Here is a 57671-nt window from a genome sequence, read left to right as displayed (position 1 = left end):
CCGACTGGCTGAACCACGCCGCAGCGAAGAAAATGGCGCCGCCTATGAGCAATGCCAGCACAATTGCCCGTGGCACGGTGTCCGGCGATTTCGCTTCCTCGGCGTACATCGTGATCGCATCGAAGCCGATGAACGAGAAGCAGACGACGGTCGCGCCGGCGACGACGGCCTGCATCTGGACGCCTTCGTGGACCAGCGGATCGAGCGTGAAGATCGTGCCCGCGCCGACTCCCTTGCTCAGCGCCATCGCCGCCAAGACCAGAAAGGCCCCGATGAGGACGACCTGGAACACCACGAGGATTCCGTTGACGCGCGAGGTTCCTTTCATACTCAGGTAATTCAGCGCGGTGATGGCGGCGACGTACACCAGCACGAAGACCCACGAGGGCGCCGACGGAAAGAACGACTCGAAGTAGATGCGGGCGATGACGGCGTTGACCATCGGAAGCAGCAGATAGTCCAGCAGCGAGGACCATCCGACCACGAAGCCGAAGTTCGGGTGGATGGTCTCCGAGGCGTAGGTGTAGGCCGAACCCGCCGACGGGTAGACCCGGGTCATCCGGCCGTAACTGATCGCGGTGAACACCATCGCGACCAAGGCGACGATATAGGCGAGCGGCACCACCCCGTTCGTTTCGCCCGAGACGATCCCGAACGTGTCGAAGACCGTCATCGGGGTCATGTAGCCCAAGCCCAGCCCGACGACGGCCCACAACCCGAGCGATCTCGAGAGATGAGATTTCGGCGGAGATGCGTTTTGCGTCAAGGTTTTTGCCTTCCTAGTGGTCAGTGGCGGCGTCGGGGCCGGGTACGACGACGAGGGGCACGTGCAGGACCCGCATCATCTTCGCCGCCGTCGAACCGAGGAACAGTCGTCTCGGTTGAGCCAACCGGCTTGAGCCGACGATGATGAGATCGCCGTCGCGCCAGTCGAGCTTCTCCACCGCTGCCTCCACCGTGGCTCCGTCGGCGACCACCACGGTGACCGGAAACCCCGTGGGCAGCGACGACTGGGCAGCCGCCAGAATCGCAGCCGCGTGGTCGAGCGCCTGTTGGCGCGTCACGTCGGCGCTGACTCTGCTTCGTGAGCCGTAGTGGTCGAGCGCGACCAACGACACCAGCCGCAGCGGAACTCCCGCGGCAGTGCTGACGCGTACCGCGAGGTCGAGCAGATGCTCGGCGCCCGGCCGGGTGCCGACCCCGCAGGTGATGCTGCGGACGCGTTCGACGTCGGAGTGCCGGGTGCCGCGCGGGGCAACGGCCACGGGCACGGGAGCCGAATGCAACAGTTCGTTGACGACGGAGCCCAGGGTGAATCCGGCGGCAAAGCCACCTGATCCGCCGACAACGATCGCGGCGACCTCCAGCCGTTCGGCTTCCCGGCTGATGCCCTCGGCGAACGATTCGTGAAAGCTCACGTGGATGTGGGCGGTGACGTCGTCCGGCACCGATTTCTGGGCCTCACGCAGCCACTGCGTGGCCTGGGTGGCGAGTTCGCTCTGGTATTCGGAGTCAAGGGGAATGGGAACCGGCAGCACCGAGCAGATCTCCAACTCGGCGCCGAGTGTCCTGGCCAACCGCACCCCCAGGGCCAACGCGTCGGCGCCGCCAGGGGTGGCCAGGTATCCGATGAGCAGTCTCACTGCGTTCCGTTCTGTCGGTGCGGTCCGGGTTGCGTTCACACAAGACCGCGCAAACGCAAAGTGCAGATTATCGACCGCACCGCCGCTGCGTCCGGTAAGCGTGCACATCGGATGGATCGAACGGCATTGCGATCCGGAAGCCCGCAGCAGCCGCATGTTTCGCGGCATGACGAGGCGCGACCGTCCCCGTCCAAACAGTTGGCTCACCTGCCGGGGCAGCGGTCCCCCTTGCCGCCAGCAACCGCGACGACGCAGGCATCGGCGCCTGGCTAAGCGCGTGACCCGTCGATCGCCGCCGCTACGTCCGGTGATCTGAAGGTATGGCAAACGTCTTACCGACAGTGGAATTCCAGTGCAGATTCACCGGTGGTGCGGTCTACTGGTGGCTATGGGGTTCGACGGGGTCGACGAGCCGCTCTCAGAACACGGGGCGGAGCTTCCCGTCGAACTGGTCCGTACGTTGCTGAGTCTGCTGCGGCACCGGCTCGGACTGGAAACGGCCTGGCTCTCGTCCTTCCGCGACGGCGTGCAGATCTTCGAGGTCCTCGACGGCGACGCGGACGCGATTGGGCTCTCGTCAGGCGACCGTACCTCCCTCTTCGACTCATACTGTGTGCGCGTGATCGACGGACGACTGCCCGCGATCATCCCGGATACCAGCACCAACCAGACCACCGACGCTCTGCCGATCACCACCGAGATGAGCCTGGGCGCCTACGTCGGTGTGCCGGTGCTCAACCGCAACGGCGGGGCGGTCGGAATGGTGTGCGCGGTCAGCCGCGAGCCCAAGCCGTACCTCGCCGACATCGACCTGCGCATCGTCAAACAGATCGCCGAACTCATCGGCACGCTGATCGAATCCCCTGACAGCGGTCGGGACACCACCGCTGCGCAGCGCGCTTCGATACGACGTGTGGTGTATCAGCGCGACTTCGAAGTGGTGTTCCAATCGGTTCACGAGGTGGCGACCGGCAAGGTCGTGGGCGTGGAGGCGTTGGCCCGCTTCCCCCGGGAACCGTTTCGTCCCGACGGATTCCTCGCCCAAGCGGCACTGCTGGGGCTGGGGATCGAATTGGAGACCGCGATCGTGGCGCGCGTCATCTCGATGGTGCCGCAGCTGCCCGAGGACGTTTTCGTCGCGGTGAACATCTCCCCGTCGGCGGCGCTGGTCGCTCCGTGGGCCCAGATCCTGGCCGATGTCGACCCGTCGCGAATTGTGCTGGAGCTGACCGAACATGACGCTGTTCTGGACTACGGCGCCCTCGATGACGCACTGGAGCCGTGCCGCGCCCGCGGCGTCCGGGTGGCGGTCGACGACGTGGGTGCCGGATTCTCGTCCTTCTCCCATGTTCTGGAGTTGAGTCCGGAATTCGTCAAGATCGACCAGTCGATCACCCGCCACATCGACGTCGACGACGCCCGGCGTCGGCTGGCGCACGCCATCGCCGAACTCGCCGGCCAGATGGGCGCGACGGTGATCGCCGAAGGCGTTGAGACACAGGGTGAACTCGACGCCGTCAGCTCGGTGGGCATCAGTTCAGCACAAGGCTACTACCTCAGCCGGCCACGTCCTCTCGTGCATGGGTTTCCGCCTGCCGCCGCCGCGGCATCGAACGATCTGTTGCCGACGGCTGTGGACCTGTTGGGAGAAAGGCGATTTGAACTGGCCCTCGCCCATTCGCCGATCGGCATGGCTGTCGTCGGCTTGGACGGAACATTCCTGCGCACCAACCGCGCGCTGCGAAACATGCTCGGGTACACCAAACGTGAACTGGCCGAACTGACCTTCCAGGAGATCACCCACCCCGACGATCTCGACGCCGATCTCGCACTTCTCACCGAATGCCTGGAAGGACGGCGGCGTTCCTACCGTATCGACAAACGCTATATCGCTGCCGACGGCCGCATCGTATGGGGCGCTCTGACCGTCGTCGTCGTCAACGCACCGCGAGATCAACCACGCTACTTCGTATCGCAGATCGTGGATGTGACGGCCGATCGGATTCGCGAGGCCGACCTGGCTCGCCAGGCCGCCACCGATCCCCTCACCGGGGTCGCCAACCGGTCGGCAGGCTGGAGCCGGCTCGAACAGCTCGACGTCAGCGGACGGGGGTACGGCATTCTTTTCTGCGACATCGAGCGCTTCAAGAACGTCAACGACCAGTACGGCCACCGCGCCGGAGATCGACTGCTCGTCGAAGTCGCCGCCCGCCTACGCGCGGCGGTGGGCGATGAGGACATGGTGGCCCGCTGGGGCGGTGACGAATTTCTGGTGATCACCGATTCCGTCAACGACTGGGAGCTCGCCCGCCTGGCCGATCGGATCACCGATCAGCTGGAGAGCACGCCGGTGACAGTCGGCGAGGGTAGGCAGCTTCCCGCACAGATGACCATCGGCTTCGCTGCCCACCGCACCGGTGACGGGCGCTCGATCGACGGTGTCCTCGAACATGCCGACCAGGCCATGTACAACAAACGCCGCCGAGACCGGGCCCGCGCCGCGGGAAGTTAGGCCGGTCCGGCCGCGACCCGTGCTGATCGCTGACCGAATGCGTCAGGTCGGGAAAGTCACTCGTAGCGAACAGAAGTGAGCCGGTCGGTATCTGCGGTCTGCGACACCGGAATATCCCGAAGCTTGCTCTTCATCCCTGCGACCCGCCGCAGCTGGCCGGCGATGTTCATCGACGTGAGCATCGGGATACCACCGATGAACGTCCGAAACGATGGGTTACCGCCGTCGAGGTGGAGCATGAACAGGCAGCCGACCACGTAGAAGAAGCCAATGGTGAACAATGCCGCGGGGATGGCATAGGCCAGCGGCGCTCGGGCGTCGGCAACCAGCTCGCTGGCGTAGTCGAATTCGTCCTGCGACAGCGGTTCCCGCTTGCGGACTTTGGCCAGCACCCTTTTGTGGGCACCCACCTGGTCACCCAACGGATGCGATGTCCGCCGCTCCAAGCGGCCAATGTAGACGAATACGCAAGTGGCGAGGACGATCTCCAGCACGGCAGCAAGAATGGTGAGGTCACCCCAGGGGCCGAGATTCATCTAGGCGCTCCTACTCTTCACTCGCGGATATCACAGACACGTCGCTGATTTCACCCGCCTGACGTATTGGCGGCCGGTTCGTCGTCCTCCCACAGCAGCAACTGGCGGACCGACTGGCGGGTTCCATAGGGCTGGAGCATCTGGCTGGCCGGCCTTGGGCGCACCTTCAGCGGCCACCAGAACCACCGACCGAGCAGCGCCGCAACCGCGGGCGTCATGAAGGACCGCACAATGAGCGTGTCGAACAGCAGGCCCAAGGCTATCGTCGTCCCGATCTGACCGAGGATCCGCAAGTCGGCGAAGATGAAGGACGCCATCGTCGCGGCGAACACCAGACCTGCCGCGGTCACCACCGCACCCGACCCGGCCATCGCCCGGATGATGCCGGTGTTCAGGCCGGCGTGGATCTCCTCCTTGAACCTGGATATGAGCAGCAGGTTGTAGTCGGATCCGACCGCCAACAACAGAATGATGGCCAGTGCCAGCACGATCCAGAACAGGTGGATGCCGAAGATGTCCTGCCAGATCAATACGGAGAGCCCGAACGAGGCGCCCAGGGACAAGGCCACCGTCCCGACGATCACGAATGCGGCCACGATGCTGCGGGTGATGAACATCATCACGAGCAGGATCAAGCTCAGCGCCGCGATCCCGGCGATCATGAGGTCGTACTCGGCGCCGTCCTGGATGTCTTTATAGGTGGCAGCCGTGCCCGCCAGATAGATCTTCGAACCGGCCAGCGGAGTGCCTTTGACGGCTTCCTGCGCTGCGTGCCGGATCCCGTCGATGTGCGAAATGCCCTCCGGCGTAGCGGGATCGCCGTCGTGGGTGATGATCATCCGCGCGGCTTTACCGTCCGGTGACATGAACAGTTTCATGCCGCGCACGAACTCGGGATTGGTGAACGCCTCCGGCGGCAGGTAGAACGAGTCGTCGGTCTTGGACGCGTCGTACGCCTGGCCCAGCGCGGTCGAATTCTGCAGTGCCGCTTGCGACTGGTCGTTGATTCCCGACGTGGTGGCGAAGTTGGTCAGGGTGAGATCGCGGTTGGTCTGCTGGCTTGCGATCTGCGGCGGAATAAGAGCGAGCAGCTTGGGTTGCAGGGCATCGAGTTTGGCGATGCTGCCCGCGACGTTGCCCAGTTGATCGGTGAGCGCGTCAATGCCGTCCAACGCGTCGAAAAGCGACCGCAGCGCAGCGCAGACCGGGATGTCGTAACAGTGTGGCTCCCAATAGAAGTAGCTGCGCAGTGGGCGGAAGAAGTCGTCGAAATTGGCGATCTTGTTGCGTAGGTCCTGGGCGGTGGCGACGGTGTCCTGAAACGCCTTGGTCTGCTCGTCGGTGACCGCGCTGGACTGCTGTTGCAGCGCGTACTGCTGGCGCAGGATGTCGATCGAGTTGTTGATCACGTCCACCTGCTTGAGCAGGTCATCGCCGCGGGCCTGCTGGAACGGCAGATTGTTGATCTGCGAGGCACTTCCGGCGCTGATCTGGAACGGGATCGACGTGTGGTCCAGTGGCGTTCCGAGCGGGCGGGTGATCGACTGCACCTGGGCGATGCCCTCGGTGTGGAAGACCGCCTTGGCGACGCGCTCCAGCAGAATCATGTCGGTGGAGTTGCGCAGATCGTGGTCGGTTTCGATCATCAGCAGCTCGGGATTGAGCCGGGCCTGGGAGAAGTGGCGTTCGGCTGCGGTGTATCCGACATTCGCAGGCGCACTGGCCGGCATGTACCCGCGGGCGTCGTAGCTGGTCTTGTAGGCGGGCAGCGCGATCAGACCGATCAGTGCGATGGCGACCGTCACCACCAGTACCGGGCCGGGCCAGCGCACGATCGCGGTGCCGATGCGCCGCCAGCCCTGGGTGCGCATCGGGCGGGCGGGCTCGAACAGACCGAAGTGGCGACCGATGACCAACAGCGCCGGGGCCAGGGTCAACGCCGCCACCACGGCCACGAGCACGCCGATGCCCGCCGGAACGCCGAGGCTGTTGAAGTACGGCAGCCGCGTGAAGGTCAGACACAGCACCGCGCCTGCGATCGTCAGCCCTGATCCCAAGATGATGTGCGCGGTGCCGTGGTACATCGAGTTGTACGCCGAGACTCGGTCCTGCCCGGCGTAGCGGGCTTCGTGGAAGCGGCCGAGGAGGAAGATCGCGTAGTCGGTTCCGGCGGCGATCACCAACAGTGTCAACAGGTTTGTCGAATACGTCGACAGCTGGATGATCCCGGCGTTCGCGAGCACGGCCACCGACCCGCGTGACGCGGTCAGCTCGATCATGACCGTGAAGATCACGAAGAACACTGTGGTGAGCCGTCGGTACAGGAAGAACAGCATCACCGCGATCACCCCGATCGTGATCAGCGTGGTCTTCAATGTGCCGTGCCTGCCCACCTCGAACTGATCGGTCACCAGCGGAGCGGCGCCGGTGACATAGACCTTGAGGCCCGGCGGTGGCGGGGTGTTGTTGACGATGTTGCGCACCGAGTCGACCGACTCGTTGGCCAGGGACTCCCCCTGGTTGCCTGCCAGATACAGCTGCACCAGGGCCGCTTTGCCGTCGGCGCTCTGCGAGCCGGCGGCGGTCAGCGGGTCACCCCAGAAGTCCTGGATGTGCTGAACGTGCTTGGTGTCCTGCTGCAGCTTTTTGATCAGGCCGTCGTAGTAGTGATGGGCTTCGGCGCCCAGCGGTTGGTCGCCTTCCAGAACGATCATCGCCGAGCTGTCGGAGTCGAACTCGCCGAAGACCTTGCCGATCCGCTTGGCGGCCAGCAGCGACGGCGAGTCCGGCGGGCTCAGTGAGACGTTGTGAGACTCGGCGACGGTTTCGAGCTGCGGGACGAAGACATTGGTCATCACCGCAAGGCCCAGCCAGAACACCGCGATGAGAACGGAATACCGCCGGATGAAGTCGGGAATCCGGTGGGTCATCCCGACTTGTCCAGGCAATACGTGAAGGCGTTCAGCGTGTTCACAGTCCGCTCGTCTTTGACGACGTCATCGATCTTGATGCGGCAGCCGATCGAGTCGCTGTCACCTTGAGCGGAGACGTTGACGAACACGGCGGGCTGGGTGGTGGTGGTGTCATACGCCCACGGCAGCGTGACGGAGTCCGCGCGTTGCGGCTGCGCGTTGACGTCCAGGTAAGTGATGGTCGCGACGGTGCCCGGTGGGCCGAAGACTTCCAGCACCACGTGCTTGGGGTTGAACGGGACGATGTCGTTACCCGCCCCGCTGGGTGTGGAGGTGACGTCGTGGGAGGCGAAGATGCCGTGCAGCCGATACACAGCAAACCCGGCGACCGCCACCACCACCACCGCCACCAGCAGCATCCAGCGTTGGCTGAGCCGCCGGCCGAGTGAAACCCGCTGCATCCGTGACCCTTTCATGAGCGGCGACAGGCGCGGACGGTACAACGTTCCCGTAGGGGGCTTATCAACTAGATTGACCGTACGGTACCGGACCGGACTCCACAACAGGGGATCGCCGACGAGCTAGCCCCGGTACTGGGCAACCTTCTGGGCGTAGCCGTCGAGCAACCGCAGTGAGTCGTCCCGCGACTTCGTCGGCAGCAGAAGATTCGCCTGGCGGTAGCCGAGGCCGTCGAGCGCCTGCCAGTACTCGAGATCGATCGGCGTGCCGAACGTCGTCAGGGGAACGTCGTGACCGGCACTCGACCGGATCTGATCGATGCGCTTGGTCAGCCGTTCGACGGGCAGCGGATTGGAGATCCACCCCGCCTGGTGACGGACGATTCGCTTGACCGTCGCGTCCGAGTCGCCACCGATCACGATCGGCGGATGCGGTTCCTGAACCGGCTTGGGGCGTGCGTACGAGGGCTCGAAGTCGACGAATTTGCCGTGATACTCGGCCGGTTCATCGGTCCACAGCGCCTTGATGGCTTCGATGCGTTCGTCCAATAGTGCCCCGCGCGTCTTCGGATCGGTGCCGTGATCGCGCATCTCCTCGAGGTTCCAGCCCGCCCCGACACCGAACACGAAGCGGCCGCCGGAGATGAGATCGATGCTGGCGGCCTCCTTGGCGGTCGTGATGGGGTCGCGCTGGATGAGCAGGGCGATGCCGGTGATCAGCTCGATGTCGGAGGTGACTGCCGCTGCCGCGGCGAGCGTGACGAACGGGTCCAGGGTCCGGTAGTAGACCGACGGCAGGTCGCCGCCCTGCGGGTACGGGGATTCCCGGCTGGCCGGGATGTGCGTGTGCTCGGCGATCGCGAGTGCGCCGAAGCCCCGCTCTTCGATTGCGCGAGCCAGTGAAATGGTGTCGATGGTGTCGTCATTGACGAAGGTCGAGATGCCGAATTCCATATCGACCACAGTGCCACTGTCGTTCGGTCCGCGGGACTCATCGCCGGTGGTGTCACTGCTGGGACAGTGTCGCGGCCAATCCGGTGATGAGCACGTCGAGGTTGAAGTCCAGCTGCTGCCCGTCGTCGGGTGCGGCATCGCGGAGAGCCACAACCTCGCGCAACAGTGGAAAGTGTTCCGCGGCAGCCGTGTTGAGCGCAGCCGCGACATCGGCGACGTACGGGTGCTCGCGGCTTCTGGACAGAAAGACCGCTTCCCGGCCTGCGGCATGGCCCAGCTCGCTGACCAGGCGCAGGATGTGGCCGGCATCCGCGACCGAGAAGCCGGCCTCGACGAGGACCTGCAGGACGCGCTCGACGGGTTCGAGTGCTCCGATGCCACTGGCGGGCAGACGAAAATAGGTGACGAGCTCGCCGAGTGTGACGGTGGCGTCACGAAGGGCTGTGGCGTAGCGGCGCAGGACGTCCCGCCAGTCGCCGCCGACGGGCATGTCGATGCGGCTCAGCTCCACGGCGAAGGCATCGACGGCGACCAGCTCGCGCAGCGCTTCCCGATCGCCCACGTGGTAGTTGAGGGCTTTGGGATCCACGCCGAGGACATCGGCGACCGCCTGCATGGTCAGCTCATCGAACGGCATTGACCGGGCCGCGGACACAATGCGTTCACGGGTGATCTGCCGCGGCCGCCCGCGCTGCCGTGGCGCCGCTGACTCCTGCACACCGTGCCTTTCGATTCCGAACACTGCCGAGGCGTGATATTTTTCCCGTTCGGGATTAATTGGAGCACGCCACTACATGGTGATTAATGAGGACAGCGTAGAACCGAGGTCGACCACGACCCGGCCGGGGATCTGCCGCATCTGCTCGGCGCACTGCGGCGTGCTGGCCACCGTCGTGGACGGGAAGCTCACCAAGGTGGCCGGCGATCCCGACAACCCGCTATTCAAGGGTTACACCTGCGCCAAGGGCCGGGCGCTTCCCGACATTCACAACAATCCCGACCGGCTGCTGCACAGCCAGAAACGGACCGTCGGCGGCGGGTATGCACCCGTCGAGTCCGGGCAGGCGATGGATGAGATCGCGGCAACCCTGCAGCGACTGATCGCAGAATTCGGACCCCGCTCGGTGGCGCTGTACTTGGGGACCAACGGACTGCCCTATCCTGCGTCCGCGTTGATGGCCAATGCGTTCATCCGCGCCATCGGTTCGCCGATGTTCTTCACCGCCAACACGATCGACCAACCCGGGAAACAGATCGCGCTCGCGGCCCACGGCCACTGGCTGGGTGGTGATGTCAACTTCCACGAAGCCGACAGCTGGCTGCTGGTCGGCACCAATCCCCTGGTGTCCAAGGCGATCGGCATCCCCGGTCAGAATCCCGGCCAGAGTCTGAAAGCGGCGATCAACCGCGGCATGAAGCTGATTGTCATCGACCCACGCCGGTCGCAGACCGCCGCGCGGGCCGCGATACACCTTCAGCCGCGCCCCGGCGAAGACGCTGCGATCCTGGCCGGGATCATCAACATCGTCATCGACGAAAAACTCTACGACCGGGAGTTCGTCGAAGAGAACGTCGACGGCTTCGCGGCGCTCGCTGAGGCGGTCGCGGATTTCACCCCCGCGCACGTAGCCGGGCGGGCGGACATCGACGAGCAGCAATTGGTCAAGGCCGCAAGGCTGTTCGCGTCATACGGCAAGCGCGGCGGCATGGTCAATGCCGGAACGGGGGCGAACATGGCCATGCATGGCAACGTGGTCGAGTACCTGTGCCTGTGCCTGACGTCGATCTGCGGTCGGTGGCAACGCGCCGGCGAGCGGGTCACCCGACCCAACACGCTGCTGCCCGCATTCACCGCCAAAGCTCAGGCGCATCCGCCGTACGAGGGATGGGGGTACGGGGAGCAGCTGCGGGTGCGCGGTCTGACCGATGCGGTATGCGGTATGCCTACAGCTGCCCTGGCCGACGAAATACTGCTCGACGGCGACGGGCAGGTGAAGGCCCTCATCTGCATCGGTGGCAATCCGATGGCGGCGTGGCCGGACCAGCGAAAAACGCTGCGGGCATTGGAGAATCTGGACCTACTGGTAACCCTCGATACCGAGATGTCGCTGACGTCGCGGCTGGCGCACTACGTCATCGCACCCAAGATGCAGATGGAAACGCCTGCCATGACGATGGGCAGCGAACTGATCAAGTACTACGCGAGCGGCACCGGTATCCCCGCTCCGTACGCACAGTACGCGCCGCGGCTCGCCGAACCGCCGTCCGGTTCAGACCTGACCGAGGAGTGGCAGTTCTTCCTGGGCCTGGCGAAGCGGATGGACCTGGAATTGTGGTTCATCAACTTTTTCGGCGGGGGCGGCGGCAGGTTCATGGAGTCACCGCCGATCGTGTGCAATTTTAACGGCGACACGCAGATCACCACCGAAGAGTTGTTCGAGAAGATGTGCGAGACGTCGCGCATCCCCCTCGATGAGGTTCGCAGACATCCGCATGGTCATGTCTTCGACGTGGAGGCCGTCGTCGAGGTCAAGGACGCGGACTGCGCCGCGAAGCTCGACGTCGGGAACGTCGTGATGCTGGGCGAGCTGGGCCGATATTTCGGAGAAGACATCAGAGTCGGGTGGAACGACACGGACTTCCCGTTTCGCCTGATTCCACGGCGGCACAACAACTTCATGAACTCTTCGGGTACCCGCCTGGCCACGTTGAACAAGGGCAAGGCGTACAACCCCACCTACATGCATCCGGACAGCATCGCTGCGCTGGGACTGAACTCGGGCGACTTGGTGACGGTGACGTCTCCGCACGACTGCATCCCCAGCGTCATCGAGGCTGACGACAGCCTGCGTCCCGACGTCGTGGCCACTCACCACGCGTTCGGCGGCCTGCCCTCCGAGGACGAGGAGGTGCGCGACCGGGGAAGCACCGTCGGCCGGTTGATCCCGACCGAGGTCGACTTCGACCCCATCACCGGCCTACCACGACAGGGAAACATTCCTGTCCGCGTCACCGCGCGATCCACCGTCGGAGAGGTATCGCTATGACCGATGTTGTTGAGCGCGAGCCGAACCTCGTCAGCCCGTGGGCGCCGCACCGGGTCCGGATGTACGTGGCCGCCGCCCTGTTCACCGGCCTGGTCTTCGTGGGGATGACGATCGGCGTCGGGACCGGGTTGATCGAACCGAACTTCACCTCCGACGTCGTCGCCAATCTCCTGTTCGGCATTCCCGCGATCCTGATTCCCCTCGTGCTGCTCTGGGATGCGCCGGGCGAGGTTCGCCTGCGCGAGGAGAAGGCCGCCGAACTCACGCTGTTCTACTTGCCCTACACAGCGTTCAGTCAGATCTGCTACGAGTTGGTGTTCCTCATCGGCCATCCGCTGGGGTGGTGGACTCCCACGAATGATCCGGGCATCAAGTGGCTGTGGTGGCAGTACGGCCTCGCCGACACCCGCTATGCCAGCGGCAACCCGTGGACCTTCGCCCTCGAAGTGGTCGGCGTGATCACCGGCGTCGTCGTGATCACCATGTGGTCCCGGCTGGTCCGGCAGTCACTCCCCGTCGAACAACGGATCCGGTGCCTGTGGGTGGCCTTCGCGGGTATCGCGGTGCTGATGAGCAGCACCGCCGTCTACTTCATCTCCGAGGTGGGCGCCGGCTTCGCGGATATCGGGCAAGGCGCGTTCGGGCTGTGGTTCAAGTTCATCGGCGAGAACATCCCGTTCATCGTGCTGCCCGCAATGGTGCTGTACGCCATCCACATTCAGATCGACTACCTGACCCGCAAGGTCGCCACCGCCGGCGCGGGCGGGTAGCAGCCGCGCCATAGTCCTGCTCGCGGGAGTTTCGACCGCAGGAAAGCGGGGCAACTCTGGCCCATGGCCGACATCATCGATCTCGTCTACGCCGATCACGACTGGTTGAGGCGACAATTCTTCCGGCTCGACGACGCCAAGTCCGACGACGAGCTGGCCGCGATCTGGAAGACCCTCAGTGACCGTCTCGACGCGCATGCCGACGCCGAGGAGACAGTGTTCTATCCGGCCTTGCTCAAGCACGGCGGCGATGACGATCCCGGCAATCCGGAGGGTGACCCGCAGGACGAGACCGAGGACGCGATCACCGACCACAACGCGATCCGCGATGCGGTACGCGAATCACGCAAGCACAAGCCAGGCACAAAGGTGTGGTTTGAGGCCGTGTTCACAGCGCGCAAGGAGAACGGCGAGCACCTCGACGAGGAAGAGCGCGAGGCCATGCCGGACTTCATCAAGAGTGCGACCTTGGAGCTGCGCCACGAGCTGGGTATGAAGTGGCTGCAGTTCTACGCCGAACGGGAGTCGATCGACGGGATCGACACTCGTGACAAGGATGCCGACGCCTACATCGAGGAGCACTCATGACCGACTCGTACGGACGCATCGATGCCGTCGCGCCGGGCGACCTCGTCGCGCTCGATCAAGGTTCTGGTGAACGGGAATACAAGGTGGTCCATACGCAGACCACGGACACGGGTTTTCTGATCACATTCGAAGACGATGACGGCGAGACGTTCGAACACGAATTCTCCGCCGACTCACAGGTCAAGCGATCGTTGGATTCCAAGTGGGAGTCCTCGCAAAGTCCGACCCCGCATTCGTCGGAATGAATCGACGCGACGAGGTCGAGTACGCCCCCGGTCGTTGGGCAGATGTCTACGGCGACGCCGAGGACCCGGTCGCGCTGCTGTGGCACGGTACCCAAACCGACTCCCGCGCCGCGGTTCGTCTTCTGGCTGAAGCACTCGCCGAGCTGGGGATCTGCGTCGTGGCCCCGGACTGGGACTCCCACGCCGACGATGGCGGGCGCGCGGACCTGTTGAACTCGTTCGACTTCGCGCGCTCGCGTGGCGGGGGCGCCGCGCTGATCGTCATCGGCTGGTCGTTGGGCGGCGCCGCCGCAGCGGGTCTGACCCTGCGCGCAGCGGGGTCCACGGTGTCAGTGGCGCAGGCAATCTGCCTCGCCGGCGCGTTCATGGTCAATGACCCCATTTCCGGCCGACCGGTCCTGGAAAGGATCGCCGACGACGGCTCACGCACCCCGTTCACGCTGATCTCCGGAACCGCCGATGCCGTCGTTCCGCCCTCGGTCGCCGTCCAGTTCGCGACGGATTTGCGGGCCCTTGGTTGGCCGGTCGATGTCGTCGAACTCGACGCCGACCACGGCTCGATAGCCGGCGCACGGTATGACGGCAGCCTCGACCGCTACGAGCCGGCCGACGATCCGGCGACCCAGGCAGTTGTCGACATGGTCGCCGAACGCATCGCCGCGATCGCGTTCGCTTGAGCGGTCAGCCGAAGAGCGGCAGTGCCCGCTTCCGCGCCAGTGCGTCCATCCCGCTCTGGATGCTGTCCTGCACCTCCCGGTACTTCTGCTCGACGTAGTCGTCGTCTTCGGCTCGGGACGGATCGTGGTCGACCTCCACCGCCGGCATCAACCTGGTGCGGATCTTCGCCGGCAGCGGAAGCTGCGGCAGCGCGGCCGGCGCGATGCCCCACGGTAACGACACGGCGAGCGGAAAGACCTTGAGCCGCAACAGCTTGTCCAGCCGCAGCGCCCGCGAGAGCCCGTCGCCGCGGATGAGCACCGGCATCGCATCGGCTCCACCGACGGTCGCGATCGGCACGATCGGGACACCCGCCTTGATCGCCATCCGCACGAATCCGGTGCGGCCCGCCAGGTTCGCGACGTCGCGCTCGCTCCACGGCCGCAGCGAGTCCACCTCGCCGCCGGGCCAGACCGCCACATCGTGGCCCTCGGCCAGCGCCGTGGCCATCGAATCGGGTGCGGCAGGCAGCACCCCCATCGCCCGGAAGTAACGGCCGATCACCGGCATGGCCATCAGCGCATCGTGTGCTGTGCCGTGCAGGGTGCGCTCTTGGCCGAACCGGCGCCACCACTGCACCCCGACCGTCCAGGCATCCCAGACGAACGGGGCACCCGAGTGGATTCCGACCAGCAACACGGGTGGGTCGGGCAAGTTGTCCCAGCCGTCGAATTCCATCCGGAACCAGTGATCCACCAAGAAGTTCCACAGGTACTTCTGGCGCTGCATCGTCGTTTCGTCCTGCCCATCCAGATCCCACTGCCCGGTGCGCTGGTTGAGCCAGCCGCTGACGCCGCCGTCGGCACTCTCCGCGCGCCGGTGCGCCATCGTGCGTCGGGCCTCGTCAGCGTGCCGTTGCGCTTGACGGCGGACGGCGGGCGGGCGCGAATCAGTGTTGGTCATGGCGGCGGTGTACCCCGGCTGTGGGACGCGTCACACCTACCAAACCGCGACCGGTGCCAGAGTGTCCGGGCAGGACCTTGAGCCCGACGACCGCCACGATGATGCCCGCGAGGCACACCCCCTTGGCGATCGTCACCGTCTCGTCGCCGGTGACTATCGCGAAACCGACCGTCAGCGCAGCTCCCAGGCCGGTCCAGATCGCATAGGCAGTACCGATCGCAATGGATTTCGTCGCCCACGCCAGGCCGAGCATGCTCAATACGAGCGCGACCACGAATACCGCCACGGCTCGCGGATCGGTCAGGTTGTCGCTCGCGCCGAGCGCCGTCGCCCAGACCGCCTCGAGAACGGCGCTGCCGATCAGAACCATCCACGCCATGACTAGCTCACCACCTTGAGCCCGATCACCGAACCGATGAGCAGCGCCAGCATCGCCAGCCGTCCCGCGGTGGCGGCCTCCTGACGCCGGACCATCGCGCAGAGCACTGTGAGGGACGCGCCGATGCCGACCCAGACCGCATATGCGGTACCGGTCGGCACGGTGCCCATCGCCAGCGCCAGGCCGATCATGCTGGCGATGAGCGCGACGACGAACACCACGGTCGGTACCCGGCGGCGCAAACCGCCTGACTCCCCCAGCGCTACCGCCCAGACGGCCTCAAGAATTCCGGAGAGCACCAGAATCACCCATGCCATGACGAGACTCCTCCTGCGAGTCAGTCTTGTCCTTGGCGGGTACTGCTCCCTCGTCCGCCAACACCCGAGATCGGGGTCGTAATGGTCAGCCTATCCGATTCGTTGACTTGGGTCACCTAATCGAGCCGATCGAAATGGTCTGCGCTGCGGCCGGATTCGCTATGACGAGGGGCAATACGAGATCTGGAGACGCTCATCACCATCGACACACGCCGCCATGACAAGTTTCTTACGAGCGGTCCCGACGGCGTGGGAATAGGGAAAGATTGGACAAGACGCGCGCTGATGTACGTCGCGCATCCCCAGAACAGGAGTGGTCCGTGGGCGGCGACGAATCAGCGGGTGAGAATTCGCTGCTGGTGCCCGGCGACACGTGTTGGCAGTCGGCGGAAGCGGATCGGTTTGCCGCCATCATCGACGGCGCGGACTACCTCCGGCACCTCAAGGATGCCTTGTTGCGTGCCCGACACCGGATCGTTGTCGTCGGCTGGGACCTCGACTACCGAACCGCTTTCGAGCGCGGCGAGAAGACCCTGGACGGGCCCAACCACCTCGGCCCATTCCTGCACTGGTTGCTGGGCCGGCGGCGCGGACTCAACGTATATCTGCTCAAGTCCAACCTTCGCCTGCTACCTGCGTTCGACGGGTTCTGGTTCGGTGTCACCCCGGTGAGCGTTCTCAATCAGTTCACCTCGGCGCGTTTACATTTCGCTGTCGACGGCGCGCATCCCACCGGCGCGGTGCACCATCAGAAGATCGTGGTCATCGATGACGCAGTGGCGTTCTGCGGTGGTCTGGATCTGACGCTCGGGCGCTGGGATACCTCCGAGCACCTCCCCGCCGACCGCCGCCGGACCGGCCTCGGCGGCGCCTACGGCCCCCGCCACGAGGTGATGGCCGCGATGGACGGTGCTGCAGCGGGTGTACTTGCCGAACAGGCCCGGGACCGGTGGGAGGCGGCAACCGGACGCGTGTTGTCGCCGCTCAGTCCCCCGCCCGAGGCGTGGCCCGATGGGCTCATCCCGGGTCTGCGCAACGTCGAGGTCGGGGTGGCACGCACGCTTCCCAGGCTGCCCGGCCGCAGCGAGGTCCGAGAAGTCGAGGCCCTCGATCTCGCGGCGATCGCCGCCGCCCGCGACGTCATCTACCTGGAGAACCAGTACTTCGCGTCGCGCAGTATCGCCGGTGCGATCGCGGCCCGACTGCGTGAGCCCGACGGTCCCGAAGTCGTGATGATCCTGCCGCGCAGCTCAGAAAGCCGGTTGGAACAAGAATCGATGGACAGTGCCCGTGAACGGCTCTTCCGGATGCTCAAGAAGGCGGACGTGCATGGTCGGCTCGGTGTGTACTGGCCGGTGGCAGGCCGGGGGGTGTCGGTCTACGTGCACTCCAAGGTCCTGGTGATCGACGGTCGGTTGCTTCGCATCGGCTCGTCGAACTTCAACAACAGATCGTTGGGGTTCGACAGCGAATGCGATATCGCGATCGAATCCCTGCCCGCGCACGAGAATTCCGGGGCGGTCGAGCAAGAGATCCTTCGCGTGCGCAATACGCTCGTAGCCGAGCACCTCGGTGTGTCGATCGATACGTTCCGCGACGAGATGGGCCGCCGCGGTTCCTTTTTGGCAACTGTCGAGGCGCTGCGGGGCACCGGGCGATCGCTTCGGGCGCTCACCGACACGATGGTGGCCGCCGACGCGAGCCCCTTTGCGGAGAACGACCTCATGGATCCCGTCAGAGTGCCGCAGTCCCTTCCGGAGAGTGCCTTGCGGCTCGTCGGGTCGGTCGCGACGTGGCCGCTACGCCACTCGCCTCTGGGTGCCTGGCTGCGCAAGCTTCGCGGCTTTTGAACGGAGGCGTGCGGCCGAGGTGGCGCAGTTTGCGATCCAGGACGCCGGCGCCGTCGACCGGCTCGATCGCGGGGCCGGACGGGACAGCGTCGAGCAGACGAACCTCGCCGGCCGAACTGCTCGCGGCCGAGAGCGCCTGTCACGCGGCGGCGGGCTCCTGACCGAAGGGTTCCTCCCCCTCCGGGCCGAACTTCGCGCCCGTCCTGGCCAGGCGGCGCTCGAACAGTCGCTGCAACGGTGTGGCGACGAACGTGGTGATGATCGTCATGACCGCCAGAATCGTGTAGAGCTTGCCGGAGATCAGTCCCGCTTCCAGACCGATGTTCAGCAGGATGAGCTCCATTAGACCGCGGGCATTGGCCAGGGCTCCCATCGAGCCCGCCTCGTACCAGCTCATGCCCTGCCAGCGTGCGGCCAGACCGACGGCACCGAACTTCGCGGCGAAGGACACGACCAGGACGATGCCGGCCATCAGCAGCGTCGACGAGTCGAAGATCAGCGTCAGTTGAGTGTTGAGTCCCGAATAGATGAAGAACGCCGGAAGCAGCAGGTAGGCCACCAGCGGCTCGAACCGCTCGCGGATCGCATCCAGAAACGCGCCGCGGGGCATCACCACGCCCGCCACGAAAGCGCCGAAGACGGAATAGATTCCGACCAGATCGGTGAACCAGCTCGCGGTGAGTACGACGAGGAGCACGATGCTGGTATGCGCGATCGGTAGCCCACCGGTGCGTTCGACGTCGGCACGTGGCGGTGTCCAGGTCTCCAGCCGGCGCAGCAGCGGCCGGCCGACGTAGATCATCACCAGCAGGTATGCGATTCCGCCGCCGATGGCCAGAATCGCGCCGGACACATGACCTTTCGCAGTCGCGACCACCGTCGCCAGCAGTACCCAGGAGCACGCGTCGTCGATTGCGGCACAGGACAACGCCATCGTTCCCAGCCGGGTCTTGAGCAGTCCGGAGTCGTAGACGATCCACGCCAGCATCGGGAATGCGGTGATGGCCACCGCAGCCGCCACGAAAAGGCCACCCTGCCAGTGCGCCACCTTGTCGGTGAAGTAACCGCCGAGGCTCACCATCACCCAGCCCAGGACACCCCCGAGAATCAGCGGTATCCCGATGCCGGTGGCGGCGGTGGCGCCTGCCTGCCGGGAGTGGGCTCCCAGGATGCTCAGCTGGAACGACGCCCCTACGAGGAACATGTACAGCACGAGACCGAGCTGGCCGACGACATAGATGACCGTCAGGTTGGGGTGCACGATCGTGTCGGCACCGATCGTCAGCTTGGCGGGAAAGAGCCACTGCTGCGCGGCCGGCCAGACCCAGCCCAGAACCGAGGGCCCGAGCAGGAAGCCGGCGACCATGATGGCGACGACCTGCACCTGGGCCAGCCTGCGGAACAGCGGCCACAGCAGCCGGTAGGTCAGCAGGATGACCGCGATCTGCAGGAAGAAGTGGTAGGCAATGGTCAGCAGAGACGGCATGCGCGTCAGCTCTTGTCCGACCACCGGAAGATGTACAGGCAGGCGATCAGGCCACCGATGCTCCACGCGGCCAGCACGCCGAAGATGCGTCCGTGCTCCCAACTGCCGGCCGGCTCGAAGGCAACCATCTGCGCAGGCAGCAGCACTGACCGGAATCCTTGCGCCATCCACTTGACCGGAAAGATGGACCCGACGATCAACATCCAAGTCGGCAACGCCATCAGTGGCACGTAGGTGCCCGACACGAACTGCAGACCGACGGCCGGGCCATTCGTCATGACCGCGGCGGAGACGGCGTTGCCGGCAAAGTTGCTCACCAGGATGCCGAGCAGTGAGCAGCTGACGATGCCCAAGACGAACACCCAGGCCAACGTGAACCATGCGTACACGTCGGTGGGCAGTTGAAGCTGAAAGGCCACCACCCCCAGCACGATGAGCACGACGGCCTCGGCGAGGCTGGCGATGGCAACCAACATGATCTTGCCGATGAAATACGACGATGCGGTGGCCGGCGTCCCGCGCAGCCGCCGAAGAGCGCCGGTCTCCCGGTCGGCCGCGATACCGATGCCGAGGTTGATGAACGACGTGGAGAGGATGCCGTAGGCCAGCATGCTGGCGGCGATCACCGCGCCGGTACTGGTCTGCGTGCCAGGGATTTTCGCAGAGAAGATTGATCCCAGCAGAATGCAGATGATCGCCGGCATCGAGAACGTCAGCACCACTTGCTCTGGACGTCGGTAGAACATCTTCAGCTCGGGGACCACTCGCGAGAACCCGATTCGTACGGCTGAGGGCAGGGCAGCTGCCGGCGTGGCGCTGCGATGCCGCGGCTGGGCCCCGTCTAGCGGGGTTGAGTCGACCGCCATCACGCCATCCCGATCAGTTGCAGGTAGGCGTCCTCGAGGGTGGGCCGGGTGACGGTGAGCTGGGCCAGCTCGGTGCCGTCGGCGGACTGCTGCCTGATGAACTCGGTCGGGTGCTCGGTGTGCTCGACGCGCAGCTGGTCACCGTCCATCCACTGCACCGTCGCCGCCGTGTTGACGTGCGCGGTCAGCCGCGCCGGGGAATCGACGGCAGCCACCCGGCCGCCGGTCACCACAGCGACCCGATCCGCCAGTGCGGCAGCCTCTTCCAGATAGTGGGTGGTCAGCAGGATGGTCGTGCCGTCGCTGGCCAGCAGCCTGATGAGGTCCCAGAACTGCCGCCGAGCTTCCGGATCGAACCCGGTGGTCGGCTCGTCGAGAAAGAGAAGTTCCGGTTGGGCGATGATGCCCAGCGCGACGTCGAGGCGTCGACGCTGCCCTCCCGACAGTGTCCGAACCCGCGAGCCAGCGCTGGATGCCAAGCCGACAAGCTCGAGCAGCTCCTCGGGCACCCGGGCCCGCGCCTCGCCATAGCATTTCGCAAACATCCGCACGGTTTCCAACACCGTGAGAACCCCGAAATCGCTGGTCTCCTGTAAGACGATGCCGATTCTGGCGCGCCAACTGCGCCCGGCACCCGCGGGATCTTCACCGAGGACCGCAACCCGCCCCGAGTCGCGTTTGCGGTGCCCTTCCAGAATTTCGATCGTCGTGGACTTGCCTGCCCCGTTGGGCCCGAGGATCGCGAAGATCTCGCCGTAGCCGACCTCGAGATCGAGATCGTGAACCGCCTGCAGTCGCCCATAGGACTTGGACAGTCCCTCGACCTGAACCGCCGATGCGGCCATCATGAGATGCCCTCTCCGGCATCCGATCCGGGCTCGTTCTCCAGCTGCGCGAGAAGTTCCTGCAGTTCCGCATCGGACAGCTCGGCCATCAGCTGGTCCAGCTCGTCGTCGAGGTCCGCGGCCTCGGTCGGCCCAGCCGACTCGGTCGTTGGCGTCGCGACCTCACCATGGATGAAGTGCAACTCTGCGAGCACTCGGTCGGCCAGCGAGTTCACGCTCACGCCGCGGAGTATCTCCAGTACCGGCAGGTCGATCGAGAAGGTCATGTTGATCCGCACTCGGAACTCCATCGCCATCATGGAGTCCAGGCCGATATCCTCGAGCATGTCATCGGGCTCGAAATCCTCTATGGCGCAGTCGAAGACCGCTGCCACGATCTGCCGCAGCTGGTCAGCGATGACGGCAGGGCGGTCGGCTTCGGGAGTCGTCGCGAGCTCCATGAGGATCGAACCGTCGGACTCGCCTGCACCGGGTCCGGTCTCGGAGGTTCCGAGTTCGGCGAACATCATCGGCAGCCGGCTGCCGAGCCCGGCCTGGCGTGCCCGCCCCCAGTCGGCGCTGATGGCGACGACGTCGGCCGGTTGCTGGTTGATCAGCCGGTCCAGGATCAGGGCACCCACCGCGGGGGTGATGAGTTCGATACCCCTTGCAGCGTAGAGCTTTTCGAGGTTGAGCTCTTCCACCATCCCGACCGACCAGGGGCCCCAGCCGATGGTGAGTGCCGGCAAGCCCTGCTGCCGGCGATAGTGCGCGAATGCGTCGAGGAAGGCATTGGCCGCTGCATAGTTGCCCTGTCCCGGCGAGGCGATCGTCGATCCGGCGGAGCCGAACATCACGAAGAACTCGAGCTCGTGGTCTTTCAGGGCGTCGTGCAGCACGAGGGCGCCGGTCACCTTGGCGGCCATCACCGCGGTGAAGTCGTCTTCACTGATGTTCACCAGTAGCTGATCGTTGACCGATCCGGCTGCGTGGACGATTCCGCGGACGGGTTGTCCGCCGCCGCCGGTGTGGTCACGCAACCATGCCGCCACCTGGTGACTGTCGGCGACGTCGATGCTCGCCGTGGTGATGTGCACGCCGCGGCGTTCGATGTCGAGGATCGTCTTGACGGTCTCGTAGTGGGCATGCTCTTCGGTGAGGCCGGCCCAGCTGTCTCTCGGCGGGATGGCGCTACGGCCCCACAACGCGATATGCCGCGCTCCCCGTTCTGCGAGATACGTGGCGACCACGCGGCCGAGCGCGCCGGCGCCGCCGGTGACGATATAGGTCGCATCCGTGCTGAGTTTGGTGGGAAACGGCCGTGTCAGCTGATCACACGGCCGCAGACGCGGCACGTAGGTCACCTCACCGCGGATGGCGATCTGGTCCTCGGGCCCGCCATCGAGAACGTGTTCGCAGACGCGGGCCGCGGTCTGAACGTGGTCGTCGGCGGCGTCGATGTCGATGAGTCCGCCCCAGTGTTCCGGCAACTCTTGGTGGCCGATGACGCGCCCGAGGCCCCACACCGCGGCCTGACCGACACCGCGGAGTTCGGTTCCCGGCGCGGGCTGGGCGTTCGCGGTGACCAGATGCAGGCGAAGCTGGTCGGGGGTGTCTTGTTGAGCAAGGGCTTTCGCGAGCCGCAACGCGGTGAGCACACCGAGCTGGTGTTGATCCTCGACGGAACAGTCTGCGGTGATGTCCAGCGGCCAGCAGTCGATGACCCCGCGGAGATCGTCGTCGAACAGTGCGGCAAAGTCGCCCTCGGCGAGTTCTTTTCCGTCGTCGTGTCCGACAACACGGACGTGATGGCCGCGGCGCCGCATCTCCTCGGCGATGGCAGCACCGACGCCGGTGCCGTCGCTGAGGAGCAGCCACGACGTCGGGTCCACGGCCCCGGCCTCCTCCCCAGCCGGCTGGTCCTCCAAGCGCTGCCACTGAATCTGCAGGACCCCTTTGTCGATGCGGTCGGGTGACATCCGCGACGACTCGCTCAGCGACTGGACGACGAATCCGGTGATGACCGCGAGCGGCGTACCGGTCGTGTCGGTGATCGTGATATCGCTCTCGACGTGTGACCTGGTCACCGACACCACGCGAACGTGCACCGTCATCTCCGGCGTGGGCGCGCCGTACACGGCCCAGTGCCGAATTCGGGTCGGCAGGAATGGATCCTCGTTCTCTTCCTGGCCGAGGAACGGCGCGCCGAATAACGCCTGCAACGCCCCGTCGATGAGGACCGGATGGAACCGGAAGCGCGGCACCTCATCGGCGATCGAGTCGGGTACCGCGATATCGGCGACGGCCCAGTCCTCCCCCGCGGTCACCTTCCGGACGGTCCGGAACGCGTCGCCGTAGTCGAATCCGATGGACTCGGTGCGGCGATAGAAGTCGTCGCCGCTGATCGACACGACCGGCTCGGCGCTGTCTGCCGCGGCCAACGAACTGGGTGCGGGTGGCAGGACGTTGAGTTCAGCGGTGGCGGTGATGGCCCACTTCGGTTCGCCGTCGGCCGTCGCGGTGAACGACGCGAATTCGAGTGTGCCGTCGTCCTCGTTGAGGGTGGTCCGCAGGATCGGATCGCAGGTGTCGTCGAGGATCACCGCACGATGCAGCACCACATTGTCGACGCTGAAGTCCCGGCCGTAGACGGTGTTCGCCACCGCCATACCCATCTCGACGTAGACCGCCCCCGGCACGACCACACTTCCCTGCACCCGATGGTCGGCGATGAACGGGTTGAACACGGTGCTCAGTTCTGCTTCCCAGGTCGGGTGCAGCGCACTGACCCGTTGTCCGAGAAGCGGATGCACCGGCTTGTAGAACAGGGATTCGGTGGCTTCCCGGGTTTCATTCCAGAAGCGCTTGGTCTGCCATGGGTAGCTCGGCAGCTTCACCGGGCGAGCACCCTGCCGGTGCTGGAGTGCCCCCCACGCGACGTCGTGTCCGTTGCAGTGCAGCGTGCCAACACAATTGAGGAGCGTGCGGACGTCGTCCTGGTCGCGCCGCTGGACCGCCGTCACCGAGACTCTCTGCTGACCTGCGGTTTCCACGATCGATGCAGCGAGTGCCGGGTGCGGGCCGAGCTCGACGAAATGGGTGTACCCGTCCTCCACCATCCGGCGGATCGCGGGCTCGAAGAGCACCGTCGCCCGCGTGTTCTGCCACCAATACGCGGCACCGGCCTGATATCGGTCCAGTCGCTCACCGGTGACTGTCGAATACAGCGGCATGGTCGCGTCCTTCGACGACATCCCGTCGAGGGCGCCGAGCAGATCGTCTTTGATCGCGTCCATGAAATGCGTGTGGTACGGCACCTTTCCGGTGAGGTATCGGTTGAAGATGCCCAGCTCATCCAATTGCGCAGCCAGCACGGCGAGGACGTCCGCCTCCCCGGCAACGGTGACCGCAGACGGGCTGTTGATCGCCGCTATCGAGATCCGCCTGCCGAATTCGTCGTGCAACTGCGGGTCCATCACCCGCATCAGCGAGTCGGCGTCCGTGCCGACGGCGAGCATCCGGCCCTGCCCGCTGGTGCGCTGCTGCAGCCGGCTCCGGTGGTGGACGACCTCAACCGCTTGCTCGAAGGTGAGCAGGCCGGCGAGGTGGTGGGCGGCGACTTCGCCTGCACTGTGCCCGATTACGGCGTCCGGGCGGATCCCGTACTGCGCCAGCTGCTCCGCCAGAGCAATCTGGACGGCGAAGTTGGCCGGCTGCGCCACCTCGGTTTCGGTCATCCGCGAGCTTGTCTCGTCGCGTCGCAGTTCGTCGACGAGGGACCAGCCGGTGTACTGCGCAAGCTCGCGATCGGTGCGCACGATGCTGTCGGTGAAGACGGGAAGGACGTCGAGAAGTCCCCGGCACATCCGCCACCACTGCGGGCCCATCCCCGTACACACGAAGGCGAGCTTGGGTGCACTACCGGCGGTGCGGCCCGATATCGGGCCACCATCGGCCAAGAGTCGGAGTTGTTGCCGTGCATCATCTTTACTGTCGGCAATCACCACGTGCCGGTAGTTCAGATGGGAGCGGCGCAAGCTCAGCGTGTACTGCAGGTCCGGCAGGGTGAGATCTGGGTCGGCGTCGAGGTGTCGGGCTAGCCGGTCGGCGGCCGCAACGAGGGCCTCCTCGCTACGCGCCGAGATCGGAAGTACCGCGGGCAGTTGCGGTTCGGGTGATCCGGGAGCTGGGGCGGCCGTGGCGGGTGGCTCCGCGAGCACCACGTGAGCATTGGTCCCGCCGAAGCCGAACGAGTTGACGCCGACGAGTCGCCGCTTGCCGGCGGGGTACGGCCGGCCGGTCGCGGGCACGTCGATCTTGAGCTCCGTCAGGGATACGTGGCGGGTGGGCTCGATCAGATGCAGGTTGGCCGGAATGTAGCCGTGTTTGGCCACCAGCGCGGCCTTTATCAGCCCGGCGACACCGGCCCCGGCCTCAAGGTGGCCGATGTTGGTCTTGATCGATCCGATCAGAAGCGGATCGGTTGGCGATCGGTCGGGCGTCAGCGCACTGGCCAGGGCGCGCATTTCGATCGGGTCGCCGACGGGCGTGCCGGTGCCATGCGCCTCGACATAGCCGATGTCGTTGGCCGCGACGCCTGCTCGCGCAAGGGCCGTCCTGATGGCGGCTTCCTGCGCCTCCTGACGCGGCACGGTGATGCCGTCGGTGTGACCGTCCTGCGACACCGCGGTGCCGAGGATCTGGGCATAGATGTCGTCGCCGTCACCGAGCGCTTGGCGCAGCGGTTTGATGACGACGATGGCGCCGCCTTCGCCGCGGGCATAGCCGTCGGCGGAGTCACTGAAGGCTTTCGAACGTCCTTCGGGACTGAGGAATCCGCTTTTGGACTCCGCGATCGCAGTGTTGGGGCCGCCCATGATATTCACCCCGCCGGCGAGTGCGACAGTGCACTCGCCGTTCCAGATGCTTTGTGCGGCAAGGTGTACGGCGACCAGCGAACCCGAGCAAGCGGTGTCGACCGTCACGCTGGGCCCGCGCAAGTCAAATGCGTGCGAGAGCCGGTTGGCCAGCATCGTCATCATCATCCCGGTCGCCGAGTGCGCCTTGAACCGGTAACGACTGCTAAGACCTTGGTTCTGCAGCAATTGATAGTCGAGGGTGAAGCCGCCGATGAAGACCCCGACATCGCTGCCGGCCAGGCTGTCGGCCGGAAGTCCGCCGTCCTCCAGCGCTTCCCACGCGACGTGAAGGAGAAGGCGCTGCTGCGGATCGAGGGAATGCGCCTCGCGAGGCGAGATCCCGAAGAACTGAGGGTCGAATTGGTCTATCTCGCTGAGGAACCCGCCGCGACGGGTGACGATCTTGCCCACCTTGGCCGGATTGGGGTCGTGATAGCGATCTGCGTTCCAGCGCGACTCGGGAACGACGCAGGTCGCGTCCGTCTCGCTGCAAAGCAGGTTCCACAGACTGTCCACCGAATCGGACCCGCCGGGCAGGCGGCAGCCGATGCCGACGATGGCCAGCGGCTCCCGGCCACTGTGATCACTGAGCATGGTCACCGGTCAGCTCGTCTGGAGCGCAGGCGAGGTACTGACAATCCAGTCGCTGCTGAGGGGGTCGTCTTCCTGTTGCCTGCGGTACGCGGACCGCAGCTCGTGCAGCAGCGGATCACGTTGCCACTCCTGCACCTGGTGCATGGCGTCGTCGTCGTCGAACAGCGCCGACTTCTCGGCCAGAACCGTCTCGACCAGCTGGCCGGCCAATCGGCGCAGCATGTCGGCGTTGGCGTCGAACTGCTCGTCGAAATTCTCACTGGGGCCCATCATCGCTTTGTGCAGGGTCACCATGAAGTTCAGCGGAGAGTAGAGATCGACGAACGGCACAGCAGGAGTGCCGGTTTCGACCGCAGCCCACTCGCGGAAGAATTTCTGTACGCGGTTGCTCAGAGCGATCAGCCCGTCGAGATGAGGTACGAAGCCCGGATCATCGGCGAGACTCACGTACCGGCCGTTGACGTACAACAGCCCGATGAACCCCCAGTAGAAGGCGACATCCCAGATGATCTTCGCCGACATCACACTCGGCACACCCATCAGCGAGTACTGGTCCTGGTAGACCGCAAGCCACATCTCGGTGAGTGAGCGGAAGAGGGTGTCACTGATCTGCGCGCGGGCGGCCACATCATCGCCGTCGAGCTCGCGGGTGATCATGTCGGTGATCAGCCCGTTGCCGATCGCGACGAGATCCAGCCCTGACGAGTACAGCGGGTCGAGGAAAATACCTGCGTCGCCGGTCAGGCACCAGCGCGCGGTGCCGTCGTAAACCTGTGCCGCGCCGTGGCTGTACTTCTTCATGACGCGGAAGTCCTTGATGTCGTCTGCGTGCTCGTCGACCACGGCCGCGCACTGGGGCTCACGGTGGCGCAGCCACTCGGTGGCCTTGGCGAGCGTGTTGAAGCTGTCGAACGGATGGTAGGCCGGATCGGCGACGATACCGACGCTGGTGGCACCAGACGCCAGACGGATCAGCCAGACCCAGTAGCCTTCGCCCATCAGGTGATTGGTGGACAACGCGCGGTCACCTTCGACCAGGCGGCCTTGCCACTCCGGGTCGTCGCTCCACCGGCCGACGTCGATTTCCGTTGCGACGCGGAACCATACGGCGTTGCAGTCGTGCGCGTTGGCCTGCCGGATATTCAAGTGGCGGGGCAGGAATCGGTTGCGTCCCGACGCGTCGACCACCCACCGGGCCGTGGTCTGGGTGACGGACTCTTCATCCTGGACCGAAATGGTGTGTGGCCCGCGCCCATCACTCAGTTCCACGGCACTGACCCGGCCGTGAGTGATCTCGACACCCTCCGCCAGGCAACGCCTGCTGAGTTCGTTCTCCAGTCGCCCGCGGTCGATCTGATAGGTGACCTGCGGTACGAACGACGAACTGCCGAGCTCCATCCGCTGGGCGATGTCGGTGTTGTGACCGACGGAGAAGAACATCCGCAACCCCATCTTGCGGATCTGCGCGGTGCTCAGGTGATCGCCGAGGCCGAGTCGGTCGCGCAGGTAGTGAGCCGACACCTCGACGGTCGACTCCCCCACCGTGTGGGTCATCTCCGGGACGGGGTGGACGTGCGGTTCGATCACCTGGACTCGCGTGGTCGGCCGCGCCCTGCGGAGTTCCAGCGCCAGGGTCAGAGCCGCAGCGCCGCCGCCCACAACGGTCACATCGTGATCGGCGGACGGCCCGTCAGCCTGGGACATCCGAGACCGGATGCGCCGAGCGAGGGCCTCACGGCGTTCCCGACTCAGTTGCGAGACCTGCGCTTGGGCATCCACCCGGTGACCTCCCTCGAGTCGTGGCCGATGGGTACCCCGCACATTTGACGGGTACGCATGGCGGCGCTCTTACGATAGGCAACGTCGTGGCACCGGATCGCACATTGCATCGCGACGCCACACATTGACGAAGCGCTGGTTCGAGCGAATCACAGCGGCGGCGGGGGTGTCATGTCGAGCGCCATTACCGATTGCTGACGTCTGCGTCGAGAATGTCCGCGGCCCGCGTCAGGCAGACCGGATGGGATATACACACCGCATGAGTGAGCACGGCGGAGTCGAGGACTGCGACGTACTGGTGATCGGGGCCGGTCTGGCGGGTTTGCGGTGCGCGGTTGTACTTGCAGAGCGTGGGTACGAGGTGGCGGTATGGGAGGCCGAGGACCGCGTGGGTGGGCGCATCCGCACCGACGTCGTCGATGGGTTTCGCTGCGACCGCGGGTTTCAGGTACTCAATCCCGCCTATCCGGCACTCCGAGGAGCGGTCGCGGTCCGCGACCTGGGCCTGCAGCCGTTCGACGCGGGTGTGTTCGTCCGCCGGGACCGCGACCGCGTGAAGTGGGTGCATCCGCTGCGTCAGCCGCGTGAAGTGCCGCGCATGCTGATGCGCGGCGGCCTGTCGCCGCGTCAGGTGGCGGCCCTGCTGCGATGGGCTGCTCCTGCTCTACGTCCGGGCGTTCTCGCGGCGGCGCACCACGACACGGATCTTCGGGCCGCTCTTGATCACTGCCGAGTCGACGGCATCGCCCGTCGCGTTCTCGACCGCTTCCTGGCGGGAGTGCTCCTCGACGACACCGGCTCGACATCGAACGCCTTCGCTCTGCTGCTGACCCGGATGTTTGCGGTCGGCGTTCCGGGTCTGCCCGCTGGTGGCATGCAAGCGTTGCCCGAGTTGCTCGCCACACCCGTCTCAGATCGGATTCACCTGCAACACAAGGTGACTCGAATCTCGCGTACCGGATCCGACTGGACGGTCGCCGCCGGCGACAGGACTGTACGGGCCCGTGAGGTTGTCGTAGCAGCCGATGCGCCCGCGAGCAGCGTCCTGACGGGCGCACCCCCGCCGGCGATGAAGGGGGTGGTGACCGACTGGTGGGCCGCGGACGACCTGGCGCCCGGTCCGGCGATGCTGAGTGTCGACGGCCGGGCCCAGCCGCCGGGACCGGTTCTCAACACCGCGGTGATCAGCTCGGCAGCACCCACCTATGCGCCGCCGGGCCGGCATCTCATCGCCGCATCGGCACTCATCGGGCCGCAGCACCCGACACCGCCCGAGGAAGTGCTGCGTCGGCACGCCGCCGACATACTCGGTCTGGACCCATCGACATGGACATTGGTTGTCCGGCACGAGGTTCCGGATGCATTACCGGCCCAGCCCGCTCCCCTGGTGGTTCGGCGCCCCGTGCGCAGTCCGGACGGCCTGTGGTTGTGCGGTGACCACCGAGACACGGCGTCGATTCAGGGTGCGCTGGTGAGCGGGCGCCGAGTCGCCGAGGCGATCATGGCCCGCCGCAGCGGTGCCAACACCTGACCCCCGCCGTCAGCGCTTGGCGCGCGGGATTCCCGTCGCCCACAGCGCCCACGCGATGAGCACCGGTTGGAACAGGAGCCTGACGAAGCGGCTGGTGTCGCTGTTGAGTCCGAAGCCGTCCGCGTGGTTGACGTATTGCGCGATGTTGCCCGGGAAGATCAGGATGAAGAACGCCGCCAGTAGCCTGCCCACCAGCACACGGTCCCGGTTCAGTAGGGCCAGCCCCACACCCAGCGTGATCTCGACACCTCCGGAGGCCATCACGACACCGTCGGCGTCCATCGGCACCCAGCGCGGGACCTGAGCCTGGAATTCCTCACGGGCCCAGAACAAGTGGCTGAATCCGGCGAAGATCATCGCGCCGGCGAGAACGAGGCGGGCGATCGTCCGCGCCCGGGTGGTCGGCGGAGGTGGAGGCAGTTCGGACAGAGGCACTACGGACACGGGTCAAGCCTTTCGTCGGATTCGGGTCGGAGAAGTCAGTTGGTGGTGCGGGCGTGCAGGTCCGCGGTGATCAGGTGCAGCGCCTCGCGCAACGCCGCGAGATCCGCTGCAGCCGAGTCGTTGGAGCCCAACAGCCGGTCCGGAATGCAGGCCGCCCGCTCTTCGAGGGCACGCCCCTTGGCCGTGAGGGTGATCTCGACGCGGCGCTCGTCGGTCGTGCTGCGTTGCCGGCGCACGAAACCGCCCGATTCGAGCCGTTTGAGCAGCGGCGACAGGGTGCCCGAATCGAGATGGAGCCGGTCGCCGAGATGGCTCACCGTGCACGGTTCTTCTTCCCAGAGCACCAGCAGTACCAGGTACTGCGGGTAGGTCAGGTCCAGTTCGTCCAGCATCGGGCGGTAGGCGGCAGTGACCGCGCGCGACGCCGAGTACAGCGCGAAGCACAGTTGTTCATCAAGACGCGGACCGGGCACGCCCACACCGTATCGTACACAATCTAATTGCGCACAATCCACCCTATTCGCGTGGACGCGCCGCCTCAATATGCTCGTGACCTGTGCTGATGTCGGGCTGTAAGCACGGCCACCCTTGCGGCTGCACGAGAAAGTCGTACCGGCCGCTTACGATTCCAGCGGCGATGCATTCAAGGGAAAGGGCCAGACGTGAGCTACACCGCCGCTGACATCACCGAGCTCGACGATGTCCAGCACACACGCCTTCGGCCGGCGGTCAACCTCGGTCTCGACGTACTGAACACCGCATTGCGGGAGCTGATCGACAACGCGGTGGAAGAGGTGGCTGATCCCAGCCACGGCGGGTCCCGCGTCACCATCACGCTGCACGCCGACGGGTCGGTCAGCGTTGCCGACGACGGGCGCGGGCTGCCCATCGACACCGACCCGACGACCGGGAAGAACGGCATCGTCAAGACGCTGGGCACCGCGCGGGCCGGTGGAAAGTTCTCCGCGCACACCGACGCCACCAGCACCGGGGCCGGCCTGAACGGAATCGGCGCGGCCGCAGCCGTCTTTATCTCCGCGCGCACCGACGTCTCGGTACGCCGGGCCGGAAAGACCTACCTGCAGAGCTTTGGCAGGGGCTATCCCGGCGTATTCGAGGGCACCGACTTCGACCCCGATGCCCCGTTCACCCGCTCCGACACCCAGAAACTTCGCGGCACCAGCAACCGCAAGCCCGACGCTCAGGGCACCGAGGTGCGCATCCTGTTCGATTCGGCCGTCGTGCCGGATTCCCGAGTCGACATCGGCGAGGTCCTGCTGCGCGCTCACGCGGCAGCGCGGATGTCGCCCGGTGTGCACTTGATCGTCGTCGACGAAGGGTGGCCCGGCGAGGAGATACCGCCTGCCCTGCTCGCGCCGTTCGACGGTCCTTGGGGCAGCGACACATTGCTCGACCTCATGTGCACCGCCGCCGACACTCCGGCACCCGCCGTGCGGGCTGTCGTGGAGGGCCGGGGCGAATACACCACCAGCCGTGGCCCGACACCGTTCCGGTGGTCGCTGACGGCGGGCCCTGCCGAGCCGGCGACAGTGGCCGCGTTCTGCAACACCGTGCGCACCCCGGGCGGCGGGTCGCACCTGACGGCGGCGATGAAAGGGGTGTCCGAAGCACTGGCCGACCGCGCATCCCGCATCCGCGACCTGGGCCTGGCCAAGGGCGAAGAAGGCCCGGAGCCACAGGATTTCGCGGCGGTCACCGCACTGGCCGTCGACACCCGCGCCCCCGACGTGTCATGGGATTCCCAAGCCAAGACGGCGGTGTCGTCTCGATCGCTGAACCTGGCGATGGCCCCGGACGTGGCGCGCAGTGTCACGGTGTGGGCGGCCAACCCGGCCAACGGCGACGCGGTGTCGCTGTGGACGAAGCTGGCGCTCGAATTCGCCAGGGCGCGGCGCAGTGCCGAAGGCGCCAAAGCCCGATCCCGTGCGGCATCGAAAGCCAAAGGACTGGGCACCAACCTTTCGCTACCCCCGAAACTGCTGCCCAGCAGGGAAACCGGGCGGGGCTCCGGGGCAGAGCTGTTCCTGTGCGAGGGCGACTCGGCGCTGGGCACCATCAAAGCTGCGCGTGACGCGACCTTCCAGGCCGCGTTCCCGCTGAAAGGCAAGCCGCCCAACGTCTATGGGTTCGCCTTGAGCAAAGCCAGGGCCAAGGACGAGTTCGATTCCATCGAACGCATTCTGGGATGCGGGGTTCGGGACAACTGCGACCCCGAGCAATGCCGCTATGACCGGATCCTGTTCGCCTCCGACGCCGACCCCGACGGCGGCAACATCAACTCGAGCCTGATCTCGATGTTCCTGGACTTCTACCGCCCGCTCGTCGAGGCCGGCATGGTCTACGTGACGTTGCCTCCCCTGTTCGTGGTGAAGAACGGCGATGAGCGGATCTACTGCCAGGACGAATCCGAGCGCGATGCCGCTGTCGCGAAGCTGAAGGACACCTCCAAGAAGCGCGTGGAAGTGCAGCGCAACAAGGGTCTCGGCGAGATGGACGCCGACGACTTCTGGAACACCGTGCTCGATCCTGCCCGGCGCACAGTGATTCGGGTTCATCTCGATGACGACGAGAAGAAGTTGCACCACACGTTGTTCGGCGGACCGCCCGAGGGCCGGCGCACGTGGATGGCCGATGTGGCTGCCCGTGTCGACACCTCCGCGCTGGACCTCGACTAGGAGTATCACGTGACCGCCACCCTGGACATCCCAGAGCAGAACGCCGACCTTGTACTCGACCAAAGTGCCGACGAGTACTGGAACCACTACCAGCTGACGTTCGCGCTTTACAGCGTCAGCGACCGCGCCATCCCGTCGGCGTTCGACGGGCTGAAGCCGGGCCAGCGACGTCTGCTCTATCAGATGCACGACTCGAGGCTGCTGCCCGGCAACAAGCCGCAGAAGTCCTCCAAGGTATGTTCGGCCGTCACCGGGAACCTGCATCCCCACGGTGGTGCGTCGATGTACGGTGCCGCGGCGCTGATGGCGGCTGAGTTCCAACGCGTGAAAGTCATTGACGGACAAGGTGCCTTCCCCCGCATCCAGGGTGACATCCCCGCCGCCGATCGCTACACCGAAATGCGCTTGTCGGCGCCCGGCGCGGCGCTGACCGCGGAACTCGACGACCACGCGGTACCGATGGTGGCGACGTTCGACGGTGAGTGGACCGAACCGACGATGCTGCCCGCCCAGTGGCCGGTGCTGCTGTGCAACGGTGCCGTCGGCATCGCCGAGGGGTGGGCCACGAAGGTGCCCGCGCACAATCCCCGCGAGATCATGGCCGCCTGCCGTGCATTGTTGAAGACTCCCAACATGACCGACGACAGGTTGGTCAAACTCATCCCCGGACCCGACTGGGGATGCGGCGCCACCGTGGTCGGTACCGCCGGACTGCGGGAATACATCACCACCGGCCGGGGTGCGTTCACGGTGCGCGGCACGATCAGCGTGGACGGTAAGAACTGCGTCATCACCGAACTTCCACCCGGTGTCGCGAGTAGCACTGTGCAGGAACGGATTCGGGCTCTGGTCGAGTCGGGCGAGATGTCCGGTGTGGCAGACATGTCGGACCTGACAGATCGCCGGAACGGACTGCGCATCGTGGTGACCGCCAAGCGCGGCCACAGCGCCGAGGACATCCGCGAACAGCTGCTGGCCCTGACTCCGCTGGAGTCGACGTTCGCCGCCAGCCTGGTCGCCCTCGACGAGAACCGGGTGCCACGCTGGTGGTCAGTGCGCGAACTGATATCGGCTTTCCTGCATCTGCGTGACTCGGTGGTGCTGCACCGCAGCGAATATCGGCTGGAGAAGGTCACCGCACGCCGGCACCTGGTAGCCGGGTTGATGACGATCCACCTGGACATCGACGCCGCGGTCGCGGTCATTCGCGGCTCCGACACTGTCGACGAGGCGCGTCAGGGACTGCAGGAGCGGTTCGCGATCGATGCGGTCCAGGCCGATTACGTTCTGGCCCTCCAGCTTCGCCGCCTCACCAAGCTCGACGTCATCGAGCTGCGTGCCGAAGCGGAGAAGCTCGATGCCGAGTTCGCGGCGCTGACCGAGCTGGTGTCGGATCCCGACGCCCGCCGCAAGGTCATCGATTCCGAACTCGTCGAGACTGCGAAGCTGTTCAAGGGCCCGGAGTTCGACCGTCGTACCGTCCTCGATGCCGAGGCCACCCCGGTGACCTCGACCGCAGACGACGACGGTCCTCGCGAGCGAAAGATGAATACCGCCTGGCGATTGGACGATCGTGGGGTCTTCTCCGACAGTCACGGGGAGCTGCTCACCTCCGGCCTCGGCTGGGCGGTGTGGACCGACGGGCGGGTGAAATTCACCACCGGCAACGGGCTGCCCTACAAGACCCGCGACATTCCGGTGGCACCGGACATCACCGGGCTGCTGTGCTCGGGCGTGCTCCCGTCGGGCTACCACCTGGCGCTGGTGACCCGGCGAGGAAAGGTGCTGCGGATCGACCCGGCCGCGGTGAATCCGCAGGGCGCCGCGGGCAACGGTGTGGCCGGGATCAAGCTGGCCGGCGACGGCGACCAGGTGATCGCCGCCTTGCCGGTGTCGTGCGGTAACGGCGAAGCCATTCTGTCGACATCGGAAAAGAGTTGGAAGGTAACTGAAGTCGCTGACATCCCGGTGAAGGGCCGAGGCGGGGCCGGCGTCGGTTTCCATCCATTCGTGAAGGGCGAGGACGCCCTGCTGTCGGCGTCGATCTCGGCGACCGGGTACGTGCGGGGCAAGCGAGCGGTGCGCGCGGAGAGTCGCGCGAAGGCGTCGATCAAGGGGTCCGGGACGGACGTGACACCGGCGGACTGATCACGTTTCGGTGGTCAGCGCTCGCGCGACCGCCGAGCGCCACCCGGCGGCCTCGAGTCGGCGGATACGGGCGTCCATGTCCGGGTACCACGCCGCTGCGATGTGCCGGTTAGCGCGCAGAGCGGCGCGGTCGGGCCAGTATCCGACCGCGAGCCCGGCCGCATAGGCGGCGCCCAACGACACGGTCTCCGAGACGAAGGGCCGCATCACCGGCACGTCGAGCACGTCGGCGACGAACTGCATGAGCAGATGGTTGGAGGTCATTCCACCGTCTACCGCCAATCGCGCCAGTGGAACACCCGAATCGATCGTCATCGCGTTGACCACCTCCCAGGTCTGCCACGCCACTGCCTCCAGTACCGCGCGCGCCAGGTGTCCTCTGGTGATGTACGACGTCAATCCGACGACGATGCCGCGCGCCTCGGAATCCCAATGGGGAGAGAAGATTCCGGAGAACGCAGGCACGATGTAGCAGCCGCCGTTGTCCTCTACGGTACGCGCCAGGGTTTCGATCTGGGGTGCGGTGTTGATGACGCCGAGTGAATCGCGGAACCACTGGACCAACGAGCCGGCCACCGCGATCGGGCCCTCCAGGGCATACATGGGTTCAGCCCCCGGCGCGGCGTAGGCCACCGTCGGCAGCAGCCCGTGCGTGGACCGGACGATGGACGTTCCCACGTTCATCAGCAGAAAGGCTCCGGTGCCGTATGTACATTTGGCGTCGCTGGGTTCGAAACACATCTGCCCGAACAGCGCGGCCTGCTGGTCACCGAGCGCCGCGGCGATGGGCACACCGGGCAGCACGGTCGCGCAGCGGGCATAGACCTCTTCGTTGGAGACGATGGTGGGCATCATGGCCTCCGGGATGTCGAACACCCCGAGCAGCTTCGAACTCCATTGCAGCGTATGGAGATCCATCAACAAGGTTCTGCTTGCGTTGGTGACGTCGGTGACGTGGACTCCCATTTTGGGCCCGCCGGTGAGATTCCAGATCAACCACGACTCAAGGGTCCCGAAGAGGACGTCGCCCTTGCGCGCCCGTGATTCGAGTCCGCGGACGTTGTCGAGGAGCCATCGCAGCCGGGGTGCGGCGAAATAGGTTGCCGGGTCGAGCTCGGCGATGCGGCGGAATTCCTCGGCGTGCTCGGCGATCTGGTCAACCACCGGACCGGTCCGGGTGTCCTGCCAGGTGATGGCCGGCGACACGGGCTTGCCGGTGCGGCGGTCCCAGACCACTGTTGTCTCACGCTGATTGGCGATTCCGAGTGCGACAACGTGGGATTTGTCCAGGCCCGCCGCCGACAGGGCCTCCGGCACGATCCGCCGGACGTTGCGCCACAGCTCGAGGGCATCCTGTTCAGCCCAACCGGGCTGCGGGAAATTCTGCCGTTGCTCACGCTGGGCGATCGAGAGCATCCGTCCGCGCTGATCGAACACCATGCAGCGCGCCGACGTCGTGCCGAGGTCGATCGCCGCGACGACGCGTTGTTCGCTCACCGCGCGAACTCGAGTCCGTGTACCACCGCTGCGGCGGCATGCCGCAACTCCTCGAGGAGGTCGGGCCGGGGATTGCCGTCGCGGGTGAAGAGTTCTTCGGGCGCGCCGTGTAGCGCCATCGCCGCGACCCCTGACCGCCGGCTGTGGACGGGAACCGCGATGTCGGCGAAGTCCGGGTCGTACTCCCCGTCGGCGGTTGCCACCCCGCTGGTCCTGATCTGCGTGACCGCAGCAGCCAGTCGGGCGCGATTGATGGACGTTCGGCGGGTGAGCCGATCGAGGGTCAGGTTGCGCAAAAGACGTTCCCGCAGTGGCGAATACGCGAGCACCAGCTTGCCGCACCCGGTGGCGTGTAACGGGAGGAGTTCGCCGACGCGCAGTGTCTGGCGCTTGTCGTCGGGCCGGAAGACATGGTGGACGATCTCGGCCCCCTGACCGTTGAGCATCGTCATCAAAACCTCGAACCCGGTTCCCAGCGCCAGCGCGTCGGCCCACGGCATCGCCGCCGAGCGCAGGTCGTTGCCGTCCAGTTCGACGATGTCGTGGGAGAACAGCCGCGGACCCGGCGCATAGTCGCCGGTGTCCGGGTCCTGCTCCAGGTATTCGAGGTCTACCAGAGTGCGCAGAATGCCGTGGGTGGTCGTCTTGGACAAGCCGACGTCCTGGGCGATCTCGCGCAACTGCATCGATCTGTCACTGCGTTCGATCAGGTCGATGATCGCGGTGGCGCGGGCGATGGCCTGGATAGGACCGGGCATGGGTGCTCCTCACTTCACGGTCACCTGAGACGAAGGCCACGGCACGCCTCGTTCGACATTGTCGAACAGCGGCGGTTGATGTGCGTCACACGCGGTCCTTACGTTCGGAACACGTCACTAATCCAGTGCCCGTTTCCGGGACGTCTCGAACGCTCATAGAGGAGTCAACGATGAAGACGAAGCATCCATTTCTCGGCGAGTTGTCCGGAGAGATGCTCGGTACCGCCATCCTGGTCGTGTTCGGCTGCGGCGTCGTCGCACAGGTCGTGGCCGGAGGATTCCCCAAGTCGGTCGGTGCCGGCGACCACAACTCGATCGCGTGGGGGTGGGGACTGGGCGTGACCATGGCCGTCTTCGTCGCGGGGCGCATCAGCGGCGCTCACCTGAATCCGGCGGTCACCGTCGCCCTGACCGTCTTTCGCGGCTTCGAGCGACGAAAAGTGTTGCCCTTCATCGGCGCACAGATGGCGGGTGCCTTCCTGGGCGCGCTGATCGTGCGGTTCGTCTACGCCGACCAGATCGCCGCCGTCGATCCCGGCCACACCCGAGCGACGCAGGGCATCTTCTCCACCTCGCCCGGCGAGGGCGTGTCGATCGCGACCGCATTCGCCGATCAGATCGTGGGCACCGCCCTGCTGGTCATGGTGATATTCGCCGTGACCAGCGCGATCAACAACCCGCCGATGGCCAACATGGGCCCGGTGATCATCGGTCTGCTGGTGGTCGCCATCGGCATGGCGTGGGGCACCAACGCCGGATACGCCATCAACCCGGCACGCGATTTCGGCCCCCGACTGGCCTCCTGGATCAGCGGCTACCAGGACGCGATGTACTCGGCCAACGGTCCCGAGTTGTACTTCTGGCTACCGATCGTCGCCCCGATCATCGGCGGATTGCTGGGCGGGGCGCTGTTCGTCTACGGCATCGAGCGGTTCCTGCCGCCCGACGATGCGCGCCCCGACGAGATCGGTGTCTCCGAAGCGACCGCGGTTCCCCACCGCTGAGCCTGCTCGTCATCTTGTTTGCAACCACTACCCCCTCAGGAGAGTGATCCCATGCCCGATTTCGTCGGTTCCGTCGACCAAGGAACCACCAGCACCCGATTCATGGTCTTCGACCACGGCGGCAATGTCATCGCCGCGCATCAACTCGAACACGAGCAGATCCTGCCCCAGGCCGGCTGGGTGGAGCACAATCCGGTCGAGATCTGGGAGCGCACCTCCTCGGTCATCCAGACCGCGCTCGGCAAGGCCGGGCTGGTCAGCAGCGACCTCGCCGCACTGGGCATCACCAACCAGCGTGAGACGACCGTGGTGTGGAACAAGCGGACCGGTCGGCCGTACTACAACGCCATCGTCTGGCAGGACACCCGCACCGACCGCATCGCCAGTGCGCTGGAGGCAGCGGGCCACGGCGAAACCATCCGGCACAAGGCCGGTCTGCCGCCGGCGACCTACTTCTCCGGCGGCAAGATCAAGTGGATTCTCGACAACGTCGACGGCGTGCGGGAGGCCGCCGAGCGCGGGGATGCGCTGTTCGGCAACACCGACAGCTGGCTGCTATGGCGGCTGACCGGTGGTAGCCACGGTGGCGTCCACGTGACCGACGTGACCAATGCCAGTCGCACCATGCTGATGAACCTGGAAACCCTGGACTGGGACGACGAACTTCTGGCGCTCTTCGGGATTCCGCGTCAGATGCTGCCCGAGATCGTGCCGTCGTCCTCACCCGAGCCGTACGGCATCACCCTGGCCGACGGACCACTGGGCGGCGAGGTGCCGCTGACCGGCGCGCTCGGCGATCAGCAGGCCGCCACCGTCGGCCAGGTGTGCTTCGCACCCGGTGAGGCCAAGAACACCTACGGCACCGGCAATTTCATGTTGATCAACACCGGCAACGACATCGTGCGCTCCTCAGCGGGCCTGCTGACCACGGTCGCCTACAAGTTCGGCGACACCGAGGCGGTTTACGCCCTGGAAGGCTCGATCGCCGTCACCGGTTCCGCTGTGCAGTGGCTGCGTGACCAGCTCGGAATCATCAGCGGCGCAGCACAATCAGAGGTCTTGGCCCGTCAGGTCGAAGACAACGGCGGGGTGTACTTCGTGCCGGCGTTCTCCGGCCTGTTCGCGCCCCACTGGCGCTCGGATGCCCGGGGCGCGATCGTCGGTCTGTCACGGTTCAACACCAATGCCCACGTGGCGCGCGCGACGTTGGAGGCGATCTGCTACCAGAGCCGCGACGTCGTCGAGGCGATGGAAGCCGACTCGGGGGTCCACCTCGAGGTGCTCAAGGTCGACGGCGGCATCACCGCCAACAACTTGTGCATGCAGATCCAGGCGGATGTCCTCGGCGTCGACGTGGTCAAGCCGGTGGTCGCCGAGACCACCGCGCTCGGCGCCGCCTACGCGGCGGGTCTGGCGGTCGGCTTCTGGAAGGACACCGACGAGCTGCGCAAGAACTGGCTCGAGGACAAGCGCTGGAATCCGACCTGGTCCGACGAGCAGCGCCGAGCCGGCCACGCCCAGTGGCGCAAGGCCGTCCAGCGCACGCTCGACTGGGTCGACGTCGGCTGAGCCGGCAGTGCACCGACCTCCCCAACCTCGAAAGGTCAAGTGACATGGAATCATTCCCGTTGTCTCCGCTCAACCGCGAGACCGCACTAGCCGATATGTCCGAGACGCCGGTGGACATCTTGATCATCGGCGGCGGCGTGGTCGGTGCCGGCGCCGCGCTGGATGCCGCTACCCGCGGCCTTCGGACCGGCTTGGTTGAGGCGCGCGACCTCGCCTCCGGGACGTCCAGCCGCTCCAGCAAACTGATCCACGGAGGGCTGCGCTATCTGGAGATGCTCGACTTCGGGCTGGTCGCCGAGGCGCTTTCCGAGCGTGGGCTGATGCTGGAGAAGTTGGCGCCGCACCTGGTGCGGCCGGTCAAATTCCTCTACCCGCTCAAGCATCGGGCGTGGGAACGGGTCTATCTGGGAGCCGGCCTGGCGCTGTATGACGCGATGTCGAAGGCATCCGGGCACGGTGCCGGCGTCCCCCTGCACCGGCACCTGACGCGTCGCGGTGCGCTGCGAGTTGCGCCGTCGCTGAACAAGGAGGCACTCGTGGGTGCTCTTCAGTATTACGACGCGCAGGTCGACGATGCCCGGCACACGATGACCATCGCCCGCACGGCAGCCGCCTACGGCGCGAGGATCGCGACGCGCACGCGGGTCGTCGACCTGCTGCGCGAGGGAGAGCGAGTCACCGGTGCCCGGGTGGTGGACCTGGAATCCAACCGCCAGTACATGATTCGGGCGCGGCAGGTGATCAACGCGACCGGGGTGTGGACCGACGATACGCAGACACTGGCCAACGAGCGCGGACAGTTCCATGTGCGCTCGAGCAAGGGCATCCACCTCGTGGTGCCGCGCGACCGCATCCGGTCGTCGAGTGGCATCATTCTGCGAACGGACAAGTCGGTCCTGTTCGTCATCCCGTGGGGCCGGCATTGGATCATCGGCACCACGGACACCGACTGGTCGCTGGACAAAGCCCATCCCGCGGCCAGCCAGCGTGACATCCGCTACCTGCTCGACCAGGTGAATTCCGTGCTGCGAGTGCCGCTGACCGAAGCCGACGTCGAGGGGGTCTTCGCGGGACTGCGTCCGTTGCTGGCCGGCGAGAGCGCCGATACCTCCGCATTGTCGCGCGAACACGCGGTGGCACATAGTGTTCCGGGTCTGGTGGTGATCGCGGGCGGCAAGTACACCACCTATCGGGTGATGGCCAAGGACGCGGTCGACGAGGCCGTCCACGGCCTGGGTGAGACCTTCGACCGCAAAATCCCCGTCTGCATCACCGACGACGTACCACTGCTCGGAGCCGAAGGCTTCCGGGCGATGTGGAACGCACGGACCCAGCTCGCGGCCGAATCCGGACTGAACGAGTCGCGCATCGCTCGGCTGCTGAACAGGTACGGCTCAATGATTGGCGAAGTGTTGGCCTTGATCCGAGATGATCCGTCATTGGGCGTCCCGCTGCCGGCCGCCGACGACTACCTACGTGCCGAGGTCGTGTACGGCACCACCCACGAAGGGGCGCTGCACCTCGACGACGTGTTGTGCCGCCGGACCAGGATCTCGATCGAGACCTTCGACCGGGGAACCGAATCCTGCTCGGAGGTCGCCGATTTGATGGCGCCGGTGCTGGGTTGGTCTGACGAACAGAAGGCCCGGGAGGTCGCACACTATCTGGCGCGGGTCGCCGCCGAGCGGGAAAGTCAGTCGATGCCCGACGACGAGACAGCCGATGGTGCACGGCTCGGGGCCGCCGACATCGTGCCAGTCGGGTAACGGCCCGAGCGACCGCCGTAGTGGCGACGATGTAGGCCGCGAGGGTGCCGGTAGGGATCGCGGTTGACCTGCTGTTGGACAACGCCGTGTCCGTTTCGTAGCCTGGCCCGACGTGGGGCAGACAGGGCCCGGCAGTTCGGCGGCGACAACGTCGCCAGATGACGTACCCGCCGACAGATACCTTGTGTGGAGCTAACGCTTCCGACAGAAATGGACGCAGATGACCTCGGAGATCCCGGCCACGGCGCGCTCACGGCATATCCCCGCGCTGGTCGCATCGCTCGTCGCGGTCGCCGCGGTGGCCGCCCTGGGCGGGCTTGCCTCTGCTAGTGCCGCGAGCCAGTACGGACGGCTTGCACAACCCGATTGGGCGCCGCCGCCCAACGTTTTCGGACCGGTGTGGACCGTCTTGTACGCGCTGATGGCGATCGCCGCCTGGCTCGTGTGGCGGGCCGACCCCCGATTCGGTAACCCGGCGATCATCCTGTACGCCGCGCAACTGGTCCTGAATCTGGTTTGGTCACCGTTGTTCTTCGGCCTCGGCTGGCGTGGTGTGGCGCTCGTGGACATCGTGCTGCTCGACGTGGTCCTGGCCGCGACCCTTGCGCTGTTCTGGAAGGCCAACCGCACGGCGGCCGCGCTGCTCATTCCGTACTTCGCGTGGAGCCTCTTCGCGACGGTCCTGAACTACTCGGTGTGGTCGCTGAACAGCTGACCAGTCTCGGGATGACGACGCCAGCGGGCAGGCATTAGAGCCGTCAGCTGGTCGGGAGCCGGGTGATCAGCCCCTTGTCGCCGTCCACTCTGACTCGATCACCGGTCTTGAGCACCTGGGTACCCACCAGCGTGTTGACCACGCAGGGTAGCCCGTACTCCCGCGCTACGACCGCGCCGTGCGACACCGAGCTCCCGATGTCGGTGACCAAGGCCGCGATCACGGTGAAGTACGGTGTCCAGCCGACGTCTGTCACGGGTGCGACGAGGATCTCGCCACGCTGCACCTCGCGGGCATCGTGTATCGACTTGGCCACGCGCACAGTGCCTTCGGCGATGCCCCGGCTGGCCGGCCGGCCGGTGAGTTGATCGTCGGTGAGAGCACCGTGAACCCGCGCGAGGATAGGGGTGGGCCGACCCACCGACACGTCGTCGAATTCCAGTGCCTGTTGAAACGGCAGCGCATCGCGACGCTGCTGCGCACGGTGCACGAGGCCGGCGATGTCGTCGTCGCCGACGACCAACGGCAACTCGGCCCGATCGAAGAAGAAGACAAGGTCCGCGTCGGGAAGGCGTCCGGAATCGGCCAGCACCTCGCCCAGGTGGTGGTATCCGAGCTTGAGGCGGTGGGCCATCAGCGCCATCTTGGACTTGGTCTCCTCGCGCCCGCGGGCACCGCCCTGAGCCAACCGGGCCAGCAGCCGAACTGTCCGCGACCGGGGTGCATCGGCAGCTGTGCGCCGTGACTGCTCGCCAACCGAACTCCGGGCAGACTGCACCATGACCTGCATCATCGACCCGAGTCCGTCGGCGTCCTCGGCCCAGGCGGGGTCGCGCATGCACAGTTCGCGGTAACCGCGGTGGCCGTGCCGAATCAGGAACTGCCGCAACGCCGCACCCCCGCGGCTGTCACCTGCGCGTAAGCCGATGACAGCATCCGACGGCGCCGCGGCGAGGAACTGTTCGGCGGTGTCGTCGTCGGCCGCGATCTCGCGAACTACCGCATGCAGTTCATCGACCATCATGGCGCTCGACGTCGGCGGCGCCGGCCATCAGGCGAGCCGCCTCGGCTTGACCCTCGTGCTCATCGAGGCCGTTCTTGACGGCGTTGCGCACCAGGTAGCTCTCCAGAATGTTCGCGCCCACCGCAGCTCGCGACGACGACCGCACGTGAACCAGCGTGACATAGCAGTACAGTTCGACGCCCGCTTCCAGTTGCTGCAGAACGTGTTTGGCGTCGCGACTGGTGGGAATCGGATACGCGGCGATCCGGTCGCCGAGCCGCCGGATGGCCGGACCGGCCGACAATGCATGCGAGCTGAGCCGGATCGTGTTGATCAGTTTGGGGATGAACGGCTTTGGTGGTTTGGCCTCGAGTTCGTCGACCACCCGCCCGCAGATCGACATGGAGAACTGTTCCAGCGAGTTCCCGAGTATGCCCGAACTCAGTGCCGTGCCTTCGGTCATGTTCAAGAACATGTGCCCGTAGAAGTAGCCGACTTGAAGCCACGGCGTCGCGTAGCTGTCCTGTGCCCGCGCCACCACCTGCGTGGTCTGCATGGCGTAGTCGATCGCGTATCCCGATACCGACGCGGTGAGCGGACAGAAGGCCCCCGGCATCATCTCGCCGATGTTGCATCGGGTGTAGACGTGGGACGGGCCGGCCAGCGGGGTGTCCATTTCGTTGAGGTCCCCGGGCAGTGTGGTGATCGGCCGAGCCTGCAACCATCGGAGCTGCCCGCTGGTGTCGATCGCCCATTCCAGGTCCATCGGCCGGCCCCAGTGCCGGGCTGCGTGCAGCGCCGGCGCGGATCTGCGCGACTTCCTCGTCGGAGAGCACGGGATTCTCTCCGACCTCGCGGACCGCTTGGGTGCCGGCGGCGGTCAGCACCAGATGGTCGGAGATGGCAGAGCCGTCGACCAGTGCTTCGCCCAACCCTGCGACGGCGTCGATCACCATCAGATCCCGGCGGCCGGTCGTCGGGTCCGCGGTGAATACCACTCCGGCAGAACGTGCATCGACCATCTGCTGGACCACAACGTGCATGGTGACCCTGCCGGCGCCGGCATCGTGGCCGCTGTAGGAGGACGCTCGGTCGGAGCCGACCGAGGCGGCACATCTGCGGACGGCCGCGGCGAACGCATCCAGCGAATCGACGCCGAGGACGGTGTCGTACTGCCCGGCGAACGACTGCTCGGCGCCGTCCTCTCCGGTGGCCGAGGACCTGACGGCGACCGGGCAGGCGCCCGTCGCCTGCATCTGGGCGAAGCGGTCCGTCACCGAGTCCGGAAGAGGCAGCAGGGAGGCATTGGCGATGACGAAACCCGGTGGGACGCAGAGCCCGATCCGGGTGAGCTCGGCCAGACCCAAAGCTTTGCCGCCGAACCGGTCGTCGATGATGTCCGCGAATTCGATCGTGGTGGTCTGCACGTGTCAGCCCAACGCGTCGATGATCTCGGCCAGCGCCCCGGCATCGATGGGTCCGGGTTGATACAGGCAGATTCGGTCCGAAACACCGTCGACACGATCGCGGATGTGTGCGGCCACCTCGGCTGGAGTTCCGCATGCGGCAATCGTGTGGAGCATTTCGTCATCGATCAAGGTCGCCATCTCCTGCCATCGGCCTTGCTTGGACATGGCGTTGAGTTCCGGCTGCAGATCGCCCCAGCCGTGCGCCTCCAGCACCGGGCGGTACGCCGGGTGGATCCGTAGAACGACAGCAGCATCCGCGTCGACGTGTGATCCTCGCCCACCGAAACGATGATCTCGGGTACCACCGCGAAGTCGGCGGTGGCGCGGCCGGCCGCGGCCAGCCCGGCACGGACAGCCGGCATGGTCTTCTCGTGCAGGAACCGCTTGGACCCGAACGGCATCACCAGCAGACCGTCGGCCACTTCGGCCGTCGCGCGGGTCATCTGCGGACCGAGCGCGCCGAGATAGATCGGCGGCGGCCCAAAGGGATTCGGGCCCGGATTGAACGTCGGCGTCATCAGGGTATGCCGGTAGAAGTCACCGCGGAAGTCGAGGCGCTCACCGGTGTTCCACGCGGCGAAGATCGCCCGCAGCGCACCGACCATCTCCTTGATCCGGGCCACCGGTCGATCGAACTGGGCGCCGTAGCGTTTCTCGATCTGCGCCCGGATCTGAGTGCCGAGGCCGAGGATGAACCGGCCCTGCGAAATCTCCTGCAGGTCATTCGCCTCATGTGCCAGCTGAATCGGATTGCGGGGGAACGCAATCGCGACGTTCGTCATCAGGTCCAGGCCCTGACCGTCGATGCCAGGACCAGAGGTGTGAAGACCTCCCGCGGCCCCTCGAAGGTGAACACCCCGGACGCTCCGGCTTCGCGTAGCACGGCCGCGCGCTCCACCGCATCGGTCGGGCCGAACAGGGCTGTCATGACCTTCACGGCGTGACCGCTTCCTGGACGTCGGTCCAGTCGTGCAAGCCCGACGGGTGGTGCGGGCCGATGACGGCGTGCTCGAACAGACCCGCGCCCTGGTGTGTGCTGCCGTCGGGTTCGGTGCAGACCGCCCGGCCCACATGGTCGATCAGACTGAACGGGGCCCGAGCGAGCACCTCGGGATCGGTCATGTCGTAGGAGACGCGCTCGGCGGACGGCCCGCCCTTCCACGTGCCATGCGCCCAGGTGGAGTCCCCGCCGTAGCCGGACCCGAACGCGATGGGCGCGAACAGCTTCGACTCGACATCGAGCTGCAGCCGGCTTCCGTCGCGGGTCATCATCTCGATGTGTGCGCCGTGCGGGATTCGAGTGCCGGGCGTGTAGTGGATCGTCGCGCGCACGCCGTCGAGCTGTTCGACCCTGCCGTCGGGCCAGCGCCGGCTGCAGTCGTAGAGACTGCGGTGGCCGTCCGGGTCCTCCTGGATGATCAGGAAGATCTGGTAGTCGGCAAAGGCCAGCGGCAGGTACAGCCACCACATGCCGCCGAATGCGGTGTCCGGTCGGCCGGCGGGTTCGGGCTCGCCGATGGGCCGGATTCCCCAGGACCGGTCGCGGCTGCCCACTGAAGTCGTCGCGTCGACACTCAACCGTTCACCGTCGACGTCGATCCATCCCTCCCAGCTGCCGAGTTGAGCAAACCGGCACGCGTGCAACGTCACTCGTCGATCCGAGTGCATCTGATGCGGATGCTCCAACGCCGCGGGGAACAACCCGCGCCATCTGAGGTCAGCCGAGACGCCCTCGGTCTCGGCGACGGTGAGGTGCAGTTCCTGCAGGGGCTCGACGACGTCGAGCCGGTACCCGTTGACGTTCTGGTGAAGACGATCATCGTCGATCGCGTCACTGAACCGGACGGCGGTCTGAGTGTCTCCGCGGCGGATCAGCAGGTAGGCGTCCTTGACGCCCAGTCGTGGGTAGTAACCGATGCCCGTCAGCGCCATGAAGCGGCCGTCGCGGTCGAGCACGTTGAAGTAGGAGCGGTCGTAGAAGTTGCGGTCCGAGGTCGCTGGAGCACTCATCGGCACCGGCGCCTGGTGGATCGGGTATTCGTCGAGCGGGCTCAGGATCAACGGGCTCTCCCTAATAACGATACGATGCGAGCTATATTGGAAATGATGAGAACAGATCCGCCCGACGATGACAAGGGACCCTCCCGGTCGCCGGGGCGGCCTCGCGACGAGAAGATCGACGCGGCGATCATCCGGGCGACTCGCGAGCTACTTCTCGAGACGGGTTATCCGGCTCTGTCGCTGTCGGCCATCGCCGCTCGGGCCGGGACCACCACCGCCGCCATCTACCGGCGCTGGTCCGGCAAGGCGCAGCTGGTTCACGAAGCGATATTGCCCGCCGAGATCATGGCGATGCCCAGCGCCTCCGGTGACGTCGTGGAGGACATCCGAGCGCTGGTGGAGGCGACGCGGACGATGTTCGACCGGCCCGAGGTCCGGATCGCCCTACCGGCGCTGATCGCCGATACGGTTGCCGACCCGGAAGTTCACAGCAAGATGATCTCGCGGTTCGCCAGCAGTCTCACCAGTTTCCGAACCCGAATCGACCAGCAATACAGTCCATCGCCCGGTGATGGTGACCTACCGCTGCTCGCCGAGGTCGTGGTGGGCAGCGCGATCTTCCGCATCATCATTCGCCACGACGCCCCGCTGGACGCGGCCTGGGTCGACGACGTGACCAACTTGATCAGCTCGGGCTGGCCATCGGTTGCTGACGGCTCCAGCACCGCGGACTAACCGTCCGGTCGCTCGCCGATGAACTCCACCCCGGCGGTGATCGCTGGGCGGTGGCGCAGGACTCGGTAGTGGGCCAGCCGGCCGAGTCCTTTTGTGGTCAGTAGTCGCGCACCGTCCCACGACGCGGCCAGTCGCTCGGTGGCGACATACGGGCTGTCCGGGTCGTCGGGGTCGTGGATGAGAAGCAGCGGAGGGTAGTTGGCTCGTCGACCGACCCGGGTCATATTGGTCTCATGCAGGGGCATGGCGATGCGCTTTTCCAGACGACGGTGCAGTCCCGCGCGGATGCGGCGGCCGAAGCCATGGCGTGCGGCGAACAGGTCGAGATAGAGCGGAAAATCGGCCATCGGCGCGAAGAAGACCAGACGCCCTACCGGTGCGCCCTGCGCCGCCGCCAATGCGGTGGCGTTCGCGCCCAGTGAGTGAGCCACCACCGCGTGCGCCGGCCCATGGGTCTGGATCATCGCCGCGATCGCGTCGGCACACTCGGTGGCTGTGGTCCGCCCGGGAGCGAGCTCACCGGGATCTGATTCGTTGTGGCTGGGCAGGTCGAACGCAACGACCCGGTGCCCGGCTTCCACCAGCGGTTTGACGAACATGGCCAGGTGCGGGCGCTGCCCCCCACCCGTGCACCAGATAGATCGGCGGCCCTCGCCCCATTCCTCACCGGCTACTCGATGCCCATCCCAAAACGCTTCCACCGGCCTGCCGGGGGGCACACCCGGCGGCATGCGCATAGCCGACTCGAGAACCGGTGGGGTGCACCACAACTCGACTGCCCACCGTGATCCAAGCCACGGCGCGAACCGCTCGAGCAGCCCAAACCGTCGGCGCACCCGGTCCTCGACCGGGGGAAGAATTCCAGACCCTTCCACATCGAGCGGGGGGACCTCGCCGATCTGCCCCTGCCCCGACGCCGGTTGAGGTGCTCCGTCGGTCATGAACCCCGATGGTAGTACTAGCCGGTGAAACCCTTCCCCGCTGTCGAGCGGTCGTGGTGGCTGTAGGTAAGCGGGATGTGCTTGCCGCGGGCGATCTTGTTGAGCATGGCAATCCGCTCACGTGCGGCGGCCCCGCTCTTCTTCCTGCTCTCCCGGATGGGATTGGAGAACGGCAGCCGGTCGGCCACCCTGGCGATGCCGACGTTGAGCCGCGTGAGCTCGGTGAAGATTCGCACGCGCCGTTCGAAGTTGTAGCCGAGCGGTTCGAAGAGCGTGCCCGCCACCATCGCCTCGATCTGCTTGTACCCGAACACGACTCCGGCCGGTGCCAGGGCGACGCTGGCTGTGATCTGGTTGACGTGCCGGGCGACCACTTTCTTGACAACGCCGGGAAGCGCGTCCGTCAGGGTCGTCAGGTGCACCGGACCCGCGATGGCATCGACGAGTTGGGCGCGCCACGGAGACGGGTTGCCGCCGCGGGCGAGAACGTAATTCAACGATTTGATCAGCTCGATGCCGTTCGGGGAGTGCAGCGCCTCGGGGGCACCCCACAACCGCCCGGAGAAGGACGAGTATTCGGCGAGATCCTCGAGCTGTTGTTTGGTGAGCTTGCGGCCGAAGGCGTGGTCGACGAGTCGGCCGAGCAGCATGCCGCTGCCGAACCCGAGCAAGGATGTAACGGGGATCGGCTCACCGAACTTGAGGTAGACGTCGTCACCCCACTTCTGCCGCAGTCCTTTACTGGCCAGGGCGTGCATCAACCGCACCCGCACCACGTCCTGGAACGCATCCGATTGCCGATCGAAGATGTCGGGCAGCGTGAACTCCGCGAAAACCTTTGCGGTCTCGATGAATCGGCGCGGGCCGTCGTCGGCGAATCGGCCCGTGGCTCCGGTGGCCGCGGAAATGTCGCCCGTCATCGCGGTCTCGTAGAAGGCCCACCCGCGGATGATCGTGGTGGCGGCGAACGTGGCCGACATCGCCAGCATCCGGCCCCGCTCGGCCGCGACGAGATCGAACTGGGAAGGCAGTTGATCCAGGTGGTCGAAGAGGTCGACGAACTCCTGTGGCGGGTCCTCGAGGGTGTCGATGCCCTGGGTCAGCGCTTGTTCGAAGAGCGCCCGGCCCTGCTCATAGCCGAGGCGCTCGAAGGCCTCGACAGCGCCGATCATGAGTTCGTCGCGTTGCCAGAAATAGTCGTCCCGCAGGCGCGTGAGATCGCTGGGTTGGACCTCTGTCGATGTCGATCCATTCGCCGAAGATGAATTCGCGCATGAATCGCCACTGGTCAGCGAAATGGTCGCGGCCGGGCGGGATGGGACGCAACGGCCGGTCGGGATGGTCACGCCGATTGAAGTCGACGTCGGAGAGGAGGATCTCCGGACGTTCACCAGTCACCGTCATGAGGCGACGTTATCGCGGGCATGACTTTCTGGCAACGCCCGTTGTCAGTTGGCGCGGATTGGCAGGGCTGGAAGCTCATCGTTGGCTTCCAGCGGGCGCATGAGTGCCGGCAGCACAAGATGTCGGCGCATTCGCCAGTTCGATTGCCGAAACAGGCTCGCCATTGCCGCGACGGTGCCGCCGATGTCGTCGCGGCCGGTGAGGTACGCCCAGCGGTGCGCGTCTGGCAACGAGAAGAACTGTTCGAAGAAGCCGGGGACTTCACCGGTCGGCATGCGCAACAACGCCTCCAGGCCGATGCGTCGAACCCGGTGAATCCCCTTCGCGGCGGTGGGCCAGACCGTCTCCCCGCTGCCGCGAGCGCTCGATCTGGATCCGCGGGCAGATGCTCGGCCAGCGCGCCAGCCACCTGCGGCGCCAGCTGAAGCGCGGCTGCGACACTGAATCCGGTTGCCGGATGGATCAGCGGTGCGGCCGCGCCGAACCCGAGCACGTCTCGTCCCGAATGTCGGATTTGGTCGACTGGGAATGAAACCTTTTCCGTGCGTGCGTCTTTCGGCACGGAGATGCCGTGGTGTGCGAGCCGGGCATCCAGCCGGCGGCGCATGGTCGCCAATGGCAATCCGGGCCGGCGCGCCAGTGAGGTCTCTTCAGCGAGCATCCTCCCGCCGCCCAGCGGAACGACGTACAGAAACGTCGGCCACCCTGGCTCGCCGTGATCGCCGCGCCAATCCATGAACAACGCTTCGCCGGGGGCGACCAGCGGTGCCAGCGACGCTTCGTCGAGGATCATGCCGTATGCGGTTTGCTCGGCGGATACCCGCCGCGTCCGGTTCGGATCCAGCGGGCGCGAGCGGCCGGTGGCATCCACCACGACCGAAGCGCGCAGGGTCGAACCGTCGGCCAACGCCACCACACCGCGCGCCGGCGATCCGACAGCACGCCCGGCGTAGACGGTCACGCCCGCACTTCGGTCAACAAGGTGAGCGCGCAGCGCGTCCACGTCGAGCACCACATATTCCCAGCCCAGACGGTGTTCGGTGAGGGCGATGGCCCGGCCTGCGGCTCGCGCGGCGACCGCGGAGACCGGCAGGTCGGCGGGCAGTTCGGGCCACATGCCGTAGGTCGCCACCCACCGCCGCTCCGGGTTCGGATCGAGCAGGCCGACCGTCAGTCCGCGTTGACTGCACGCCGCCGCCAACGCCATACCGGCCGGCCCCGCCCGACTACCAAGACGTCCACGCGCTCTATGGTGCCCTCTTGGGCAAGAACCCTGTTGTGCCGGGTCACGCGGTGGCCGAGCCGTCACCACCCTGCGAATACGTGGCCCGCAGAATCCGCAGCTGCAGATACGTCGTAACCAACAGCAAAGGCACACCCATCACCATGCTGGCGATGCCCAGCGCTACCACGTTGTCGTCGAGGTAGAAGGGGATCTTGACGGCGCTGCGCGCAACGACGGCGGCAGCCCAGATGACGGTGCACAGGTCATAGGCCCGTCGTTGAACGCGATCGGAGTACCACCGTGGGTCGGCAATCACCGGCCCGACGAGGACTCCGACCAGCGGGCGGCGGATGAGCAGGGAGGCGATCAAGATGAAGCTCAAGACCGACGTGCGAACGATGTCCAGGAGATAGAAGTCAGTCCCGTCACCGGTGGTGACGACCACGAGGGCGGACACCACGATCAACGCCGCGCCGGCCAGCGCAGTCCGCACGGGCTGCCGACTGAGCAGTCGGATGAGCGCCAGGACAACTGCGAGCGCCAACGCGGCGCATGTGGCCGATCCGATCTGTTGTGTCGCCAGGTAGACAGCAAGAAAGACGGCGTGCGGTCCGAGAGCATCAGCCAGCCCATGCCAGCCGCCCCCAAGGTCTATCAGTCGTCCGTTGGGTGAGGTGATCACCGCGGCAAACGCGGCCCCCCAGTGGTGAAGCCGCCGGCGGAACCGTTGGCCACGCCGGGCCTTGTCCGTCGTCGAATGTCGACTCACGATGGCAGCGCGTTCAGCCAGGTCGTCACGGTGTCTACATAGGTCTGGGGTTGGTGCCCGTGCATGGAGTGCGGCATCTGCGGAAAGCTCAGGTAGTGAAATGAGTTACCGGCACGTTCGACTAGACGCTGCGCATACTGAACCTGCAGGTCGGAGACGGCACCCAGGAGATTGCCGGTCGCCGGATCATGCATACGGAAGTGGTGGGTGAAAAGAACCGGGACCCTGACGCGCGCGAGCATCGTTTGGTGGTCACAGTTCTGAGCCACCGCGCCGGTAAGAAACGCGTGCCCCCATTCGGGGTCGTACTCGCGCAGATTCTGCGGAATCTCGCCATTACCCCCCGGCTTGCCCGGAGTTCCACCATTGCCGATCAGACCGGCCGGAACCCACTCGGGTAATTCCACGTCCTGCGCGTTGCGCATGCCGTCGAAGTCGGCGATGCTCCATTGCGCCCCCAACCATTTGTAGAAGAGCTCGAAGAGCGGGCCGGCGGCCTGCCGAATCGACGGTCCCAGTACGGGGTTGAGTTCAGATGCGAAGAGTGGGGCGTCTTCGTAGACGGCTGCGCGGATCTGCCCAGGCGCGGCGTAGGCAGACAGCCACGCTGCGACGACGCCACCCGACGACAGTCCGCAGACCACCACGGGCCGTGCGATCACTTGATCGATGAACCGAACAAGATCCGACCCGAACAGATCGAGGCTGTAACGGCCGGGCGTCCAGGTAGACCGTCCTTGCCCGCGCAGGTCGACGGCATAGACCTGGAAGCGCTGCGAAAGCAGCGTGATCGCATGCTCGTAACCCCACCAGGACTCGGTTTGGCCTGGAATGAGCAGTATGGCTGGGTTGTGCGCCTCGCCCGCGGTCGCATAGTTCATCCTGACCTCGCCGAGGTCAACAATCTGCTCCGGATACTCATGCGGCACAAATATTTCCGGATGGTTCTCGTAGTCCAGATATGTCACAGCCATGACGCTTTCCGATCAGTTCAGTGAGTGTCCAGGTCATCGGCAAACGTGACCGGCCCGTCGAAATGCGCGCCGATAGCGTTGCGGGCCTTGGTCGTGCTTTCCGGCGGGAGCGGATTATGGGTAATGACAATCGATTTGACGCCTGACCGGCTTGCCAGCAGGCCTACCTCGTCGGCGGTCAGGTGTTCGAGCTCAAATCGTCGTTTGATGGCGGCCAGCGCAGTCGGCGGAAAGCCAAATGTGCGGGATATTCTGGCCACGATCTCCTCGGGATCGGTGATCTCGCTGACCAGTACGTCCGCGCTGTCGGCCAATCGCTCGACATTCACACTGGGGCCGGTGTCGCCCGTATAGGCGATGCTCCGCGTGGAGTGTCGAACCGCAACGAAAGTGATTGGTAGCGGAGTGCTTCCGGACTACCGTCGGGAAACGCGTAATGCGTATTCGTGACGGTGACAACGTCGATGTCGCCTAGGGTGAACCGTGACCCGTCGGTGATCTCGATGGCGGTGATGTCGGCGTCGAACTGCTTCACGAAGCCCGGCACCTGCGACATCGATCCGGAGACGAAGTCGAACGACGACCGGATCGCATTGACCATGCGGAGCGTTCCGCGGCCCGTAAATCGTCAGCGGGCCAGGGATATGCGCTTGCAGCCTGCGCCCCAACAGCCCATAGAGTCCGGCGGTGTGGTCGATATGCAGATGGCTGAGTATGACGGTGCGGACCGCGGAAAGAGGGATCCCTGCCTTGCATAGCTGATCGACTGCGCCGTCGCCGCAATCGACCACGATCGCCTCCGCCCCGTCGTAGAGCACGTTCGCCGGCTGGTGCCGTACGGCGCTCGGAAGTGGACCGCTCATTGTTCCCAACGTGATCCACCGGAACTCCTGATTGCCGTGCGGTCCGGTGTGGGCGGCGTTCACGCCACCGGCTTCCTCGAGCATCGGTTCACCTTTCGATCGCGCGGTCGTCGAACTTCACTTTACGGTCGTTAAATGAAATGTCCAGCGCGGCGAGAAAAGGTGATCCACCTAACAGCCGTAAAGTGAACGCGTGATCCCGCCTGACGCCGAGCCCAAGACTCGTGCCGAGCGCGTACGCCAGACCCGGGAGCGCATCGTCACTGTGGCGCTGACGCTGTTCGCCGAAAAGGGCTATGAGGCAACGTCGTTGCAAGACATTGCCAACGAAATGGGACTGACCAAGCCTGCGGTGTTCTACCACTACCGCGGTAAACAGGAGATCCTCAAGGACCTGGCCGAGCCGGCCCGGACCGCCCTGTCCGCACTTCTGGATCGTGCTCGTGCCCACCCCGTTGGGCCGGAACGCACCGAGATTCTGGTAACCGGGCTGGCGGACCTGTTTCTTTCACGCCGTGAGTTCGCGCGAATAATGGCGCAGCAGGCCGCATTCCGTGACGCCATGCGCACCGCGGTCGGTGGGCCCGGGATGCTCGATACGCTCATCGAGGTCACCTACGGCCCCGATCCAAGCCTGGACCAGCGATTCGCTGTGTATTCAGCGACGTCGGTGGGTCCGGCTCTCTCGGCACTCGGAGATCACCCGCAGCACGAACTCAGAGCGGTTTTGTTGCGAGCATTTCGCCGGATAGCCAGCGTGCAATGACGGTGGCGACAAGGTTGCGATCACCTACGCCGCCGAGTACGTGGCGCGCAATGCTCTCGCCGCGGGTCTGAGCGCCGACCGCGGTCGGTCGCTACAGTTGAGAAGCACCATGGCCGTCAAGCACAGCATCCTCCGATCGACGGTTGTCCTTGCAGTTCTGCTGATCAGTGGCGCCCTCGGATCGGCAACCGCCATGGCCGCTGAACTCGGCGACTATCGCTGGGAACGTCGTCCTCTGCTGGTGTTCGCGCCCGCGCAGAGCGACCCACGACTCACCGCGACGTTGAGCCGCATCGAAGCGACCGGCTGTGACTTCGCCTCCCGCGACATGGTGCTCGGGCAGGTGCCCACCGGCGGCAGCACGCTCGATGGTCAACCCGTCGACGCCGAGCAGTCGCAGCGGCTGCGGACGCAGTTCACGGTCGACGCGAACTCTTTCGCAGTGGTGTTGATCGGCAAAGACGGCGGCGAGAAATTGCGCGTCACCGAGGTCCCCGACCTTCGGCAGATCTACACCGTGATCGACGGTATGCCGATGCGCGGCAACGAGATTCGTGCCAATCCGAGGCGGTGTTGATGATGCGATACGGGCTGGCCGGAACCATGGCGGCACTTTCGACACTTCTGCTGGTGTCCTGCGGAAGCATCGAGGGAGCCGCACACGCCGGACCCGCGGTTCCGCTGGTCTCCCTCGACGCCGGTTGGACCACGGTCAATGACCCCGTCATGGGCGGTCGATCCACGTCGAAGGTCGCGTACGCCGATGGTGGTCTTGTCTTTTCGGGAACCATCTCCCTGGAGAACAACGGCGGTTTCGCCTCCGCCCGCAGTCCGGAAGACCCCGATATCGGCCGACGAGCCGCCGGCGCCATGTCGATCCGCGTGAGTGCCGTCGGCGACGGTAAGACCTACGTTGAGAGTGGGCGCCGCGGGACAGCCCTGGTCCTACATCCAGCGCTTCCCCACCGAAGCCGGCGTTCCACGGACATACGAACTTCCCGTGGCAGCTTTCCAGCCGGTGGGGATGCGGATGGATCCGGCGCCGCAGGCCCCAGCGGCTCTGGACCCGTCGATCATCACCGAAGTATCGGTCTTCATTCTCGACAAACAGCAGGGGCCGTTCGCCATCACGATCACGGGGATCGACGCGGAGTCCTGAGCGCGGCAGTCCGCCTCAGGACACCGTGACGTGGACGTGGTTGAAGTGGTTGGCCACCCGCCACATCGTGTAGGACACCCCGAAGCGTTCAGCCTGGCTTTGCACGTCGGCGTTGATCGCATCGCCCAGCGCCATGTCCGAGCCGATCATGATGTCGATGGCATGGCCGCTCGGATGATCGGGAATCGGGTCCGGGCGCACGCCACCGATGGACTGCACACCCGGAAGGTCGCGATGACGTAGGCCGCGAGGGTTCGGGCGTTGGGGTCAGGCCGCTCATACCGACGGTGGGGATCGCGCCGGGGCCCAGCAATGCTTGCTGGGCGGCCGGCAGCGCGTAGGTTGCCCGCACCAATCTGACCTGGCCTTCGACCTCCGACTGCTTGGTCTCCAGATCGGCCCGCACGTCGCGGCGGCGTCGGCGGCCGCTTTGGCGGTGGCGGCGGATTCCGGAGGCGGCCGCGGCGACCGCGGCCTGGCGCTGGGCCTCACGGAACTTCTGCAGCTGTCCCGTGATCTGGTCGGTGATCGTCCGCTGGACGGCCAGTTGGTCGATCAGGCGCTGGGGCGACGCGGCAGCGAAGAACGCCGTCACGCTGTCGGTGCTGCCGCCGGTGTAGATCGCGGCCGCGGCTCGGTCGACGGTCCCCTGATAATCAGCCAGCTGCGCCCGGGTGGATTCGAGAGCGGCCACGTCGTCGGTGTGCTTTTGCTCCGCGGCGCTTTGCAGCTGCAACTTCCTGTCGAGGTCCAGCTGGACGGATTGAGCGGTCTCGATCAACTCCTGCGCCTGTTTGGTCAGTTCGTTGAGCTTGGCCAGCTCGTCCACTTCCGGCTCGGCGAACGCGGAACCCGCCGACACCACGCAGAGCGCAGCGACGATCGCGATCGCTCCTGCTGCCCTGCTCGGACCAGTTTTCGGTGAAAGGCCGGTGAAACTTCACGACTGCGCATCCTTTGACCGCCAGGCGACGTCGTCTCCGTCGAATTGCAGACCCTTGTGGCTCAGGTCTCGGCAAGGTTACGAAACGGTACGGAGGTTGTCCAACCGCGGCGAATTACCGGACCACGAGCACCGGGCACTCGGCGTGATGGATGAGGTTCTGGCTGACCGAGCCGAGGATCGAGCCGGCCAGCCTCCCGCGACCGTGACTGCCGACGACCACCAGCTGGGCCTCCCGCGACAGATCGGTGAGCCCCTTCGCCGGGCTGACGTCCTGAAAAACCTTGACGACATGGGCGTTCGGATACTTCCTGGCCAGCGGTTGCACCAGCTCATCCATCCGCCGGCGCTGCTGGGTCTCGAGAACATCCAGCAACTGCCAGTCCATGTTCCCCTCGCCGAGGTCGCCCATCCCGACAGCCGCGTCGATCTCCCACATGTGCACCACCGTCAGCTGCGCATGCAACCCGCGGGCAATGTCAGGCCTCCGCGAGCGCCCGACCGGACGCCTCCGAGTCATCGATGCCGACCACGACCGGTAACGGTTTACCGGTCTTCGCGACGGGCGCCCGCCAGACCACCACCGGACACTGCGCACGGTGGACGATCCGCACAGCGTGGCCTCCCAGGGCTCGGTGCTCCCCGCGCCGGTGCCCACCACCAACAGCCCCTCCGGCGAAGCATCTGTCAGGCAGTCGCGACCGCGGACTTGACCATGGCCGTGCTGATCATCAGATCGGGGTGCGCCGACCGCACGTCCGCTTCCGCCGCGGCGAGCACCTCGTCGCCGTTGCCCTCGGGTCCGGTGGTGCTTCAGCGCCGGCGAAATGCCATTCGAGCCGCGGGACCGCATGCAGCAACGTCAGCGGAAGGGCGGGTGGTGGCGAACTCCGCGGCCCACCGGGCCGCGCCGAGCGAGGCGTCCGATCCATCGATGCCGGCAACGACGGACTGTTCTTGGGCAGCGGAGGTCACGCCCGAGACTAGGGACC

46 protein-coding genes, 6 pseudogenes and 1 riboswitch (1 of these 53 running past the window's edge) are annotated in these 57671 nt (G+C 65.8%); of the genes and pseudogenes, 20 read left to right on the top strand and 32 right to left on the bottom strand.

What is annotated here, in order from left to right; genetic code table 11:
- A protein-coding gene (locus G6N32_RS00245; protein WP_197935794.1) for an APC family permease crosses the window boundary here: on the bottom strand, positions 1 to 715 show its 5' portion. The gene continues 629 nt to the left of window position 1, outside the view; only the first 715 of its 1344 coding nucleotides appear in the window; its start codon is at positions 713 to 715; the stop codon falls past the left edge of the window.
- Positions 716 to 779: 64 nt separating this feature from the next.
- Positions 780 to 1643 carry a universal stress protein gene (locus G6N32_RS00240; protein ID WP_115318938.1) on the bottom strand — a complete coding sequence of 288 codons (864 nt, stop codon included), beginning with the start codon at positions 1641 to 1643 and terminating at the stop codon, positions 780 to 782.
- A 388-nt stretch (positions 1644 to 2031) separates the two neighbouring features.
- Between G6N32_RS00240 and G6N32_RS00235 the strand changes: the two genes are divergently transcribed.
- Positions 2032 to 4155, top strand: a complete 2124-nt coding sequence (locus G6N32_RS00235) for an EAL domain-containing protein (RefSeq protein ID WP_115317870.1) — start codon at positions 2032 to 2034, stop codon at positions 4153 to 4155.
- Positions 4156 to 4211: 56 nt separating this feature from the next.
- On the opposite strand, the gene G6N32_RS00230 is transcribed toward G6N32_RS00235, so the two are convergent.
- The 5 genes from G6N32_RS00230 to G6N32_RS00210 all read right to left on the bottom strand — a co-directional run bounded on the left by G6N32_RS00230 (position 4212) and on the right by G6N32_RS00210 (position 9652).
- Entirely contained in the window at positions 4212 to 4691 is a 480-nt protein-coding gene (locus G6N32_RS00230) for a hypothetical protein (protein WP_115317871.1), read from the bottom strand.
- A gap of 50 nt (positions 4692 to 4741) precedes the next feature.
- A complete protein-coding gene (locus tag G6N32_RS00225) occupies positions 4742 to 7621 on the bottom strand; it encodes an MMPL/RND family transporter (protein WP_115317872.1) in 2880 nt (959 codons plus the stop codon).
- Positions 7618 to 8064, bottom strand: coding sequence for an MmpS family transport accessory protein (locus G6N32_RS00220; RefSeq protein WP_115317873.1), 447 nt, complete (start codon positions 8062 to 8064; stop codon positions 7618 to 7620). Before G6N32_RS00220 ends, G6N32_RS00225 begins: the two co-directional genes overlap by 4 nt.
- A 120-nt stretch (positions 8065 to 8184) precedes the next feature.
- Positions 8185 to 9015, bottom strand: a complete 831-nt coding sequence (locus G6N32_RS00215; protein WP_115317874.1) for an LLM class F420-dependent oxidoreductase — start codon at positions 9013 to 9015, stop codon at positions 8185 to 8187.
- A 52-nt stretch (positions 9016 to 9067) separates the two neighbouring features.
- Entirely contained in the window at positions 9068 to 9652 is a 585-nt protein-coding gene (locus G6N32_RS00210; RefSeq protein WP_147291966.1) for a TetR/AcrR family transcriptional regulator C-terminal domain-containing protein, read from the bottom strand.
- Between the two features lie 157 nt (positions 9653 to 9809).
- Here G6N32_RS00210 and G6N32_RS00205 point away from each other — a divergent pair, with 157 nt between their 5' ends.
- The 5 genes from G6N32_RS00205 (at position 9810) to G6N32_RS00185 (ending at position 14342) form a co-directional block, all read left to right on the top strand.
- Positions 9810 to 12062, top strand: coding sequence for a molybdopterin-containing oxidoreductase family protein (locus G6N32_RS00205; protein WP_115317876.1), 2253 nt, complete (start codon positions 9810 to 9812; stop codon positions 12060 to 12062).
- Entirely contained in the window at positions 12059 to 12832 is a 774-nt protein-coding gene (locus G6N32_RS00200) for an emopamil-binding protein (protein ID WP_115317877.1), read from the top strand. Before G6N32_RS00205 ends, G6N32_RS00200 begins: the two co-directional genes overlap by 4 nt.
- Positions 12833 to 12895: 63 nt before the next feature.
- Positions 12896 to 13420, top strand: a complete 525-nt coding sequence (locus G6N32_RS00195) for a hemerythrin domain-containing protein (protein WP_115317878.1) — start codon at positions 12896 to 12898, stop codon at positions 13418 to 13420.
- Positions 13417 to 13665, top strand: coding sequence for a hypothetical protein (locus tag G6N32_RS00190; protein WP_115317879.1), 249 nt, complete (start codon positions 13417 to 13419; stop codon positions 13663 to 13665). Before G6N32_RS00195 ends, G6N32_RS00190 begins: the two co-directional genes overlap by 4 nt.
- A complete protein-coding gene (locus G6N32_RS00185) occupies positions 13662 to 14342 on the top strand; it encodes an alpha/beta hydrolase family protein (protein WP_115317880.1) in 681 nt (226 codons plus the stop codon). Before G6N32_RS00190 ends, G6N32_RS00185 begins: the two co-directional genes overlap by 4 nt.
- Before the next feature lie 4 nt (positions 14343 to 14346).
- Here G6N32_RS00185 and G6N32_RS00180 read toward each other — a convergent pair whose 3' ends face one another.
- From G6N32_RS00180 to G6N32_RS00170, 3 genes are read right to left on the bottom strand one after another with little or no spacing between them, the layout of a single operon-like run.
- Positions 14347 to 15285 carry a lysophospholipid acyltransferase family protein gene (locus G6N32_RS00180; protein ID WP_115317881.1) on the bottom strand — a complete coding sequence of 313 codons (939 nt, stop codon included), beginning with the start codon at positions 15283 to 15285 and terminating at the stop codon, positions 14347 to 14349.
- Positions 15272 to 15664, bottom strand: coding sequence for a DMT family transporter (locus tag G6N32_RS00175; RefSeq protein WP_115317882.1), 393 nt, complete (start codon positions 15662 to 15664; stop codon positions 15272 to 15274). Before G6N32_RS00175 ends, G6N32_RS00180 begins: the two co-directional genes overlap by 14 nt.
- A gap of 2 nt (positions 15665 to 15666) precedes the next feature.
- A complete protein-coding gene (locus tag G6N32_RS00170) occupies positions 15667 to 15981 on the bottom strand; it encodes a DMT family transporter (RefSeq protein WP_115317883.1) in 315 nt (104 codons plus the stop codon).
- A gap of 14 nt (positions 15982 to 15995) precedes the next feature.
- Positions 15996 to 16063, bottom strand: a riboswitch (guanidine-III (ykkC-III) riboswitch).
- A 238-nt stretch (positions 16064 to 16301) separates the two neighbouring features.
- On the opposite strand from G6N32_RS00170, the gene G6N32_RS00165 reads away from it, so the two are divergent.
- The gene (locus G6N32_RS00165; protein ID WP_115317884.1) at positions 16302 to 17831 is read left to right on the top strand and encodes a phospholipase D-like domain-containing protein; all 1530 of its coding nucleotides are present in this window, start codon (positions 16302 to 16304) and stop codon (positions 17829 to 17831) included.
- 139 nt (positions 17832 to 17970) lie between these two features.
- On the opposite strand, the gene G6N32_RS00160 is transcribed toward G6N32_RS00165, so the two are convergent.
- Genes G6N32_RS00160 through G6N32_RS00140 form a run of 5 tightly spaced genes read right to left on the bottom strand, consistent with a single transcriptional unit; the run spans position 17971 to position 28224 of the window.
- Positions 17971 to 19317 (bottom strand): cation:proton antiporter, encoded by a 1347-nt coding sequence (locus tag G6N32_RS00160; protein WP_115318939.1) that lies wholly within the window; start codon positions 19315 to 19317, stop codon positions 17971 to 17973.
- 5 nt (positions 19318 to 19322) lie between these two features.
- Entirely contained in the window at positions 19323 to 20183 is an 861-nt protein-coding gene (locus tag G6N32_RS00155; RefSeq protein ID WP_115317885.1) for an ABC transporter permease, read from the bottom strand.
- On the bottom strand, positions 20183 to 21031 hold the full coding sequence (locus G6N32_RS00150) for an ABC transporter ATP-binding protein (RefSeq protein WP_232077403.1): 849 nt from the start codon (positions 21029 to 21031) through the stop codon (positions 20183 to 20185). The genes G6N32_RS00155 and G6N32_RS00150 overlap by 1 nt, the downstream gene beginning before the upstream one ends.
- Entirely contained in the window at positions 21028 to 26520 is a 5493-nt protein-coding gene (locus tag G6N32_RS00145) for a type I polyketide synthase (RefSeq protein ID WP_115318940.1), read from the bottom strand. The genes G6N32_RS00150 and G6N32_RS00145 overlap by 4 nt, the downstream gene beginning before the upstream one ends.
- Positions 26521 to 26529: 9 nt before the next feature.
- On the bottom strand, positions 26530 to 28224 hold the full coding sequence (locus tag G6N32_RS00140; protein ID WP_115317887.1) for an NAD(P)/FAD-dependent oxidoreductase: 1695 nt from the start codon (positions 28222 to 28224) through the stop codon (positions 26530 to 26532).
- Positions 28225 to 28558: 334 nt separating this feature from the next.
- Here G6N32_RS00140 and G6N32_RS00135 point away from each other — a divergent pair, with 334 nt between their 5' ends.
- Positions 28559 to 29830, top strand: a complete 1272-nt coding sequence (locus G6N32_RS00135; RefSeq protein ID WP_115317888.1) for an NAD(P)/FAD-dependent oxidoreductase — start codon at positions 28559 to 28561, stop codon at positions 29828 to 29830.
- 9 nt (positions 29831 to 29839) lie between these two features.
- Here G6N32_RS00135 and G6N32_RS00130 read toward each other — a convergent pair whose 3' ends face one another.
- Both G6N32_RS00130 and G6N32_RS00125 read right to left on the bottom strand, forming a co-directional pair.
- Complete coding sequence (locus G6N32_RS00130) at positions 29840 to 30187, bottom strand: DoxX family protein (protein WP_232077848.1); 348 nt, start codon at positions 30185 to 30187, stop codon at positions 29840 to 29842.
- A gap of 122 nt (positions 30188 to 30309) precedes the next feature.
- On the bottom strand, positions 30310 to 30747 hold the full coding sequence (locus G6N32_RS00125; RefSeq protein ID WP_115318942.1) for a MarR family winged helix-turn-helix transcriptional regulator: 438 nt from the start codon (positions 30745 to 30747) through the stop codon (positions 30310 to 30312).
- A 189-nt stretch (positions 30748 to 30936) separates the two neighbouring features.
- Between G6N32_RS00125 and G6N32_RS00120 the strand changes: the two genes are divergently transcribed.
- Together G6N32_RS00120 and G6N32_RS00115 are read left to right on the top strand one after the other, a co-directional pair.
- Entirely contained in the window at positions 30937 to 32970 is a 2034-nt protein-coding gene (locus G6N32_RS00120; RefSeq protein ID WP_115317889.1) for a toprim domain-containing protein, read from the top strand.
- 9 nt (positions 32971 to 32979) lie between these two features.
- Positions 32980 to 35118 (top strand): DNA gyrase subunit A, encoded by a 2139-nt coding sequence (locus tag G6N32_RS00115; RefSeq protein ID WP_115317890.1) that lies wholly within the window; start codon positions 32980 to 32982, stop codon positions 35116 to 35118.
- Here G6N32_RS00115 and glpK (G6N32_RS00110) read toward each other — a convergent pair whose 3' ends face one another.
- Entirely contained in the window at positions 35119 to 36615 is a 1497-nt protein-coding gene (gene glpK / locus G6N32_RS00110; protein WP_115317891.1) for a glycerol kinase GlpK, read from the bottom strand.
- Positions 36612 to 37373, bottom strand: coding sequence for an IclR family transcriptional regulator (locus tag G6N32_RS00105; RefSeq protein WP_115317892.1), 762 nt, complete (start codon positions 37371 to 37373; stop codon positions 36612 to 36614). The genes glpK (G6N32_RS00110) and G6N32_RS00105 overlap by 4 nt, the downstream gene beginning before the upstream one ends.
- A gap of 170 nt (positions 37374 to 37543) precedes the next feature.
- Between G6N32_RS00105 and G6N32_RS00100 the strand changes: the two genes are divergently transcribed.
- The 4 genes from G6N32_RS00100 (at position 37544) to G6N32_RS00085 (ending at position 42427) form a co-directional block, all read left to right on the top strand.
- Positions 37544 to 38377 carry an MIP/aquaporin family protein gene (locus tag G6N32_RS00100; protein ID WP_115317893.1) on the top strand — a complete coding sequence of 278 codons (834 nt, stop codon included), beginning with the start codon at positions 37544 to 37546 and terminating at the stop codon, positions 38375 to 38377.
- A 51-nt stretch (positions 38378 to 38428) separates the two neighbouring features.
- Positions 38429 to 39946, top strand: coding sequence for a glycerol kinase GlpK (gene glpK / locus G6N32_RS00095; protein ID WP_115317894.1), 1518 nt, complete (start codon positions 38429 to 38431; stop codon positions 39944 to 39946).
- Between the two features lie 44 nt (positions 39947 to 39990).
- Positions 39991 to 41712 carry a glycerol-3-phosphate dehydrogenase/oxidase gene (locus G6N32_RS00090; protein ID WP_115317895.1) on the top strand — a complete coding sequence of 574 codons (1722 nt, stop codon included), beginning with the start codon at positions 39991 to 39993 and terminating at the stop codon, positions 41710 to 41712.
- A 220-nt stretch (positions 41713 to 41932) separates the two neighbouring features.
- A complete protein-coding gene (locus tag G6N32_RS00085; RefSeq protein ID WP_115317896.1) occupies positions 41933 to 42427 on the top strand; it encodes a TspO/MBR family protein in 495 nt (164 codons plus the stop codon).
- A 43-nt stretch (positions 42428 to 42470) separates the two neighbouring features.
- Here the strand turns inward: G6N32_RS00085 and G6N32_RS00080 are convergent.
- The 3 genes and pseudogenes from G6N32_RS00080 to G6N32_RS00070 form a co-directional block, all read right to left on the bottom strand.
- Positions 42471 to 44857, bottom strand: a pseudogene (locus G6N32_RS00080) (PEP/pyruvate-binding domain-containing protein).
- A gap of 3 nt (positions 44858 to 44860) precedes the next feature.
- Positions 44861 to 45836 (bottom strand): annotated as a pseudogene (locus tag G6N32_RS00075) (TIGR03617 family F420-dependent LLM class oxidoreductase).
- The gene (locus G6N32_RS00070; RefSeq protein ID WP_115317899.1) at positions 45833 to 46960 is read right to left on the bottom strand and encodes an Rv3169 family protein; all 1128 of its coding nucleotides are present in this window, start codon (positions 46958 to 46960) and stop codon (positions 45833 to 45835) included. Before G6N32_RS00070 ends, G6N32_RS00075 begins: the two are co-directional and overlap by 4 nt.
- A gap of 45 nt (positions 46961 to 47005) precedes the next feature.
- On the opposite strand from G6N32_RS00070, the gene G6N32_RS00065 reads away from it, so the two are divergent.
- Positions 47006 to 47635, top strand: a complete 630-nt coding sequence (locus tag G6N32_RS00065; RefSeq protein ID WP_115318943.1) for a TetR-like C-terminal domain-containing protein — start codon at positions 47006 to 47008, stop codon at positions 47633 to 47635.
- Here G6N32_RS00065 and G6N32_RS00060 read toward each other — a convergent pair.
- The 8 genes and pseudogenes from G6N32_RS00060 to G6N32_RS29260 form a co-directional block, all read right to left on the bottom strand.
- A complete protein-coding gene (locus G6N32_RS00060) occupies positions 47632 to 48576 on the bottom strand; it encodes an alpha/beta fold hydrolase (protein WP_163789023.1) in 945 nt (314 codons plus the stop codon). The two genes, G6N32_RS00065 and G6N32_RS00060, sit on opposite strands and share 4 nt — an antisense overlap.
- 17 nt (positions 48577 to 48593) lie before the next feature.
- Positions 48594 to 49980, bottom strand: a pseudogene (locus G6N32_RS00055) (oxygenase MpaB family protein).
- Positions 49964 to 51187 carry a lycopene cyclase family protein gene (locus G6N32_RS00050; RefSeq protein WP_232077400.1) on the bottom strand — a complete coding sequence of 408 codons (1224 nt, stop codon included), beginning with the start codon at positions 51185 to 51187 and terminating at the stop codon, positions 49964 to 49966. The pseudogene G6N32_RS00055 and the gene G6N32_RS00050 overlap by 17 nt, the downstream one beginning before the upstream one ends.
- A 79-nt stretch (positions 51188 to 51266) precedes the next feature.
- Positions 51267 to 51974 (bottom strand): DUF3159 domain-containing protein, encoded by a 708-nt coding sequence (locus tag G6N32_RS00045; RefSeq protein ID WP_163789021.1) that lies wholly within the window; start codon positions 51972 to 51974, stop codon positions 51267 to 51269.
- Positions 51971 to 52942 carry an alpha/beta hydrolase gene (locus tag G6N32_RS00040; protein ID WP_410432788.1) on the bottom strand — a complete coding sequence of 324 codons (972 nt, stop codon included), beginning with the start codon at positions 52940 to 52942 and terminating at the stop codon, positions 51971 to 51973. The genes G6N32_RS00045 and G6N32_RS00040 overlap by 4 nt, the downstream gene beginning before the upstream one ends.
- Positions 52943 to 52965: 23 nt before the next feature.
- On the bottom strand, positions 52966 to 53262 hold the full coding sequence (locus G6N32_RS00035) for a hypothetical protein (RefSeq protein WP_163789019.1): 297 nt from the start codon (positions 53260 to 53262) through the stop codon (positions 52966 to 52968).
- Positions 53263 to 53273: 11 nt separating this feature from the next.
- Positions 53274 to 53549, bottom strand: a complete 276-nt coding sequence (locus tag G6N32_RS28680) for a hypothetical protein (protein ID WP_232077399.1) — start codon at positions 53547 to 53549, stop codon at positions 53274 to 53276.
- 49 nt (positions 53550 to 53598) lie between these two features.
- A pseudogene (locus G6N32_RS29260) lies at positions 53599 to 53811 on the bottom strand (MBL fold metallo-hydrolase); the annotation flags it as partial.
- 193 nt (positions 53812 to 54004) lie between these two features.
- On the opposite strand from G6N32_RS29260, the gene G6N32_RS00025 reads away from it, so the two are divergent.
- The 4 genes and pseudogenes from G6N32_RS00025 to G6N32_RS29230 all read left to right on the top strand — a co-directional run bounded on the left by G6N32_RS00025 (position 54005) and on the right by G6N32_RS29230 (position 55736).
- On the top strand, positions 54005 to 54577 hold the full coding sequence (locus G6N32_RS00025; protein WP_115317906.1) for a TetR/AcrR family transcriptional regulator: 573 nt from the start codon (positions 54005 to 54007) through the stop codon (positions 54575 to 54577).
- A gap of 109 nt (positions 54578 to 54686) precedes the next feature.
- Positions 54687 to 55154: a DUF4174 domain-containing protein gene (locus tag G6N32_RS00020; protein WP_163789015.1), complete on the top strand. Its 468-nt coding sequence runs from the start codon at positions 54687 to 54689 to the stop codon at positions 55152 to 55154.
- Positions 55154 to 55429: pseudogene (locus tag G6N32_RS29235) on the top strand (CIA30 family protein); the annotation flags it as partial. The gene G6N32_RS00020 and the pseudogene G6N32_RS29235, both read left to right, overlap by 1 nt.
- A gap of 34 nt (positions 55430 to 55463) precedes the next feature.
- A complete protein-coding gene (locus tag G6N32_RS29230) occupies positions 55464 to 55736 on the top strand; it encodes a CIA30 family protein (RefSeq protein ID WP_336504841.1) in 273 nt (90 codons plus the stop codon).
- 117 nt (positions 55737 to 55853) lie between these two features.
- Here the strand turns inward: G6N32_RS29230 and G6N32_RS29320 are convergent.
- A pseudogene (locus G6N32_RS29320) lies at positions 55854 to 55937 on the bottom strand (hypothetical protein); the annotation flags it as partial.
- Positions 55938 to 56172: 235 nt separating this feature from the next.
- On the opposite strand from G6N32_RS29320, the gene G6N32_RS29315 reads away from it, so the two are divergent.
- Positions 56173 to 56661, top strand: a complete 489-nt coding sequence (locus G6N32_RS29315) for a hypothetical protein (RefSeq protein ID WP_473743256.1) — start codon at positions 56173 to 56175, stop codon at positions 56659 to 56661.
- Positions 56662 to 56794: 133 nt separating this feature from the next.
- On the opposite strand, the gene G6N32_RS00005 is transcribed toward G6N32_RS29315, so the two are convergent.
- Positions 56795 to 57118 (bottom strand): universal stress protein, encoded by a 324-nt coding sequence (locus G6N32_RS00005; RefSeq protein WP_163789010.1) that lies wholly within the window; start codon positions 57116 to 57118, stop codon positions 56795 to 56797.
- Between the last annotated feature and the right edge of the window lie 553 nt (positions 57119 to 57671).

Source organism: Mycolicibacterium aichiense (assembly GCF_010726245.1).
GTDB classification, from domain to species: Bacteria; Actinomycetota; Actinomycetes; order Mycobacteriales; family Mycobacteriaceae; genus Mycobacterium; species Mycobacterium aichiense.
This window is presented reverse-complemented; position numbering and strand designations above follow the sequence as displayed.

Excerpts from the sequence above, each read along its gene's own strand:
- G6N32_RS00090 (WP_115317895.1), top strand. The coding sequence starts at position 39,991 with ATGGAATCATTCCCGTTGTCTCCGCTCAACCGCGAGACCGCACTAGCC.
- G6N32_RS00230 (WP_115317871.1), bottom strand. The coding sequence starts at position 4,691 with ATGAATCTCGGCCCCTGGGGTGACCTCACCATTCTTGCTGCCGTGCTG.
- G6N32_RS00155 (WP_115317885.1), bottom strand. The coding sequence starts at position 20,183 with ATGGCGGTCGACTCAACCCCGCTAGACGGGGCCCAGCCGCGGCATCGC.
- G6N32_RS00050 (WP_232077400.1), bottom strand. The coding sequence starts at position 51,187 with ATGGCGTTGGCGGCGGCGTGCAGTCAACGCGGACTGACGGTCGGCCTG.
- G6N32_RS00100 (WP_115317893.1), top strand. The coding sequence starts at position 37,544 with ATGAAGACGAAGCATCCATTTCTCGGCGAGTTGTCCGGAGAGATGCTC.
- G6N32_RS00160 (WP_115318939.1), bottom strand. The coding sequence starts at position 19,317 with ATGCCGTCTCTGCTGACCATTGCCTACCACTTCTTCCTGCAGATCGCG.
- G6N32_RS00005 (WP_163789010.1), bottom strand. The coding sequence starts at position 57,118 with ATGTGGGAGATCGACGCGGCTGTCGGGATGGGCGACCTCGGCGAGGGG.
- G6N32_RS00085 (WP_115317896.1), top strand. The coding sequence starts at position 41,933 with ATGACCTCGGAGATCCCGGCCACGGCGCGCTCACGGCATATCCCCGCG.
- G6N32_RS00135 (WP_115317888.1), top strand. The coding sequence starts at position 28,559 with ATGAGTGAGCACGGCGGAGTCGAGGACTGCGACGTACTGGTGATCGGG.
- glpK (WP_115317894.1), top strand. The coding sequence starts at position 38,429 with ATGCCCGATTTCGTCGGTTCCGTCGACCAAGGAACCACCAGCACCCGA.
- G6N32_RS00215 (WP_115317874.1), bottom strand. The coding sequence starts at position 9,015 with ATGGAATTCGGCATCTCGACCTTCGTCAATGACGACACCATCGACACC.
- G6N32_RS00180 (WP_115317881.1), bottom strand. The coding sequence starts at position 15,285 with ATGACCAACACTGATTCGCGCCCGCCCGCCGTCCGCCGTCAAGCGCAA.
- G6N32_RS00235 (WP_115317870.1), top strand. The coding sequence starts at position 2,032 with ATGGGGTTCGACGGGGTCGACGAGCCGCTCTCAGAACACGGGGCGGAG.
- G6N32_RS00130 (WP_232077848.1), bottom strand. The coding sequence starts at position 30,187 with ATGATCTTCGCCGGATTCAGCCACTTGTTCTGGGCCCGTGAGGAATTC.
- G6N32_RS00210 (WP_147291966.1), bottom strand. The coding sequence starts at position 9,652 with ATGCCGTTCGATGAGCTGACCATGCAGGCGGTCGCCGATGTCCTCGGC.
- G6N32_RS00200 (WP_115317877.1), top strand. The coding sequence starts at position 12,059 with ATGACCGATGTTGTTGAGCGCGAGCCGAACCTCGTCAGCCCGTGGGCG.
- G6N32_RS00225 (WP_115317872.1), bottom strand. The coding sequence starts at position 7,621 with ATGACCCACCGGATTCCCGACTTCATCCGGCGGTATTCCGTTCTCATC.
- G6N32_RS00195 (WP_115317878.1), top strand. The coding sequence starts at position 12,896 with ATGGCCGACATCATCGATCTCGTCTACGCCGATCACGACTGGTTGAGG.
- G6N32_RS00140 (WP_115317887.1), bottom strand. The coding sequence starts at position 28,224 with ATGTCCCAGGCTGACGGGCCGTCCGCCGATCACGATGTGACCGTTGTG.
- G6N32_RS00020 (WP_163789015.1), top strand. The coding sequence starts at position 54,687 with ATGGCCGTCAAGCACAGCATCCTCCGATCGACGGTTGTCCTTGCAGTT.
- G6N32_RS00220 (WP_115317873.1), bottom strand. The coding sequence starts at position 8,064 with ATGCAGCGGGTTTCACTCGGCCGGCGGCTCAGCCAACGCTGGATGCTG.
- G6N32_RS00060 (WP_163789023.1), bottom strand. The coding sequence starts at position 48,576 with ATGACCGACGGAGCACCTCAACCGGCGTCGGGGCAGGGGCAGATCGGC.
- G6N32_RS00175 (WP_115317882.1), bottom strand. The coding sequence starts at position 15,664 with ATGGCGTGGATGGTTCTGATCGGCAGCGCCGTTCTCGAGGCGGTCTGG.
- G6N32_RS28680 (WP_232077399.1), bottom strand. The coding sequence starts at position 53,549 with ATGGTCAATGCGATCCGGTCGTCGTTCGACTTCGTCTCCGGATCGATG.
- G6N32_RS00170 (WP_115317883.1), bottom strand. The coding sequence starts at position 15,981 with ATGGCATGGGTGATTCTGGTGCTCTCCGGAATTCTTGAGGCCGTCTGG.
- G6N32_RS00065 (WP_115318943.1), top strand. The coding sequence starts at position 47,006 with ATGAGAACAGATCCGCCCGACGATGACAAGGGACCCTCCCGGTCGCCG.
- G6N32_RS00185 (WP_115317880.1), top strand. The coding sequence starts at position 13,662 with ATGAATCGACGCGACGAGGTCGAGTACGCCCCCGGTCGTTGGGCAGAT.
- G6N32_RS00190 (WP_115317879.1), top strand. The coding sequence starts at position 13,417 with ATGACCGACTCGTACGGACGCATCGATGCCGTCGCGCCGGGCGACCTC.
- G6N32_RS00145 (WP_115318940.1), bottom strand. The coding sequence starts at position 26,520 with ATGCTCAGTGATCACAGTGGCCGGGAGCCGCTGGCCATCGTCGGCATC.
- G6N32_RS00205 (WP_115317876.1), top strand. The coding sequence starts at position 9,810 with ATGGTGATTAATGAGGACAGCGTAGAACCGAGGTCGACCACGACCCGG.
- G6N32_RS00105 (WP_115317892.1), bottom strand. The coding sequence starts at position 37,373 with ATGCCCGGTCCTATCCAGGCCATCGCCCGCGCCACCGCGATCATCGAC.
- G6N32_RS00150 (WP_232077403.1), bottom strand. The coding sequence starts at position 21,031 with ATGATGGCCGCATCGGCGGTTCAGGTCGAGGGACTGTCCAAGTCCTAT.